Origin of the sequence: Streptomyces sp. NPDC005496 (assembly GCF_042872045.1) — a bacterium.
GTDB lineage: Bacteria > Actinomycetota > Actinomycetes > Streptomycetales > Streptomycetaceae > Streptomyces.
On the sequence record NZ_JBIAJQ010000007.1, the window covers coordinates 113,224 to 170,894 of the forward strand.

41 protein-coding genes, 1 tRNA gene and 2 pseudogenes (2 of these 44 only partly in view) are annotated in these 57,671 nt (G+C 70.5%); 26 read left to right on the plus strand and 18 right to left on the minus strand.

Annotated elements, in window-relative coordinates; translation table 11 throughout:
* A protein-coding gene (locus ACFYQQ_RS22250; RefSeq protein ID WP_355782471.1) for a penicillin acylase family protein crosses the window boundary here: on the minus strand, window positions 1–1,267 show its beginning. Its footprint begins 1,505 nt before the window's first position; 1,267 of the gene's 2,772 nt are visible here — the first part of the coding sequence; the start codon lies at window positions 1,265–1,267; its stop codon lies off the left edge, out of view.
* Between the two features lie 202 nt (window positions 1,268–1,469).
* On the opposite strand from ACFYQQ_RS22250, the gene ACFYQQ_RS22255 reads away from it, so the two are divergent.
* The 6 genes from ACFYQQ_RS22255 (at window position 1,470) to ACFYQQ_RS22280 (ending at window position 7,517) form a co-directional block, all read left to right on the plus strand.
* Window positions 1,470–3,029 carry a potassium/proton antiporter gene (locus ACFYQQ_RS22255; protein WP_355782472.1) on the plus strand — a complete coding sequence of 520 codons (1,560 nt, stop codon included), beginning with the start codon at window positions 1,470–1,472 and terminating at the stop codon, window positions 3,027–3,029.
* A 303-nt stretch (window positions 3,030–3,332) separates the two neighbouring features.
* Window positions 3,333–4,601: an MFS transporter gene (locus tag ACFYQQ_RS22260; RefSeq protein ID WP_355782475.1), complete on the plus strand. Its 1,269-nt coding sequence runs from the start codon at window positions 3,333–3,335 to the stop codon at window positions 4,599–4,601.
* 68 nt (window positions 4,602–4,669) lie between these two features.
* Window positions 4,670–5,005, plus strand: coding sequence for an FmdB family zinc ribbon protein (locus ACFYQQ_RS22265; protein WP_356163931.1), 336 nt, complete (start codon window positions 4,670–4,672; stop codon window positions 5,003–5,005).
* 73 nt (window positions 5,006–5,078) lie between these two features.
* Window positions 5,079–5,975: an S-methyl-5'-thioadenosine phosphorylase gene (locus ACFYQQ_RS22270; RefSeq protein WP_356163930.1), complete on the plus strand. Its 897-nt coding sequence runs from the start codon at window positions 5,079–5,081 to the stop codon at window positions 5,973–5,975.
* A gap of 228 nt (window positions 5,976–6,203) precedes the next feature.
* Window positions 6,204–6,749, plus strand: a complete 546-nt coding sequence (locus tag ACFYQQ_RS22275) for a hypothetical protein (RefSeq protein WP_388905003.1) — start codon at window positions 6,204–6,206, stop codon at window positions 6,747–6,749.
* A 294-nt stretch (window positions 6,750–7,043) separates the two neighbouring features.
* Window positions 7,044–7,517 carry an MscL family protein gene (locus ACFYQQ_RS22280; protein ID WP_356163928.1) on the plus strand — a complete coding sequence of 158 codons (474 nt, stop codon included), beginning with the start codon at window positions 7,044–7,046 and terminating at the stop codon, window positions 7,515–7,517.
* Window positions 7,518–7,629: 112 nt separating this feature from the next.
* Here the strand turns inward: ACFYQQ_RS22280 and ACFYQQ_RS22285 are convergent, their stop codons facing one another.
* Complete coding sequence (locus ACFYQQ_RS22285; RefSeq protein WP_355785104.1) at window positions 7,630–7,812, minus strand: hypothetical protein; 183 nt, start codon at window positions 7,810–7,812, stop codon at window positions 7,630–7,632.
* Window positions 7,813–8,017: 205 nt separating this feature from the next.
* Here ACFYQQ_RS22285 and ACFYQQ_RS22290 point away from each other — a divergent pair, with 205 nt between their 5' ends.
* From ACFYQQ_RS22290 to ACFYQQ_RS22305, 4 genes are all read left to right on the plus strand, one after another.
* Complete coding sequence (locus ACFYQQ_RS22290; RefSeq protein ID WP_355785101.1) at window positions 8,018–9,283, plus strand: low temperature requirement protein A; 1,266 nt, start codon at window positions 8,018–8,020, stop codon at window positions 9,281–9,283.
* A 43-nt stretch (window positions 9,284–9,326) separates the two neighbouring features.
* Window positions 9,327–10,355 carry a P1 family peptidase gene (locus tag ACFYQQ_RS22295; protein ID WP_388905004.1) on the plus strand — a complete coding sequence of 343 codons (1,029 nt, stop codon included), beginning with the start codon at window positions 9,327–9,329 and terminating at the stop codon, window positions 10,353–10,355.
* Between the two features lie 165 nt (window positions 10,356–10,520).
* A complete protein-coding gene (locus tag ACFYQQ_RS22300) occupies window positions 10,521–11,738 on the plus strand; it encodes an Ig-like domain-containing protein (protein WP_355789409.1) in 1,218 nt (405 codons plus the stop codon).
* 157 nt (window positions 11,739–11,895) lie between these two features.
* The gene (locus ACFYQQ_RS22305) at window positions 11,896–12,648 is read left to right on the plus strand and encodes a DUF6227 family protein (protein ID WP_355789406.1); all 753 of its coding nucleotides are present in this window, start codon (window positions 11,896–11,898) and stop codon (window positions 12,646–12,648) included.
* Between the two features lie 124 nt (window positions 12,649–12,772).
* Here the strand turns inward: ACFYQQ_RS22305 and ACFYQQ_RS22310 are convergent, their stop codons facing one another.
* The 5 genes from ACFYQQ_RS22310 to ACFYQQ_RS22330 all read right to left on the minus strand — a co-directional run bounded on the left by ACFYQQ_RS22310 (window position 12,773) and on the right by ACFYQQ_RS22330 (window position 19,064).
* A complete protein-coding gene (locus ACFYQQ_RS22310) occupies window positions 12,773–13,027 on the minus strand; it encodes a hypothetical protein (protein WP_355789403.1) in 255 nt (84 codons plus the stop codon).
* Between the two features lie 119 nt (window positions 13,028–13,146).
* On the minus strand, window positions 13,147–15,357 hold the full coding sequence (locus ACFYQQ_RS22315) for a fructose-specific PTS transporter subunit EIIC (RefSeq protein WP_388905005.1): 2,211 nt from the start codon (window positions 15,355–15,357) through the stop codon (window positions 13,147–13,149).
* A gap of 160 nt (window positions 15,358–15,517) precedes the next feature.
* Window positions 15,518–16,471: a 1-phosphofructokinase gene (gene pfkB / locus ACFYQQ_RS22320; protein ID WP_356163922.1), complete on the minus strand. Its 954-nt coding sequence runs from the start codon at window positions 16,469–16,471 to the stop codon at window positions 15,518–15,520.
* Window positions 16,472–16,482: 11 nt separating this feature from the next.
* The gene (locus tag ACFYQQ_RS22325; protein ID WP_356163921.1) at window positions 16,483–17,244 is read right to left on the minus strand and encodes a DeoR/GlpR family DNA-binding transcription regulator; all 762 of its coding nucleotides are present in this window, start codon (window positions 17,242–17,244) and stop codon (window positions 16,483–16,485) included.
* A gap of 281 nt (window positions 17,245–17,525) precedes the next feature.
* On the minus strand, window positions 17,526–19,064 hold the full coding sequence (locus ACFYQQ_RS22330; RefSeq protein WP_355790708.1) for an MFS transporter: 1,539 nt from the start codon (window positions 19,062–19,064) through the stop codon (window positions 17,526–17,528).
* An 87-nt stretch (window positions 19,065–19,151) separates the two neighbouring features.
* Between ACFYQQ_RS22330 and ACFYQQ_RS22335 the strand changes: the two genes are divergently transcribed.
* Window positions 19,152–20,144: a YafY family protein gene (locus ACFYQQ_RS22335; protein ID WP_355790711.1), complete on the plus strand. Its 993-nt coding sequence runs from the start codon at window positions 19,152–19,154 to the stop codon at window positions 20,142–20,144.
* Between the two features lie 524 nt (window positions 20,145–20,668).
* Here ACFYQQ_RS22335 and ACFYQQ_RS22340 read toward each other — a convergent pair.
* Both ACFYQQ_RS22340 and ACFYQQ_RS22345 read right to left on the minus strand, forming a co-directional pair.
* Window positions 20,669–21,064 (minus strand): annotated as a pseudogene (locus ACFYQQ_RS22340) (TetR family transcriptional regulator); the annotation flags it as partial.
* 553 nt (window positions 21,065–21,617) lie between these two features.
* On the minus strand, window positions 21,618–22,616 hold the full coding sequence (locus ACFYQQ_RS22345; RefSeq protein WP_355794124.1) for a sigma-70 family RNA polymerase sigma factor: 999 nt from the start codon (window positions 22,614–22,616) through the stop codon (window positions 21,618–21,620).
* A 169-nt stretch (window positions 22,617–22,785) separates the two neighbouring features.
* On the opposite strand from ACFYQQ_RS22345, the gene ACFYQQ_RS22350 reads away from it, so the two are divergent.
* Entirely contained in the window at window positions 22,786–23,304 is a 519-nt protein-coding gene (locus ACFYQQ_RS22350; RefSeq protein WP_355794123.1) for an N-acetyltransferase family protein, read from the plus strand.
* Between the two features lie 113 nt (window positions 23,305–23,417).
* Here ACFYQQ_RS22350 and ACFYQQ_RS22355 read toward each other — a convergent pair whose 3' ends face one another.
* On the minus strand, window positions 23,418–24,215 hold the full coding sequence (locus ACFYQQ_RS22355; RefSeq protein WP_356163919.1) for a class III extradiol ring-cleavage dioxygenase: 798 nt from the start codon (window positions 24,213–24,215) through the stop codon (window positions 23,418–23,420).
* Window positions 24,216–24,314: 99 nt separating this feature from the next.
* On the opposite strand from ACFYQQ_RS22355, the gene ACFYQQ_RS22360 reads away from it, so the two are divergent.
* A complete protein-coding gene (locus ACFYQQ_RS22360; protein WP_355794298.1) occupies window positions 24,315–24,818 on the plus strand; it encodes a MarR family transcriptional regulator in 504 nt (167 codons plus the stop codon).
* A gap of 280 nt (window positions 24,819–25,098) precedes the next feature.
* On the opposite strand, the gene ACFYQQ_RS22365 is transcribed toward ACFYQQ_RS22360, so the two are convergent.
* Both ACFYQQ_RS22365 and ACFYQQ_RS22370 read right to left on the minus strand, forming a co-directional pair.
* Window positions 25,099–26,646, minus strand: a complete 1,548-nt coding sequence (locus tag ACFYQQ_RS22365) for an MFS transporter (protein ID WP_355789647.1) — start codon at window positions 26,644–26,646, stop codon at window positions 25,099–25,101.
* A 172-nt stretch (window positions 26,647–26,818) separates the two neighbouring features.
* Window positions 26,819–27,463: a TetR/AcrR family transcriptional regulator gene (locus ACFYQQ_RS22370; RefSeq protein ID WP_355789644.1), complete on the minus strand. Its 645-nt coding sequence runs from the start codon at window positions 27,461–27,463 to the stop codon at window positions 26,819–26,821.
* A 541-nt stretch (window positions 27,464–28,004) separates the two neighbouring features.
* Between ACFYQQ_RS22370 and ACFYQQ_RS22375 the strand changes: the two genes are divergently transcribed.
* Both ACFYQQ_RS22375 and ACFYQQ_RS22380 read left to right on the plus strand, forming a co-directional pair.
* Window positions 28,005–29,279, plus strand: coding sequence for a M6 family metalloprotease domain-containing protein (locus ACFYQQ_RS22375; protein ID WP_355789641.1), 1,275 nt, complete (start codon window positions 28,005–28,007; stop codon window positions 29,277–29,279).
* A gap of 309 nt (window positions 29,280–29,588) precedes the next feature.
* Window positions 29,589–31,505, plus strand: a complete 1,917-nt coding sequence (locus ACFYQQ_RS22380) for an IclR family transcriptional regulator C-terminal domain-containing protein (protein WP_388905006.1) — start codon at window positions 29,589–29,591, stop codon at window positions 31,503–31,505.
* 253 nt (window positions 31,506–31,758) lie between these two features.
* On the opposite strand, the gene ACFYQQ_RS22385 is transcribed toward ACFYQQ_RS22380, so the two are convergent.
* Complete coding sequence (locus tag ACFYQQ_RS22385) at window positions 31,759–32,556, minus strand: helix-turn-helix domain-containing protein (RefSeq protein ID WP_355779102.1); 798 nt, start codon at window positions 32,554–32,556, stop codon at window positions 31,759–31,761.
* Window positions 32,557–33,036: 480 nt separating this feature from the next.
* Here ACFYQQ_RS22385 and ACFYQQ_RS22390 point away from each other — a divergent pair.
* A tRNA-Arg gene (locus ACFYQQ_RS22390) sits at window positions 33,037–33,112 on the plus strand.
* 66 nt (window positions 33,113–33,178) lie between these two features.
* Here ACFYQQ_RS22390 and ACFYQQ_RS22395 read toward each other — a convergent pair.
* Complete coding sequence (locus ACFYQQ_RS22395; protein ID WP_388905007.1) at window positions 33,179–33,841, minus strand: formylglycine-generating enzyme family protein; 663 nt, start codon at window positions 33,839–33,841, stop codon at window positions 33,179–33,181.
* Window positions 33,842–34,229: 388 nt separating this feature from the next.
* On the opposite strand from ACFYQQ_RS22395, the gene ACFYQQ_RS22400 reads away from it, so the two are divergent.
* Complete coding sequence (locus ACFYQQ_RS22400; protein WP_356239430.1) at window positions 34,230–34,835, plus strand: hypothetical protein; 606 nt, start codon at window positions 34,230–34,232, stop codon at window positions 34,833–34,835.
* A 402-nt stretch (window positions 34,836–35,237) separates the two neighbouring features.
* Here the strand turns inward: ACFYQQ_RS22400 and ACFYQQ_RS22405 are convergent.
* From ACFYQQ_RS22405 to ACFYQQ_RS22415, 3 genes and pseudogenes are all read right to left on the minus strand, one after another.
* Window positions 35,238–38,635 (minus strand): annotated as a pseudogene (locus ACFYQQ_RS22405) (HelD family protein).
* Between the two features lie 100 nt (window positions 38,636–38,735).
* A complete protein-coding gene (locus ACFYQQ_RS22410; RefSeq protein ID WP_355779114.1) occupies window positions 38,736–39,107 on the minus strand; it encodes a hypothetical protein in 372 nt (123 codons plus the stop codon).
* Complete coding sequence (locus tag ACFYQQ_RS22415) at window positions 39,101–41,569, minus strand: AAA family ATPase (RefSeq protein ID WP_355779117.1); 2,469 nt, start codon at window positions 41,567–41,569, stop codon at window positions 39,101–39,103. Before ACFYQQ_RS22415 ends, ACFYQQ_RS22410 begins: the two co-directional genes overlap by 7 nt.
* 334 nt (window positions 41,570–41,903) lie before the next feature.
* On the opposite strand from ACFYQQ_RS22415, the gene ACFYQQ_RS22420 reads away from it, so the two are divergent.
* From ACFYQQ_RS22420 to ACFYQQ_RS22455, 8 genes are all read left to right on the plus strand, one after another.
* Entirely contained in the window at window positions 41,904–44,141 is a 2,238-nt protein-coding gene (locus ACFYQQ_RS22420) for an N-6 DNA methylase (RefSeq protein ID WP_355779120.1), read from the plus strand.
* Window positions 44,142–44,231: 90 nt separating this feature from the next.
* Window positions 44,232–46,241 (plus strand): class I SAM-dependent DNA methyltransferase, encoded by a 2,010-nt coding sequence (locus tag ACFYQQ_RS22425; protein ID WP_355779123.1) that lies wholly within the window; start codon window positions 44,232–44,234, stop codon window positions 46,239–46,241.
* Window positions 46,238–47,524, plus strand: coding sequence for a hypothetical protein (locus ACFYQQ_RS22430; protein ID WP_355779126.1), 1,287 nt, complete (start codon window positions 46,238–46,240; stop codon window positions 47,522–47,524). The genes ACFYQQ_RS22425 and ACFYQQ_RS22430 overlap by 4 nt, the downstream gene beginning before the upstream one ends.
* A 2-nt stretch (window positions 47,525–47,526) precedes the next feature.
* A complete protein-coding gene (locus ACFYQQ_RS22435; RefSeq protein WP_355779129.1) occupies window positions 47,527–50,724 on the plus strand; it encodes a type I restriction endonuclease in 3,198 nt (1,065 codons plus the stop codon).
* Window positions 50,725–50,835: 111 nt separating this feature from the next.
* Window positions 50,836–51,504, plus strand: a complete 669-nt coding sequence (locus ACFYQQ_RS22440; RefSeq protein ID WP_355779132.1) for a hypothetical protein — start codon at window positions 50,836–50,838, stop codon at window positions 51,502–51,504.
* Window positions 51,505–51,653: 149 nt separating this feature from the next.
* Window positions 51,654–51,818 (plus strand): hypothetical protein, encoded by a 165-nt coding sequence (locus ACFYQQ_RS22445; protein ID WP_355779135.1) that lies wholly within the window; start codon window positions 51,654–51,656, stop codon window positions 51,816–51,818.
* 251 nt (window positions 51,819–52,069) lie between these two features.
* Complete coding sequence (locus ACFYQQ_RS22450) at window positions 52,070–53,656, plus strand: protein kinase (RefSeq protein WP_355779138.1); 1,587 nt, start codon at window positions 52,070–52,072, stop codon at window positions 53,654–53,656.
* Window positions 53,657–53,799: 143 nt separating this feature from the next.
* The gene (locus tag ACFYQQ_RS22455; RefSeq protein ID WP_355779141.1) at window positions 53,800–55,203 is read left to right on the plus strand and encodes a hypothetical protein; all 1,404 of its coding nucleotides are present in this window, start codon (window positions 53,800–53,802) and stop codon (window positions 55,201–55,203) included.
* Window positions 55,204–55,253: 50 nt separating this feature from the next.
* Here ACFYQQ_RS22455 and ACFYQQ_RS22460 read toward each other — a convergent pair whose 3' ends face one another.
* A complete protein-coding gene (locus ACFYQQ_RS22460) occupies window positions 55,254–56,927 on the minus strand; it encodes a DUF262 domain-containing protein (RefSeq protein ID WP_356239401.1) in 1,674 nt (557 codons plus the stop codon).
* 295 nt (window positions 56,928–57,222) lie between these two features.
* Here ACFYQQ_RS22460 and ACFYQQ_RS22465 point away from each other — a divergent pair, with 295 nt between their 5' ends.
* Window positions 57,223–57,671, plus strand: partial view of a hypothetical protein gene (locus tag ACFYQQ_RS22465; RefSeq protein WP_355784986.1) — the beginning only. Its footprint extends 712 nt past the window's final position; 449 of the gene's 1,161 nt are visible here — the first part of the coding sequence; its start codon is at window positions 57,223–57,225; its stop codon lies beyond the right edge, outside the window.

Consider the following 57,671-nt stretch of genomic DNA (forward strand, 5'->3'; position numbering starts at 1 on the left):
CGAAGGGCAGCACCTTGTCGCCGTACTGGTAGCCGTCCCCGGTGAGCTTCTCCAGGTAGAGGTCGGTGACGTCCACCCCCGAGTTCGTCATGCCCCAGGCGATGTCCTGGTTGTGGCCGATCACGACGCCGGGCATCCCCGCGAAGGTGTAGCCGGCGACGTCGTAGCGGCACTTGTCGCCGACGCTGCGGCAGTGCAGGCCCATCTGGTACCAGACCGAGGGCAACGACGCCGACAGGTGCGGGTCGTTGGCGAGCAGCGGCTTGCCGGTGATGGTGTGGTCCCCGGCGACGACCCACGAGTTGGAGCCGATGCCGTTGCCGTTCACGCCGACGGCCGCGGGGACGTCCTCCAGCTCGTCGTAGAGCCCCGACAACTGGCTCTGCAGGCCCTCGGGGGCCGCGGTGTTCCCGGCCAGCCCGGTGCCGGCGGCGGAGCCCGCCGTGCCGGTACCGGTACCCGTGCCCGCGGCCGTGCTCCCCTGGACGTAGGTCTTGGTGACCTCGTCGTACTGCCCCTCCTGCACGATCGCCTTGTTCCGGCTGTACGGGTAGTCGGGGTACAGGTCGGCGATCTGCTTCGGCCCGAGGCGGCTGGTCATCAGAGAGCGGTCGATCTCGTCCTGCATGTTGCCGCGCAGGTCCCAGGCCATCGCCTTGAGCCAGGCCACCGAGTCGACCGGGGTCCACTCCTGCGGCTTGTAGTCGTTGGCGAAGCCGAGGGCCGCGTACTCCAGCGACAGGTCCGCGCCGTCCTTGCCCTTCAGGTACGCGTTGACCCCCTTGGCGTAGGCCTGGAGGTACTTCTTCGTGGAGGGCGACAGCTTGGTGTCGTACTCCTTCTTCGCCACCCGGTCCCAGCCGAGGGTGCGCAGGAACTCGTCGTTCTCGACCTGTCCCTTGCCGAACATCTCGGACAGGCGCCCCGAGGTCATGTGCCGGCGCACGTCCATCTCGTAGAACCGGTCCTGCGCCTGGACGTAGCCCTGCGCCATGAACAGGTCCTCGTCCGAGGAGGCGTAGACCTGCGGGATGCCGTAGCCGTCCCGCTTCACGTCCACGGGGCCTGACAGCCCGTCGAGTTCGATCGAACCCTTGGTCTGCGGGAAGGAGGCCCGGACGGTGCTGATGCTCCAGTACGCGCCGTAGGCGACGCCTCCGACGATGGCCAGAACCAGAACGATCACGAGCAGACGGGCTCTGCGCCCCTTCTTCCTGCCGGACTTGCCGGGCTTTTGGCCGGAAGAGGCGGTGGTGTTGGGGGGCATCGCTGTCCTTGCTGTCCTAACGCGAGCGGCAGGGCGGGCTGTGCTTTTGACTGAGCGCAGGAGCAACCATAGGCGCAGGGCCCACCGCGCCTTGACGCGGAGTCGGGAACCCGAGAGCACGGGCGTTCGATCTTGCCCCAGGAGTGTCAAGAAAAAGTCAAGACTTAGGTAAGGTAATGAAGTACTTGGGTCCGTAGTACGTGTGCCCGCGCCGACCCGCGCGGGCCAGAGAAGGGAACGGCCGCTGACTGTCCACCACCTCAACCAGCTCCTGCTCGTCTGCTCGCTCGTTCTGCTCATCGCGGTGGCAGCGGTCCGCATCTCGTCGCGCAGCGGGCTCCCCAGCCTGCTCGTCTACCTCGGCATCGGCGTCGCCATGGGCCAGGACGGCATCGGCGACATCCACTTCAACAACGCCGAGATGACCCAGGTCATCGGGTACGCGGCCCTCGTCGTGATCCTGGCCGAGGGCGGCCTCGGCACGAAGTGGAAGGAGATCAAACCGGTCCTCCCGGCCGCCTCCGCCCTGGCTCTCGGCGGCGTCGCGGTGAGCGTGGGAGTGACGGCCTCGGCCGCCCACTACCTGATCGGGCTGGAGTGGCGGCAGGCGCTCATCATCGGGGCGGTGGTGTCCTCGACGGACGCGGCGGCGGTCTTCTCGGTCCTGCGGAAAATACCCCTCCCCGCGCGCGTGACGGGCGTCCTGGAGGCCGAGTCCGGGTTCAACGACGCTCCGGTGGTCATCCTGGTCGTCGCGTTCTCCACGGCCGGCCCGGTGGAGCACTGGTACGCGCTCCTCGGCGAGATAGCGCTCGAACTGGCCATCGGCGCCGCCGTCGGCCTCGCGGTCGGCTGGCTCGGCGCCTGGGGGCTGCGGCACGTGGCCCTGCCCGCCTCCGGCCTCTACCCGATCGCCGTCATGGCGATCGCGGTCACGGCGTACGCGGCCGGCGCGCTCGCGCACGGCAGCGGGTTCCTCGCCGTCTACCTCGCGTCGATGCTGCTCGGCAACGCCAAGCTGCCGCACTGGCCCGCCACGCGCGGCTTCGCCGAGGGGCTCGGCTGGCTCGCCCAGATCGGCATGTTCGTGCTGCTCGGACTGCTGGTCACCCCGCACGAGATGGGCGACGACATCTGGCCCGCGCTCGTCATAGGGCTGGTGCTCACGGCGGTGGCCCGCCCGCTGAGCGTCTTCGCCAGCCTCCTGCCGTTCCGCATGCCGTGGCAGGAGCAGACGCTGATCGCCTGGGCCGGCCTGCGGGGCGCCGTGCCCATCATCCTGGCGACCATCCCGATGGTGAGCGGCATCCCGGAGAGCCGCCGGATCTTCAACATCGTCTTCGTACTGGTCGTCGTCTACACCCTCATCCAGGGACCCACCCTGCCCTGGCTGGCCCGGAAGCTGAACCTGGGAGCGCCCACCGAGGCCGCCGACCTCGGGATCGAGTCGGCGCCCCTGGAGCGCCTGCGCGGGCACCTGCTGTCCGTGGCCATCCCGCCGCGGTCCCGGATGCACGGCGTGGAGATCAACGAGCTCAGGCTGCCCCCGGGCGCCGCCGTCACCCTGGTGGTGCGCGAGGGCACCTCCTTCGTGCCGCTGCCCACGACGACGCTGCGGTACGGCGACGAGCTGCTCGTGGTGGCCACCGACCCGGTCCGCGACGCGGCCGAGAAGCGGCTGCGCGCGGTCGCGCAGGGCGGCAAGCTGGCCGGCTGGCTCGGCACCCGGGCCGAGGGGACGGAACACCGGGCCGGTCACTAGGCACCCGCGCGCGTGACGGCCGCACCGGTACTTACCGGGACATACGCCTCATCGCGCATTCACAGGCCGCAGTCTCCATGGTGCTCGCTTTCACAGGCGCCACAGGCCCGCACCCCTGTACGATGAAGGCACAGCTTTGATCGAACCAACTCTGCCTGACGCAGAGCTGGCGCGACCGTATGGCGGCCGTGACGTCCCCCTCCGGGGCTCCGGTATCTACCGCAGTTCCGCGCAAGAGGACAGCTCTCGGCGCCGTCGCCCACCAGGGGGGCCGCGCTACCAGGCGGCAGAAAGGCACGGGCCGTGGCATCCACGGTCACCTCCCGCCCGGGATACGGACAGCTGCTGCGCACCCGCGGCGCCTGGACGTTCCTGCTCCCCGGCTTCGCCGCGCGACAGCCGTTCGCCATGCTCACGATCTCCATCGTGCTCCTCGTCCAGCACACCACCGGCTCCTACGGGGCGGCGGGCGCCGTGGCGGCGGCCACCGGCGTCTCCATGGCGCTCTTCGCCCCCTACAGCGGGCGGCTCGCCGACCGCCACGGCCAGCGCGCGGTGCTGCTGCCCGGCGTCCTCGTGCACACCCTGGCGGGCCTGTCCCTCACGCTGCTGGCGCTGACCGGCGCCCCGCTGTGGGCGCTCTTCCTGGCGGCCGTCCCGACCGGCGCCTCGGTGCCCCAGGTCGGCCCCATGGTGCGGGCCCGCTGGGGCGTGAAGCTCCAGGACTCCCCCCTGATGACGACCGCTGCGGCCTTCGAGTCCGTCACGGACGAGCTGACCTTCGTACTGGGCCCGCTGCTCGCCACCGCCCTGTGCACCGCCGTGGACCCGGCGGCGGGCCTGCTGACCGAGGCCGCGCTGACCCTGGTCGGCGGACTGCTGTTCGCGGCACAGAAGAGCACCCAGCCCGCCGTGGCCGCGGTCGAGCCGGGGCACACGCGCGTGAAGCCCGCCTCAGCGCTCGGCATCCCCGGTGTACGCGTCCTGATCGTCGCCTTCCTCGGCATCGGATCGGTCTTCGGCGGTATGCAGGTCGCCCTCGCCGCGTTCAGCGAGTCGATCGGCGAGCCCGGCCTGAACGGCGTCCTGTACGGCGTCTTCGCCGCGGGCAACATGCTCTCCGGCGTCGTCTGCGGCGCCGTCGCCTGGAAGGTGGCCCCCCAGCGCCGCCTGGTCGTCGGCTACGCGGCGCTCGCGTTCACCGCGTCGGGCCTGTGGGCCGCCGAGTCCGTGGTCGTCCTCGCCGGGCTCGGCCTGTTGGTCGGCATGTGCATCGCGCCCGCCCTGATCACCGGCTACACGCTGGTCGAGGGACTGGTGCCGGCCGGCGCCCGCACCGAGGCGTTCACCTGGCTGACCGGCGCGGTGGCCCTCGGCCAGGCGGCGGCCGTCACGTTCGCCGGGCAGCTGGAGGACCGCCTCTGGGACGGCGCCGGTTTCCTGGTGCCGATGGCCGGAACCGTACTGGCCCTGGTGACCCTGGTGGCCCTGCGTTCACGCCTGTCCCGGAGCCCCCGGAGCCGCACCGTCGCACGTGGCGTCGGTCACCGCACGCCTGTGGCGGTGGACTGATCCCGAGGAATACGTCACTATGGACCGTCGTTAGCACTCACTGAGTGAGAGTGCCAGGAGGAAGACAAGTGCCGACCTACCAGTACCAGTGCACCGAGTGCGGCGAGGGCCTCGAGGCGGTGCAGAAGTTCACGGACGACGCCCTGACCGTGTGCCCCAACTGCGATGGCCGCCTGAAGAAGGTGTTCTCCGCGGTCGGCATTGTCTTCAAGGGCTCCGGGTTCTACCGCAATGACAGCCGCGGTTCCTCGTCGAGCAGCAGCCCGGCCTCGTCCTCGAAGTCGTCGAGCTCGTCGTCGGACGCGAAGTCGACGTCCTCGTCGGACTCGAAGCCGTCGTCCGGCTCGTCGTCGAGCAGCTCTTCGTCGAGCGGCTCCTCGTCGGCCGGCAGCACCGCCGCGTAAGCCTTTCTTACGAGACCCTGTCGTCCTGGACGGCGGGGTCTTCGGCGTGTCCGGCCCCGGTTAGGGTGCCGTCATGGCGAACACGGAGAACGCACAGGACCCGGCGGGCGCGGGGCGCCCCGCACAGGCACAGCCGCCGGTCACGGCCGAGATCGGCGTCATCGGCGGCTCGGGCTTCTACTCGTTCCTCGACGACGTGACCGAGATACGGGTCGACACCCCGTACGGGCCGCCCAGCGACTCCCTCTTCCTCGGCGAGATCGCCGGCCGCCGGGTCGCCTTCCTGCCCCGTCACGGCCGCGGCCACCATCTGCCGCCGCACCGCATCAACTACCGGGCCAACCTGTGGGCCCTGCGCTCCGTGGGCGTGCGCCAGGTGCTCGGCCCCTGCGCGGTCGGCGGGCTGCGCCCCGAGTACGGCCCGGGGACCCTGCTCGTGCCGGACCAGATGGTCGACCGCACGAAGGCCCGGACGCAGACGTACTTCGACGGGCTGCCGCTGCCCGGCGGCGAGGTGCCGAACGTCGTGCACGTGTCGCTGGCCGACCCGTACTGCCCCGTCGGACGCCGCGCCGCGCTGGCCGCCGCCCGCGGGCGCGACTGGGAACCGGTCGACGGGGGCACCCTCGTGGTCGTCGAGGGGCCGCGGTTCTCCACCCGGGCCGAGTCCCTGTGGCACCAGGCGCAGGGCTGGTCGGTGGTCGGCATGACCGGGCACCCCGAGGCCGCGCTGGCCCGCGAACTGGAGCTCTGCTACACCTCGATGACCCTGGTCACCGATCTGGACGCGGGCGCCGAGACCGGCGAGGGCGTCTCGCACGAGGACGTGCTGAAGGTGTTCGCGGCGAACGTGGACCGGCTGCGGGGCGTGCTCTTCGACGCGGTCGCGGGACTCCCGTCGAACGAGACACGGGACTGCCTGTGCACGACGGCCCTGGGCGGGATGGACCCGGGGTTCGAGCTTCCCTGAGGGGGATGGGGCCTGGGCTTCAGCTTGCCTGAGGGGGGATGGGGCCGGGATTCCAGCTGGTCTGCGCCCGGTGGCGGCGCCTGACGGTGCGAGCTGGGCGGCGGAACTGCTCGTTCGGGTGAGGGAGTTGTCCACAATCCGCCGGCCGTCCACGGGCTCCGGCGGGCCGGGCGGCGAGGCCTCATCGTGGGATCGCAAGCCGATCTCTCGTCGCAGGTGGTGGCAGTCATGGCACAGCTCTCCCCGCTCGTCTCCCCCGTCACGGGCCCCGTGGGCACGGACGCCCCTCCTCCGTGCGAGGTGCCGCACTTCGCCCCCGTGCGGGTGCGGGGCGCCCGCTGCCGGCTCCAGCGCCTGCTGCGGTACCGGAGGCGGGCGATGGCCACGGGCCTCGCGGTCACGGCGGCCGCGCTCGTGGCGGCCGGACCCCGGGACGCCGAGCGGGCCCGGGACCGTCCGACGGCGGCTCCCCCACGGGCTCCGGCCTCCGCTCCCGCACGCGAGCGCCCCGCGCCCGAGAGCGTCACGGCGCCCGTGCGCATCGCCGACGGAGCCACGGTCGGGCTGCTGCGCCCGGGCGACCGCGTGGACGTCGTCGCGGCGGACGGCTCCGGCCGGGCCCGCGTGGTGGCGGCCGGCGCGCGTGTCACCGAGGTGCCGGACATCGGCGCCACCGAGGCGGGGGCACTGGTCGTGCTGTCGGTCCCGCGGGCCACGGCGACCCGGCTGGCCGGCGCCGGCACCACGGCCCGCCTGGCGGTGACGCTGTGCTGACCGGGGCCGGCGTCCTGGCCGACGTCGCCGTCCCGTCCGGCGGGGAGACGAGCACGGTCGCGGAGCCAGTGAGCGGGAGGGAGGAGTTGCCCGGGAGCGGGTCACCGTCCGGGAAGCCGTTGCCACCCAGAAGGCAGTCGCCGCCCGGGAAGCAGTCGTCGCCCGGGAGGCAGTCGCCGGCCGGCGAAATGGTGTCAAGTCGCACGATCGAGCGGCCCAATTGGACAGTCCCGGGACACCCTGACGTAGGTTGCGGAACTGTTTGTTCCACAACTTGTGCAGAGGGGCCTCTCGGTGAGCGAGAAGAAGAAGCCGGGCGTTCTGGAGGGCTTCAAGGCCTTTCTGATGCGTGGGAACGTCATCGACCTGGCCGTCGCCGTGGTCATCGGCGCCGCCTTCACCAACGTCGTCAACTCCGTGGTGAAGGGCATCATCAACCCGCTGGTGGGAGCCTTCGGCACCAAGGACCTCGACAAGTACCACTCCTGCCTGAAGTCGCCCTGCGCGATGGCGAAGGACGGCACGGTCACGGGCATCCCCATCATGTGGGGCACGGTGCTCAGCGCGACGCTCAGCTTCGTGATCACCGGAGCCGTCGTCTACTTCCTGATGGTCCTCCCGATGTCCAAGTACCTGGCCCGCCAGGAAGCCCGCCGGAAGGCGAGGGAGGACACGCACGAGATCATCGAGGTGACGGAGCTGGAGGTGCTCAAGGACATCCGCGACGCCTTGGTGGCCCAGCGCGGCTCCGGCCACGACCGGGACTGACACCGGACGCGGAATCGGCACCGGCAGCGGCACCGGGACCGGCGAAGGCAGCGGCACGGGCACCGGCACCGGCACCGGACGCGAGCACAGACGCAGTCCGGCGGGCGGCGGCTCAGATGTGGTGCGGCGGCTTCTCGTCGAGGAAGCGCCGCAGGTCCGCCGCGCTGTCACCGTCACCGCCGGGCCGCTCGCCCCACCCGCGGTCGGTGTCGTCCGAGGACTGCTCGCTCAGCGGGTCGTCGAAGACCAGCGCGGCCTTGGGGTCGCGCGGCTCGGGTGCGGGGGCGGTACTCATGCCTCCAGGGTACGTGCCGGGGCCGAGGGGGCATGCGGGCCGCAGCTCGCCGGAGCCGACGGAGCGTGGTCACGGCCTGCCGCGACCGGAGGAGCGTGCCCGGCGCCGCCCTGGGCCCGGAAGCAGGCAGTCACACGGTGGCGGACGGCCTTCATGTGAACGTCTTCACAAGACTTTCCGCCGTATCTCTGCTGTGCTTGGCCCCATGACCACCAGTTCCGCCGGTTCCCCCGGTTCCGCCTCCGCCCCCGACGACCGGGCGGCGCGACCGGCCGACCGAAGCCCGCTGCGCAGGATGACCGCCCGGGGCCGTGACGAGGCGCACCGGGTCGCGACGCCCCTGGAGCTCTTCTTCGACCTCTGTTTCGTCGTGGCCGTCGCGCAGGCCGGCGCGCAGTTGGTGCACGCGGTCGCCGAGGGGCACGCGGGCGAGGGCATCCTGAACTACGCGATGATCTTCTTCGCGATCTGGTGGGCCTGGATGAACTTCTCCTGGTTCGCCTCGGCCTACGACAACGACGACGTCCTCTACCGGGTCGTCACGCTGATCCAGATCGCCGGCGCCCTGGTGCTCGCGGCGGGGGTGTCGCAGGCGTTCACCGACCACGACTTCCTGCTCGTCTGGCTGGGCTACGCGATCATCCGGTGCGCGATGATCACCCAGTGGCTGCGGGCGGCGCGGGGCTGCGAGGGCCGTGAGAGAACCACCGCGCTGCGGTACGCCGGCGGTGTGCTGCTCTGCCAGATCGGCTGGCTCGGGCTGCTGTCGCTGCCGGAGCCCGCCCGGCCCTGGCTGTTCCTGGTGATGGCGATCGCCGAGATGGCCGTCCCCCTGTACGCGGAGAAGGACACCGCCACGCCCTGGCACCCGCGTCACATCTCCGAGCGGTACGGCCTGTTCACCATCATCGTGCTGGGCGAGACGATCGCCGCGGCCACGGTCGCCGTGAAGTCCGCCGTCGACGAGCACGAGGCGCTGGGCGAGCTGCTGCCCATCGCGGTGGGCGGGCTGCTGGTGGTGTTCGCCGCCTGGTGGATCTACTTCGCGGTGCCGATCCACGGCCATCTGCGGACGAGCGTGCAGGCGTTCGTGTGGGGGTACGGCCACTACCTGATCCTCGCCTCCGCGGCCGCGATCGGCGCGGGGGTCGAGGTGGCCGTCGAGCAGGCGGTCGGCCAGGCGCACATCTCGACGCTGGCCGGGTCCGCCGCCGTGACGCTGCCGACGGCGCTGTTCTTCCTGACCGTGTGGGCGCTGCACGCCCGGTACTTCAAGGTGGGCGTGGCCCAGCAGCTCGTCCTGCCGACGTCCGCGCTCCTCATCATCCTGAGCACCTTCCTCGGCGACTGGGCGGTGCTCGCGGCGGGGATCGTGGGCGCGGCGACGGTGGCGGCCGGGGTGGCGCTGACGGCACGGACGGCGAGACGGGAAGAGGCGGGACGCAAGGAGGAGGCGGCCGCGCCGCGGTAGCGGGGACCCGGTGCCGGAGGAGCGGCGAAGGAACACTGGGGGTATGACACTTGACGCTCTGACGGATGTGGCGGGACTGCTGGTGGGCCATGCGACGCTCACCGGCGAGGGCCGGCTCACCGGTACCACCGTGGTGCTGGCTCCCCCGGGCGGCGCGGTCGCGGCCGTGGACGTGCGCGGCGGTGGTCCCGGTACCAAGGAGACCGACGCGCTGGACCCCCGGAACCTGGTCCAGAAGGTCGAGGCGATCGTGCTGACCGGCGGCAGCGCCTACGGGCTGGACTCCGCGTCGGGGGTGATGGCCTGGCTGGAGGAACGAGGTCGCGGGGTGCGGGTCGGTCCCGACGTTGCGCACGTGGTGCCGGTCGTGCCGGCCGCCTGCGTCTTCGACCTCGGCCGCGGGGGCGACTTCCGGGCCCGGCCCGACGCGGCCACCGGACGGGCCGCGGTCGAGGCCGCCGAGGCGAGCGGCCCGGGTGCCCCGGTGCGGCAGGGCTGCGTCGGCGCCGGTACGGGGGCGGCCGTCGGTCCGCTCAAGGGCGGGGTGGGGACGGCGAGCGTGCTGCTCGACTCGGGGATCACCGTGGCCGCGCTGGTGGTGGCGAACGCGGCCGGTTCCGCGGTGGAGCCGGGGTCGGGGGCGCTGTACGGGGAGTTGCTGACGGGCACCGCGTCGTACCCGCCCGCCGAGGTGCACGAGGCGGCGGGGCGGCGGCTCGCCGAGGCCGCCGCGCGGAACGCCCCTCCCCCGCTGAACACGACGCTGGCCGTCGTCGCCACCGACGCCGACCTCACCCGGGCGCAGGCGCAGAAGCTGGCGGGTACGGCGCACGACGGCATCGCGCGGGCGGTCAGGCCGGTCCATCTGCTCAACGACGGGGACACGGTCTTCGCGCTCGCCACGGGTGACCGGCCGCTCGCCGCGGACCAGCCCCTCGCGCTCAACGAGGTGCTCGCGGCCGGCGCGGACGTGGTGACGCGGGCGATCGTCCGGGCGGTGCGGGCGGCCGGGCCGGTGGAGGGGCCGGGCGGGACGTGGCCGTCGTACGAGGAGCTGTACGGGGCCCGGTAGCGGGCGGGTGCCGGGGACGTAAGGGCGTTGGGTGGGGCGGGGATTGTCGCGGTTCTGTCACGCGATGGCGTCCGTCGGCTACGGAAGGAACCCTTCCAGGCGCGTGGCGCTCTTTCTCCACGCAACGGAGCGGATCACCCACACCACACGAACCTGGAGCAGCCCGTGACAACGCCGGACATATCAATGCGGCGCGCAGTGGGGGCCTGTGCCGCCCTGATGGTCGGCGCCCTCACCCTCACCGCCTGCGGCGGCGACGCCAGCGCGGACAACAAGGACGGGAAGAACGGAGGTTCGTCCAGGACGTCGGCGGCGAGGATCGTCATCTCCGCCGAGGACGGCTCGAAGAACGCGTCCATCAACGCGACCGGCGTCAAGGTCAGCGGGGGCAGGCTGACCGACGTGAAGATGACGGTCTCGGGGACCGGGGCCGCCGTGCCCGGTGCGCTCTCCGGCGACGGGAAGGCGTGGAAGCCCAAGGAGCAGTTGGAGCGCGGGACGAAGTACCGGATCTCGGCGAAGGCCGAGGACGGCGACGGGCGCAAGGTCGCCGCCGACTCCGCCTTCAGCACGGTCTCCACGGCCAACAGCTTCATCGGCACGTACACACCCGACGGCGGCGCCACGGTCGGGGCGGGCATGCCGGTCTCCTTCACCTTCGACAAGGCGATCAGCGCGAAGAAGAAGGTGCAGTCGCACATCACCGTGCGCTCCAGCAGTGGGCAGAAGGTCGTGGGTCACTGGTTCGGGGCGCAGCGGCTGGACTTCAGGCCCGAGCAGTACTGGAAGGCCGGCTCCAAGGTCACCGTGAGGATCGGCCTGGACGGCGTGGAGGGCGCGAACGGCCTCTACGGCGTGCAGGACAAGACCGTCACCTTCACCGTGGGCCGCTCGCAGGTGTCCACGGTGGACGTGGCGACGCAGACGATGACGGTGGTACGGGACGGGAAGACCGTCAAGACCATCCCGATCTCGTCGGGCAGCGCCGAGAACACCACGTACAACGGCCAGATGGTCATCTCCGAGAAGTTCCGGCAGACCCGGATGAACGGCGCGACGGTCGGCCACGGCGGCGAGTACGACATCGCGGACGTGCCGAACGCGATGCGGCTGACGACGTCGGGGACCTTCATCCACGGCAACTACTGGTACAACCGCGGGAATCCGCCGTTCGGCCGGGAGGGCACCAGCCACGGGTGCGTGGGTCTCGCCGACGAGCGGGGCGCGCAGAGCGCCACGGCCGCCAAGTGGTTCTTCGACAACTCGCTCGTCGGGGACGTCGTGACGGTCAAGAACTCCCCCGACAAGCCGGTCGCACCGGACAACGGGCTCAACGGCTGGAACATGCCGTGGAGCGAGTGGACCGCCGAAAGTGCCGTCTGACAAGGGCTTTTCGAGGGTCGCAGGGGCCGCGCGGGAACACTCCGCGCGGCCCGCGCGTTTTCCCTCCGCACGTTTTCTCGGTTCGCGGACATGATGTCCGACCGAGGGGCTACGGTATGCACCCACAAGGTGACATGCAGCAACGCCGGGAGAAGCCTTGAGCGTTCCGTACGAGACAGCAGCGTACGAGCCACCCGAGTCGCCCGAGTCTCCTGAGGAGCATCTCGCGCGACTTCTCGGCCGTGCCCTGAACTCCTTCGAGCTGCCGGACGAGACCATACGGCTGCTCGACTGCGCGCTGGCGCACGACAGTTCGCTGCACTCCGCGCACCACAGCGCGGGGCTGCACCGTGAGACGTACCGGCACACCTGGCTGCTCGCCGACGGCTCGGCGGTCACGCTGTGGGAGCTCGTCCACAACACCGCGCGGGGCGCCGAGGCGCAGCACGAGGTGTACGTGGACGAGGAGGAACTGCGGGCGGCGACGGGCCGCTTACCCCTGCCCTCGGACACACCGGACTTCGAGCTGCCCGTGACGGTGCAGCTGCCCCCCATCCCCGAGCCCCGGCACACGTACGTCCCGGACGACTCGGCGGACCACGCCCGCCGGCTGCTGCGCCGCGCGGAGAACGCGGACCGGCCCGACGCCGGCCTGACCGCCCTGCTGCTGCGCGAGGCGTGCGCCCACCAGATCACCCAGGCCTTCGGCCGTCCCGGCCGCGCGGGCCAGACGTCCCGCCTCAGCTTCTCGCTCTACGAGCACGCCTTCCTGCTGCGCGACGGACGCGAGATCTCCCTGTGGGAGGTCGAGCACACCGCGACCCCGGACCGCCGGCACATGTGCGAGGTGTACGCGACGGAGAGCGCGGCCCGCGAGGCGATGGAGCGCCGGGCCGCACGCCTCGGCTGATCCGGCACCCTCTCGCACCACGCCGACCGGGACACCTCCGCGCCCGCACTCCCACCCACGCCCGCAAGGGCACACCGGCGATCCCCGGACTCGCCGCGGCCGTGGCCCTCCCGTCAGGGCCGCTTCAGGAGCGGTTGTCGCTGAACTGCCGTACCAGGCCCGCGAACGCCGCGCGTTCCTGCGGGGTCAGCTCCACGCACTCCGCGCCCGGGCCGGTCCGCCGCTGGCCGGGCACGGCCCGCAATGTGCCGACGGGGCGCCGCGCGGCCGTGGACCGGCTCCGGCGCAGCAGCCGTACCAGGCCGACGACCCAGACGGCGGTCGCCAGGGCGAGGACGCTCGCGCCCGCCAGCTGAAGGTTCGACACATGCTCAGGCATGCGTTCCAGTAGACACCACGGTCCGGGCCTTTGGCCCCGGACCGTGACGCATCTCGCAGATGCGGTGAACGACTCAACGCCGCCCTAAAGGGGCATGTGCGCGGCCCCTGATCGGCTGCTCAGGCCGCGACCGGCTCCTTGGTGCCGCCGCCGGCCGGTGCCGGAACGTCGGGCACCGTCCCCGTGCCCTCCGGTGCCGGCCTGCGCATGCCCTTGAGGACGATCACCACGGCGGCGGTGACGCAGACGCCCGCTGCGATGGCCAGGAGGTACAGGAACGGGCTGCCGATCAGCGGGACCACGAAGATGCCGCCGTGCGGGGCGCGCAGGGTGGCGCCGAAGGTCATCGACAGGGCGCCGGTGACCGCGCCGCCCGCCATCGACGCCGGGATGACCCGCAGCGGGTCACCCGCGGCGAAGGGGATCGCGCCCTCCGAGATGAAGGAGGCGCCGAGCACCCAGGCGGCCTTGCCGTTCTCGCGCTCGGTCGGCGTGAACAGCCTGCCGCGCACGGTCGTCGCCAGGGCCATCGCGAGCGGCGGGACCATGCCGGCCGCCATCACCGCGGCCATGATCTTCATCGCGGAGTCGCTGGGGCTCGCGACCGCGATGCCGGCGGTGGCGAAGGTGTAGGCGACCTTGTTGACCGGGCCGCCCAGGTCGAAGCACATCATCAGGCCGAGGAGGGCGCCGAGCAGGACGGCGTTGGTGCCGGTGAGGCCGTTCAGCCAGTCGGTCATGCCCTTCTGCGCGGAGGCGATGGGCTTGCCGATCACCACGAACATCAGGAACCCGACGATCGCCGCGGAGATGAGCGGGATCACCACCACCGGCATGATGCCGCGCAGCGCCGCCGGGATCGGCACCCGCTGGATGCCGAGCACCACGCCACCGGCGATGAGACCGGCGGCCAGGCCACCGAGGAAGCCCGCGTTGATCGTCAGGGAGATCGCGCCGCCGACGAAGCCCGGGACGAGCCCTGGCCGGTCCGCCATGCCGTACGCGATGTAGCCGGCCAGGACCGGGACGAGGAAGCCGAAGGCCACGCCGCCGATCTGGAAGAACAGCGCGCCCCAGCTGTCCGCCTGCATCCACATGAAGTGGTCCATGACGGAGGGCGCCTTGTTGACCTGGTAGCCGCCGATCGCGAAGCCGAGGGCGATCAGCAGGCCGCCCGCGGCGACGAACGGCACCATGTAACTCACGCCGCTCATCAGCCACTTGCGCAGCTTGGTGCCGTAGCCCTCACCGGACTCACCGGTGCGCTCCACCGGACTGCCGGGCGCGGAGCCGGCGGTGACCTCGCCGCGTTCGGCCTTGCCGCGGACCTCGGAGATCAGCTCGGCGGCCCGGCTGATGCCTGCCTTCACGCCGACGTCGACGGTCGGCTTCCCGGCGAAGCGGTCCTTGTCGCGTACGGGCACGTCGTGGGCGAAGATCACGCCGTCCGCCGCCGCGACGACCGCCGGGTCGAGCCGGGTGAAGCCGGCCGAGCCCTGGGTCTCGACGACGATCTCGACGTCGCCGGCCGCGCGGCCCGCGTTCTCCAGCGACTCGGCCGCCATGTAGGTGTGCGCGATGCCGGTGGGGCAGGAGGTGACGGCCACGATCCGGAACGGCCGCGCGCCCCCGGCCGCGGCGGTGTCCGCGCCGCCCGTGTCGCCGGGTGCCGGGGTCGTGTCCGCGCCGCCCGTTTCGCCTGGTGCCGGGGGCGTGTCCACGCCACCGGTCTCCCCCGGTGCCGGAGTCCCGTCCTGGCCGGTCCGGTCCGGGGCGGGGGCAGAGGGGACCGCGGCGGCGTCGGCGGAGGCCGCCGCGTTCGACGCCGCCGCGGAGTCGTCGGGTGCGCTCGCGCCGGAGCCGGCCGGGGCCGCGGCGGGCGCCGGGGGCCGGTCGCCACGGACGAGCGCGGCGGCGGTCGCCGCGTCGTCCGCGGCCCGCAGCGCGGAGGTGAACTCGGCGTTCATCAGCTGCCGGGCGAGCGAGGACAGGATCGTGAGGTGGGCGTCGTCCGCGCCGGCCGGGGCGGCGATCAGGAAGATCAGGTCGGCGGGACCGTCCGGCGCGCCGAAGTCGATGCCGGTGCCGCTGCGCCCGAAGGCCAGCGTCGGCTCGGTGACATGGGCGCTGCGGCAGTGCGGGATGCCGATGCCGCCGTCGAGGCCGGTCGGCATCTGCGCCTCGCGGGCCGCCACGTCGGCGAGGAAACCGTCGAGGTCGGTGACCCGGCCCAGGGCTGCCATCCGCTCGGCGAGGGCGCGTGCCGCCGCTTCTTTGGTGTCGGCGGACAGGTCGAGGTCGACCAGGTCCGCGGTGATCATCTCGCTCATCGCGGGCTCCTTCGCACGCGTATGGCCCGCGGGGACCGCCGGGCGGGGGTGGGGGCGGGGGTGCCGCTCGCACGGAGCGCGGGCCGCGCCGGGGTGGCCGCGGCGGGGAAGGGGAGGCCCCGCCACGTCGGTGCCTGTCCTGAGGGGGTGGCCGCGGGCGTCATGACACCGGCTCCGTGAGGGCGCGGTCCACGGGGACCTCCGTCGTGACGGTCACGGCGGCGGGGTCGAGGTCGGCGGGGGCCGGCATCACGCTGCCGGGCAGCCGGACGGCGGCGGCGCCGTGGGCGACGGCGGAGGCGAGGGCCTCGGGACCGGCGCCGCCGGCGATCAGGAAGCCGGCCAGCGAGGAGTCGCCGGCGCCCACGTTGCTGCGTACGGCGTCGACGCGGGCGCTGCCGAACCAGGCGCCCGACACGTCCACCAGCAGTTGTCCGTCGGCGCCGAGGCTGGCCAGTACGGTGCGGGCGCCCAGTCCGCGCAGCTCCTCGGCGGCCTTGACCGCGTCGCCGACGGTGGCGAGGGGGCGTCCGACGGCCTCCGCGAGTTCCGCGGCGTTCGGCTTCACGACGTCGGGGCGTTCACGCAGGGCCGCGAGCAGCGCCGGTCCCGAGGTGTCCAGGGCGATCCGGGCGCCGGCCGCGTGCGCGCGGGCGACGAGGTCGGCGTACCAGGACGGGGAGAGTCCGCGTGGCAGGCTGCCGCAGCAGGCGATCCAGTCCGTCTCGCCGGGGCGGTACTGCCGCCGTACGGTCTCCAGCAGCGACTCGGCCTCGGCGGGCGTGAGTTCGGGTCCCGGTGCGTTGATCTTCGTCAGGGTGCCGTCCGGTTCGGCGACCGAGATGTTGGAGCGGGTCGCGCCGGCCACGGGGACGGGGGCGGCCTCGATGCCCTGGGCGTCGAGGAGTCCGGCGACGAGGGCGCCGGGCGCTCCGCCCAGCGGCAGGACGGCGACGGTGCGCCGCCCGGCCGCGGCGACCGCCCGCGACACGTTGACCCCCTTGCCGCCCGGGTCCACCCGCTCGCCGGTGGCCCGGACGACCTCGCCGCGACCGAGCGAGGGGACCTCGTACGTGCGGTCGAGGGAGGGGTTGGGGGTGACGGTGAGGATCATGCGGACTCTTTCTAGACGCACTGCACTTCGGTGCCGCCGCGCTCGATGGCGACGACGTCCTCCGGGCCCAGCCCGCTGTCGGTGATCAGCAGGTCCACGTCGGCGAGGTCGCCGAAACGGGCGAAGTGCTCCTGACCGTGCTTGGAGGAGTCGGCGAGCAGCACCACGCGGCGGGCGGCGCGGACGGCGGCGCGCTTCACGGCCGCCTCGGCGAGGTCCGGAGTGGTGAGCCCGTGCTCGACGGAGAAGCCGTTGGCCGCGATGAAGACGACGTCCGCGCGGATCTCGCCGTAGGCCCGCAGCGCCCAGGCGTCGACGGCGGCCCGCGTACGGTGCCGGACGCGGCCTCCGACGAGGTGGAGCTGGATGCCGGGGTGGTCCGCGAGCCGCGCCGCGATCGGCAGGCTGTGGGTGACGGCGGTGAGCGTCGACTCCAGCGGCAGGCTGCCCGCGAGCCGGGCCACCGTGCTGCCCGCGTCGAGGATCATCGTGCCCTCGGCGGGCAGTTCGGCCAGGGCGGTGCGGGCGATGCGGTCCTTCTCGTCGGCCGCCGTGGACTCGCGTTCGGCGAGGTCGGGCTCGAAGTCGAGCCGGCCCGCCGGGATCGCCCCGCCGTGCACCCGGCGCAGGAGTCCCGCGCGGTCGAGGGCCTTCAGGTCCCGGCGGATGGTCTCCGCGGTGACCTGGAACTCGTCGGCCAGCGACAGGACGTCGACCCGGCCGCCGTCACGCGCGAGCCGGAGGATCTCCTGCTGCCGTTCCGGTGCGTACATGTCCGTTCGCCTCCGCCTGATGCCCGAACTTGTTGTTCTCTTGGGAGGCTACGACTCGATTACCCGAAAGTAAACAGGTTCGGGCTCGATTCGGGCATGAACGGACTTGGTCGGTGGGCGACGGGCGCGAGGCTCCAAGGAACCGGACCCGGCACATTCGGGCGCCGCGCGGGGCCACTCGAAGGGGGCGGCACGCTCGTAACGGCGCGGGGCCACGCGAAGGGGCCCGGCACCTGAGGTGCCGGGCCCCGCCTTCCGTTCAGCCCTTGATCAGCCGCCGCTCACGGGACGAGCACGGGCGCCTTCTCCGTGCCCGGTGTGCCGGCCGTGCCGGCGGTCCCGATCTCGTCGGCCGCCCCCTCCACATGCTGCGCGGGCCGCTTCGGCAGCGCGAACATCAGCAGGAAGATGACGCCCATCACCACGGCCACCCAGCCCAGCGCGTGCTGGAAGCCGTTCACGTAGGCCGGCCCGTTTCCGGCGACAGCCAGCCGGTCGCTCATGGTGCCGAAGAAGACCACGGACACCAGACCCAGACCGAGCGCGTTGCCCATCTGCTGCACGGTGTTGATCAGACCCGACGCCGAACCGGAGTGCTCACGCGGGACCTCCGACAGCACCGCGTCGGTCAGCGGCGCCACGATGAACCCCATCCCGGCGCCCATCACCACCAGCGGAAGCGCCATCTGCCAGGAGGCGATGGAGGCGCCGTAGCGGTCGGACTCCCAGATGTAGAGCAGCACGCCGAGCGCCATGATCAGCGCGCCCGCCTGGAGCACCTTGCGCCCGAAGCGCGGCACCAGGAGCTGCACCGACATCCCGGCCGCGGCCGACACCGCGATGGAGAACGGCACCCCGGTCAGACCCGCCCGCAGCGCGCTCCAGCCCAGCCCGACCTGCATGTAGAGCGTCCACACCAGGAAGAAGATGCCGAGGCCGACCCCGAAGACCGTCTGCACGGCGATGCCCGCCGCGAAGCTCTTCACCCGGAACAGCGACAGCTCGACCAGCGGCGAACCGTCCCGCTGCCCCTTGCGCCTCTCGTACGCCACCAGCGCCGCGAAGACGACGACCGAACCCGCCATCGAGGCGTACCCCCACAGCGGCCAGCCCAGCTCACGGCCGCGGGTCAGCGGGTAGAGGAGCATCAGCAGACCAAGCGTCACCAGCGCGACGCCCACCAGGTCGAGCTTGAGCGCCCGCGGCGCCTTGGACTCCGTGATGAACTTGCGGCCCAGGATCAGTCCGGCCACGCCCACCGGCAGGTTGATGAGGAAGATCGGCCGCCACTCCAGCCCGAACAGGTTCCACTCGGTGAGCAGGGCGCCGAGCAGCGGACCGGACACCGCGCCGAGGCCCACGATCGCGCCGAACAGTCCGAACACCTTGCCTCGCTCGTGCGCCGGGAAGGTCGCGTGCACGATCGACAGCACCTGCGGCACCATCAGCGCGGCCATCGCCCCTTGCAGGATCCGCGAGGCGACCAGCATCTCCGGGTTGGCGGCGAAGCCGCACAGCGCCGACGCCAGCGTGAAACCGCCGATGCCGATCAGGAAGAGGCGCTTGCGGCCGTGGATGTCGCCGAGCCGCCCGCCGGTGATCAGTCCCGCGGCGAACGCCAGCGCGTAGCCCGCGGTGATCCACTGGATCTGACTGAACGTCGCGCCCGCGTCCCGCTGTATGGAGGGGATCGCGATGTTCACGATCGTGACGTCGACCAGGTCCATGAAGGCGGCGGTCATCACGATGGCGAGCGCGAACCAGCGCCGCCGGTCGGCCGCGGGAGCCGTACTGCTGGGAGGGGTCTTGGTGGAGGTCATAGGGACAAGCTAGGGGCCCATTAGGTCAGATCGTGTCCTAGATCTGCGGCAGTCTGGAGACCCACCGGCCAGGACCGAGGAGACACCATGACGACCGACACCCCGGCGCGCCTGCTCCAGCTCCTCTCACTCCTGCAGACCCCGCGTGAATGGCCCGGCGGCGAGCTGTCCGACCGGCTCGGGGTGTCCCGCCGTACCGTCCGCCGGGACATCGACCGGCTGCGCGAGCTCGGCTATCCGGTGCAGGCGACCAAGGGCGCGGAGGGCGGGTACCGGCTGGTCGCGGGCAAGGCGATGCCGCCGCTCGTGCTCGACGACGAGGAGGCCGTGGCCATCGCGGTGGGCCTGCGGGCCGGGGCCGGGCACGCCGTCGAGGGCCTGGACGAGGCCTCCGTACGCGCGCTCGCCAAGCTGGAGCAGGTGCTGCCGTCGCGGCTGCGGCACCGCGTGTCCACGCTCCAAGCGGCCACCACGCCGCTGACCAGCGGGGACGGCGCCAGTATCGCGCCGGAGACGCTGACCGTGATGGCCTCGACGGTGGCCGGCCGCGAGCGGCTGAGGTTCGCCTACCGTTCCGGGGACGGGACGCCCTCACGGCGCCTGACCGAGCCGTACCGGCTGGTGTCGACCGGCCGCCGCTGGTACCTCGTCGCCTACGACCTCGACCGCGAGGACTGGCGCACCTTCCGCGTCGACCGGGTCGCCGAACCGTTCGCCACGGGGACGCGGTTCACTCCGCGGGAACTGCCGACGGGCAGTGCGGCGGAGTATCTGCGGCAGTCCATGTTCCGGCGGCAGGAGACGTACGCCTTCGACGTCACCTTCGCGGCGCCGGTCGAGTTCGTCGCGGCCCGTCTCCCGGCCTGGCTGGGCGCGCCCGAGCCGCTCGACGACCGCAGCTGCCGACTGCGTGCCTCGGCGGGCGACTCGGTGGAGTGGCTGGCGGTGCGGCTCGCGATGGTCGACTGCGAGTTCACCGTGCGGGAACCGGCGGAACTGATCGGCTACCTGCGGGATCTGGGCGCCCGCCTGACCCGGGCGGCGGGAGGCCCTCAGGACGAGGGCCTCACCTCCCCCTGACGAGGTGCCGGTCCTCAGACCCGTACGGCACTCCAGGGGAAGTCGTCCAGGGTCGCGAGGTTGCGCAGGGCGAGCGCGGGCGGTCCCGTCGGTCCGTCCGGGGGCTCCTCCCCGGCGGCCCACGCCTCGACGGCCACCCGCACGGCGGCACTGGCGACGGCGGCGGCGAGCCGCAGGTCGGCGGGCATTCCGTGGGCGGCCCCCGGAGGCGGAGGGCCACCGGTGACGGCGGGTTCTCCGGCACCAGGCGTCGCGGGGGACGCGGTGACGTCGGGCACTGCGGCGCCGGACGTCGCGGGAGACGCGGTCACGCCGGATTCTTCGGCGCCGAGCCTCGCGGGAGACGCGGTCACGCCGGATTCTTCGGCGCCGAGCCTCGCGGGAGACGCGGTCACGCCGGAGTCTTCGGCGCCGGGCGCCACGGGGGCGCCGGTGAGGGCGGCTTCCTCGGCGCTCGGAGCGGCGGCCGACCCACTGGCGGCGGACTCCCCGGCGTCGGCGGGCGCCGATGTCCCAGGCGGCGCGAGGCGTGCCGCCAGTACGTCCGCGAGGGTGCGTTCCGCGGTCTGGCAGGCCTCGCCCCAGACCCTGCGCAGGGCGGGGCTGCCGTCGGCCAGCCGCAGCAGCGTGCGCACCCACTCCAGCGACTCGGCCCTGACCCCGACGCCGGGAGTCAGGGTGCCGGCGACCGCGTGGCGCAGCGCCTCGGGGACGTCCAGCTCGGCAGGGGCGTCCCGGACTGCCTCCGCCCACTTCTGCGCGCCCGCGGCGAAGAGCGGGCCGAGGGCCTCCTCCTTGGTCGCGAAGTACCGGTAGAACGTGCGCGGCGCGACCCCCGCCGCGCGCGCGATGTCCTCGGCCCGGGTGGCCCGCAGACCGTGTGTCACGAAGAGCCCGGCCGCCGCCCGCGCGATGTCCATCCGGGTAGCCGCTTTCCGCCGCTCGGTGAGCGAGGGCCCCGCCCCGGCGGTGACCTGCGCGGCGCGCTGCCCGGGGTCCCGAGGGGTGCGCCCGGCGGCGGCGCGGGAGCCCCCGTCGGCGGGGACGGGGAGGGCGCCGAGGCGAGAGGTACCGGACACGGCAGGCAGGTTATGCCTCTGTGGCACAATCTGCCATTCCGGGTCACCCCGGGGTTCAGGTTCGGGGTGACCCGGACACGCGCCCGTCCGGGCGGGCCAGGCGCAGGTCGTGGGCACATGCCGGCCGGCGCCGCCCGCAGGGCGCGCACAAAAGAGCCGAGCCCCGGCGCCAGGGGGGGAGGCGCCGGGGCTCGGCCCGGGTGAGTCCCGGCGCCGGGGGGGAGTGCGTCGGGACTCGGCTTGTGGGTGGCGGACGAGCCGCACCGCGGCTCGGGCCCGGGGGACCAGGGCCGCACGACCCGGGCCCGATGTCCGGGCCCTGAGGTCTTGTGCCCCGAGTCCGCCCTTTTGAAGCGGCCTTACCTGGCCATGTACGCCGGACGGACGCGCTTCGTCACGCGGCCGCGTCGAAACCGGTGTCGCGAGCCAGCTTCTTCAGCTCCATCAGAGCGTGCTTCTCGATCTGCCGGATCCGCTCCCGGGTCAGTCCGTGCTCCTTGCCGACCTCTGTCAGCGTGCGCTCCCGGCCGTCCTCGATGCCGTAGCGCATCTTGATGATGGAGGCTGTGCGCTGGTCGAGACGACCTATCAGGTCGTCCAGCTCCTCGCTGCGCAGCAGGGTGAGGACCGACTGCTCCGGCGAGACCGCCGAGGTGTCCTCCAGCAGGTCGCCGAACTGGGTCTCGCCCGCGTCGTCCACCGCCATGTTCAGCGAGACCGGGTCGCGTGCCCAGTCCAGCACGTCGATGACGCGCTCCGGGTTCGAGCCGAGCTCGGCGGCGATCTCTGTGGGCTCCGGGTCGCGGCCGTGCTCGCGGTTGAACTCGCGCTGCACGCGGCGGATGCGGCCCAGCTCCTCGACCAGGTGGACGGGGAGGCGGATCGTGCGCGACTGGTCCGCGATGGAGCGCGTGATCGCCTGGCGGATCCACCAGGTGGCGTACGTCGAGAACTTGAAGCCCTTGCGGTAGTCGAACTTCTCGACGGCGCGGACCAGGCCCGCGTTGCCCTCCTGGATCAGGTCGAGCAGGGGGAGGCCACTGCGCGGATAGCGGCGGGCCACGGCGACGACCAGCCGGAGATTCGAGCGGATGAAGATGTCCTTGGCCCGCTCGGCGGCGGCGACGAGCGCCTCCAGCTCCTCACGGGTCGCGTCCGCCTTGGCGTCGTCGACCTCTCCCTCGAGGATCTGGTGCGCGAACACGCCCGCTTCGATGGTCTGGGACAGCTCGACTTCCTTGGCGGCGTCGAGCAGCGGTGTGCGCGCGATCTCGTCGAGATACATGCCGACCAGGTCGCGATCGGCGATCTCGCCGCCTCCGGCGCGAACACTGCTTGCCGCGTCGGTCTCGCCGGCGGCGGACTTACGACGGGCGACGGCACGGGTTGCCATGCGTGCTCCCTTGCGGTGGTGGGCTGGCGGTCGTCCTGGACACTCGATTCACCCTCCCGGGTGCCCTGCATCCGAAGGAAACAACGACTGGAATCCGGACAGAATTCCCAAGCCGACCCCTTCTTTTTGTGATCATGCAGTACCCTGTGCCGCCACATGGGGAGGGCGGATGGGTCCGGAGTTCACAGAGGTGCAGGTCAGAACAGGAGTCGAGGCCGACCTCGGCGCTCTCACCGACCTCTACAACCACTACGTGCGCGAGACCCCGATCACGTTCGACACCGTCCCCTTCACCCCGGAGGAGCGCCGCCCGTGGCTGCTCTCCCACCCGGAAGACGGCCCGCACCGCCTGATGGTTGCCACGGCGGGCGGCTCACAGCGGATTCTGGGGTACGCCACATCCGGTCCCTTCCGCGCCAAGCCCGCGTACGCCACGTCGGTGGAGGTGACGGTCTACGTCGCCCCCGGCGCCGGTGGCCGCGGGATCGGCACTCTGCTGTACAACGCCCTCTTCGAGTCCCTCGCCGGCGAGGATCTACACCGGGCGTACGCCGGGATCGCGCAGCCGAACGAGGCGTCCGCGCGGCTGCACGAACGCTTCGGGTTCCGGCACGTGGGCACGTACCGCGAGGTCGGCCGCAAGTTCGGCCGCTACTGGGACGTGGCCTGGTACGAGAAGGAGCTGTGATTCCGTGCCGTCGCGGGGGCCGGCCGGGTCCGCCGGAAAGCGGTGACCGGACGCCCGTCGCAGTCACGGGCCGGGTCCACCGGGGAGCGGTGACGGCTCGGTCGCCGGGTGGGTCAGCCGATCTGGAGTGAGCGCTTGGCGAGTCCCAGCCAGAAGCCGTCGATCACCGTGCGCTGCGAGGAGAGCTCCTCGTGCGCCGCGCCGAGGGTGACGAACAGGGGCGCGAAGTGCTCGGTGCGCGGGTGGGCCAGCCGGCCCGCCGGGGCCTTGTTCTCGAAGTCGAGCAGGGCGTCCAGGTCCTGGGCGTCCAGGGCGCGCCGGCCCCAGTCGTCGAACTCGGCCATGACCGAGGACACCCGGCCCTCCTGGCTGAGCGCCCGCAGGTTGTGCGTGAAGAAGCCGGAGCCCACGATCAGCACGCCCTCGTCGCGCAGCGGCGCAAGCCTGCGGCCGATCTCCATGAGCCGGACCGGGTCGAGCGTCGGCATGGAGATCTGCAGCACCGGGATGTCGGCGTCCGGGAACATCTCCACCAGCGGCACGTAGGCCCCGTGGTCGAGGCCGCGGTCCGGGATGTCCTGGACCGGCGTACCGGGGGCGCGCAGCAGCTTGCGTACGGACTCGGCGAGCGCGGGCGCGCCGGGGGCGTCGTACCGGACGCGGTAGTAGTGCTCCGGGAAGCCCCAGAAGTCGTACACCAGCGGGACGGTCTCCACCGCGCCGAGGGCGAGCGGGGCCTCCTCCCAGTGGGCGGAGACCATCAGGATCGCCTTGGGGCGCGGCAGGTCGGCGGACCAGGCGGCGAGCTGGCCGGGCCAGACGGGGTCGTCGGCGAGCGGCGGGGCGCCGTGGCTCAGGTAGAGAGCGGGCATGCGCTCACGCGTGGGGCGCTCATCGGTGGTGGCGGACATGGCGGCGGCTCCCTGACTGATACTTGAACTCTAAAGCTCTCCCTCGAGACTACTCCGCACTTGTTTAAGCTTCAAGCAGGAGCCTCGTACAGTGGAAGCATGAACACGGCACCCGCGGAAGAGCCGCGCTGGCTCAGTGACGAGGAACAGCGCATCTGGCGCGCGTACATGCACGCCACGACCCTGCTGGAGGACCACCTCGACCGCCAGCTCCAGCGTGACGCGGGCATGCCGCACATCTACTACGGCCTGCTCGTGCAGCTCGCCGAGGCGCCGCGCAGGCGGCTGCGGATGACCGAGCTGGCGATGAACGCGAAGATCACCCGCTCCCGGCTCTCGCACGCGGTCGCGCGGCTGGAGAAGAGCGGCTGGGTACGGCGCGAGGACTGCCCCTCCGACAAGCGGGGGCAGTTCGCGGTGCTGACGGACGAAGGGCGCGAGGTGCTCGCGCGGACCGCGCCCGGCCATGTCGGCGCCGTCCGCCAGGCCCTCTTCGACCGGCTGACCCCGGAACAGCAGAAGTCCCTCGGCGACATCATGCGGATCGTCGCCGAGGGACTTCAGCCGCAGGAGGCGGGCGCGGACCTGCCCTGGCTGCGGTAGGGGCTGCCTGCCGCTGCTCACCGGGCCGGCCGTGACCGGCGGGACGCGCCGGTCGGGGCTCGCGGCGTCCGTACGCGGGTCCGCCGGGTCGGCTCAGGGGTGTCCGCGGGGGCTCGGCGAGCTTCGGCGGGTGGCCGCGGACGCGGGTCCGCCCCGGTTCCGCTGAGCTCGGAACCGGGGCGGACCCCAGGACGCGTACGGGCGAGGCGTCCCCACCCCGCGCCCGTACGCGAGGCACTCACGGCGACCGGGTGCGAGCGGCATCCGGTCGTACGAGGTGTCAGTGGGCGATGACCGGGACCTTGAACTCGTCCTCGACGCCCTCGCCCGCACCCTCGCCCGACACGGACGTGGTGTCCGGACGGCCGGTGTTGATGAAGGTCGCGGCCACCGTCGCGGCGACCACGAGGATGCCGACGGCGAACCAGATCGCGTTGGTGTAGCCGTGCACCTGGCCCTGGAGCTGCACCAGCTGCTGCTGGGACTTCGAGCCGGCGCCCGCGATGTGGTCCTTGATGTAGGACGTCGTCGCCGACGCGGCGATCGTGTTCAGCAGGGCCGTACCGATCGCGCCGCCCACCTGCTGCGAGGTGTTGACCATCGCGGAGGCGACACCGGCGTCACGCGGCTCGACGCCGTGCGTGGACAGCGACATGGCGGGCATGAACGCCGTACCCATGCCGAGGCCGAGCAGGATCATCCCCGGCAGGATCGTGCTGGAGTAGTTGGAGCCGATCTCCAGCTGGGTCAGGATCAGCATGCCGAGCGCGGCGACCAGGAAGCCCGGCGCCATCAGGAAGCGCGGCGGGACCCGGGTCATCAGCCGGGTGCCGATCTGCGTCGAGCCCACCATCATGCCGCCGATCATCGGCAGGAAGGCGAAGCCGGTCTTGACCGGCGAGTAGCCCTTCACGATCTGCAGGTAGTAGGTCAGGAAGAGGAACAGGCCGAACATCGCGATGATCGCGAGGCCGAGCGAGAGGTAGACGCCTCCGCGGTTGCGCTCGGTGATGACGCGCAGCGGCAGCAGCGGTGCCTTGACCCGGGACTCGGTGATGACAAAGGCCGCCAGCAGCACGGCCGAGGCCACGAACAGGCCGACGGTCACGGAGTCGCCCCAGCCGTCGGACTCGGCGCGGGTGAAGGCGTAGACGAGCGTGACCAGACCGAGGATGGACAGGATGACGCCGGGGATGTCGAGCGGCGAGCGGTTGCGGCCGCCGGCCGGCTCACGGATGACGTAGTACGCGCCCGCGGCGGCGATGATCGCGAACGGGATGTTCACGAAGAACGTCCAGCGCCAGTCGAGGTACTCGGTGAGGACACCGCCGAGGATGAAGCCCACGGCGCCGCCGCCACCGGCGATCGCGCCGTAGATGCCGAACGCCTTGGCGCGCTCCTTGGGCTCCGTGAACATCACGGCGAGCAGGGAGAGCGCGGCGGGCGCGAGCAGCGCGCCGAACGCGCCCTGGAGGGCACGGGCGCCGAGCATCATCGCCTCGTTGGTGGCCGCGCCGCCGAGGGCGGACGCGCCTGCGAAACCGATCAGGCCGGCGACGAAGGTGCGCTTGCGGCCCCACAGGTCGGCGATGCGCCCGCCGAACAGCAGCAGACCGCCGAAGGCCAGCGCGTAGGCCGTGATGACCCACTGCCGGTTGCCGTCCGAGATCCCGAGGTCCTGCTGGGCGGAGGGCAGCGCGATGTTCACGATGGTGGCGTCGAGGACGACCATCAGCTGGGCCAGCGCGATGAAGCTGAGCGCCTTCCAGCGGTTGGAATGGGCGTCGGCCAGATCCGCCTTGGCGGTGGCCCGGACTGTTTCAGACATGGGGGTACCCACTTCGGTACTTCGTAGCGAAAAAAGGGATCGTCGAGCTGAGTAAGGGTCGGGGCGTCGCCGGTGACGGCCCCGGGGCGTTGTCAGGAGAGTCGGCTCATCGACGGTGACGGCCGAAAGCATGGTGTGAGGAGTGACCGGCGCCGGGCGCCGGACTCATCGGTCAGGCGCGTCGCAGATCCTCCACGGTCGCGGCCACCCCGGGCAGTACGGAACGGGCCGGCGCCCGCATACCGTCCAGGAAAAGCTGCAGATGACGGTGCACGAACCGGTCGATCCCCTGGCACGCGGTGCCGGGCAACGGCCGGGTGAGCTGGGTCAGGGCGATCATCAGGTCGCCGAACTCGACGTCGGGACGCAGGGTTCCGGCCTTGCGGCCGCGCTCCATGAGCAGCTCCACCAGTTCCGTGAAGCGGTCCCGGGCGGCGACCAGGTCCGGGTGGTCCTGGTCGAAGCCCCTGGAGAGCATGGGGCACAGGGCGCCGATGCGCTCGTCGGCGGCGGCGTGCACGAAGCGGCTCAGTGCCTCGAACGCGTCACCGTCCCCCGCGAGCGCGGTCTCGATCTGTTCCGAGGTGCGGTCCATGACCGAGCAGACGACCTCACGCACCAGTGCGTCGCGGTCGGGAAAGTTGCGGTACACCGTGGCGTTGCCGACGCCGGCCCTGCGGGCGATCTCGTCGAACGGCACTTCCGGGCCGAACTCGACGAACATCTCCCGGGCGGCGCCGACGATCCGCTCCCGGTTGCGCAGGGCATCGGCACGCGGCCGGGTCGCTCGGCGCTGCGTGGGGGTGGCGGTCTCCACGGCGTACTCCTCCAGTAGGTCCAGTGCTCCGGATGGGCTCCGGAGGTGCTGCTCGCCCGGATGACTCCGGGTGGTGCGTCCGGCGGGTGCCGGGTGGTCCGTGTGGTGCTTTCCGGCGGGTGCCGGGGTCGTGCCCCTCCCGGACGACTCCGGGTGGTGCTCGCCCGGCGGGTGCCGGGGTGGTGCTCGCCGCGGTGACTCCGGGCCGGGGTTGCCGGCTCCGGAAGGGACTCCGGGTCTCGCGCGTCCGTCGCGGCGGGTTCCGTCGCGGTCCGGGTACCCGGCGCGGCGGTGATCCGACGCCCCTCCGGGTGCCCGGGGCGATCCGGGGACGCGTTCCCCGTTTCGCTTGGACACACAGCTAAACGGGGAAACGATCCCCGGTTATTTCCCAGGTCCAGTATGACCTGCGTCACATGTCCTGCGGGACGGAAACCCACGTTCGGTCCCCTCCGGCGAGCGCCCCCGCACCCCGCGAACGAGGGTGATCGCAAGGGTGCAGCCGGAGCCGGCGGCTGCCGGGGAGCGAAGGGGCCCATGCATGCAGCCGACCAGCCGTCGGATACGCCCGCGCCGTGTGGCCGCCTTCGCCTCGGTGACCGCCCTGACGCTGGCGGTCAGCACCTCCGCCGGCACCGGGCACCTCACGGCGGGCTCGACCGCGTCGGGCTCCATCGCGCTGGCCCGCTCCACGGCGCTCGGCCCCTGCATGATCACCGGCGCCGCCGGCGTCCAGATGTCGGAGGGCATCCCCACCCCGGCAGGCTACGCCCGCTCCACCGGCACCGTCCGCGCCCTCAACCTCATGGTCGACTTCTCCGACGCCCCCGGCCAGGGCAGCGCGCTCGACCGGCTGGCGGAGTTCTTCCCCAAGACCCGGGAGTGGTTCCGCACCAGCTCCTACGGCCGCCTCGACTACCGCCCCGAGGCCCCCGTCCGTGACTGGCTGCGGATGCCGAGATCCTTCAAGGACTACGGCATAGAACGCGGCGCCCCCTTCGACCCCGGCTACCGCGACCTCGTCCAGGACATCGTGGCCGTCGCAGACCCCAGGGTGGACTTTCGCGCGTACGACATCCTGAACGTCCTGGTCACCCCGAACGCGGGCCCCTCCGCTCTGGACACCGTCCTGTCGGTGACCTTCGCGGGCAACACCGAGGCACCCGTCGCCGACGGCGTCCCCGTCGCCAACGCGTCCTTCGTCTACAGCCGCCAGGACGACGGCTCCGGCTCCTACGGCGACACCGGCTACCGCGTCCTGCCGCACGAGAACGGCCACACCTTCGGCCTGCCCGACCTCTACACACAGGACGGCGGCGGCGCGGTCGGCCACTGGGACATCATGAGCGAGGACTGGGGCGCCGACAACGACCTGCTCGGCTGGCACAAGTGGAAGCTGGGCTGGCTCGACGAGTCCCAGGTCCGCTGCGCCGCGACGCCCGGCACCAGCGAGTACACCCTCACCCCGCTCGCCAGGCCCGGCGGCACCAAGCTGGTCGTCGTCCCCCTGAGCGCGAAGACCGGGTACGCGCTGGAGCTGCGTACCCGCGCGGGCAACGACGAGACCGTGTGCCGCCCCGGCATCCTCATCTACAAGGTCGACGCCGACGTGGACACCGGCAACGGCCCCGTCAACGTCTTCGACTCCCAGCGCGACAGCGGCGGCTGCACCCGCAGCCCCAACGTCCACGCCGAACTCTCCGACGCCCCCTTCACCCCCGGCGAGTCCTTCCAGGACCCGAAGACGGGCGTCCGGATCACGGTCGCGGGAGCGGACCTGACGGGAAACCACCGGGTGTACGTGACGCGGCGGTGAGGGGGACGGGAGCGGTGACAGCAGGCGTGGGGGCGGCGGCCGTAGGGACGGCAGCCGTGGAGGCGGTGGCCGTAGGGACGGCAGCCGTGGAGGCGGTGGCCGTAGGGACGGCAGCCGTGGAGGCGGTGGCCGTAGGGACGGCAGCCGTGGAGGGGGCAGCCGTGAGGAGGGGAGCCGTAGGGAGGGCAGCCGTGGAGGCGGCAGCCGTGGGGGCGGCGACTGAAACCCGTGGCCGGGCGTCTTCGACCTGCTGGGGCGACCGGGCAAGCATTACGGTGTCTCATCCGAGATCCGCAACGGAGAGCTTCCATGCCATCGAACGTCTCGCCGGCACTCGACACCCCCGTACCCGCCGAGGCCGTCGCCCCCCTGATGCGCGGCATCGCCGTACTGCGGCGGCTGACCGATGCCGACGGGGCGTCCAGTCTCAGCGGTCTGGAACGGGCCACGGGGCTCGCCCGGTCCACCGTCGACCGGATCACGGCCACCCTCGCGCGCATGGGATACGTACGCCTCGACGGCCGTGACGCCGTCCTCGCGCCACGCCTCATGGAGCTCGGCAACGCCTACCTCGCCGCGCTGCGCCTCCCCCGCCTGCTCGGCGCCCACGCGGACGCGCTCGCCGACGAACTCGACGAGTCGGTGTCGCTGGCCGTCGGCGACCTCGACGGCATCCGGTTCATCCACCAGGCCACCCGCCGCCGCGCGATGTCCCTCAGCTTCCGCATCGGCGACCTGCTCCCGGTGGAGCGCACCGCGCCGGGCCCGCTCTTCGCCACCGAGTGGGGCCCCGCGGAATGGGCCCACTGGCACGCCCGCCGGGCCGCCGACCCGGAGGACCGCGGCTTCCCGGCGGTACCGGCCAGGAGCCGCCCGATCGTCGACGCCGACGACGACGACCGCGACGGCACGGACCACCGGGCGGCACAAGCGCCCACCGACACCCCGGTGAACGGCACCGCGCCCCGGCGCGACCCCGCCCTCGGGGACGACTTCGAACGGCGTACGGCGGCGGCCCGGGAGTCCGGCTGGTCCCTGGACGACCAGCTCATCGAGCAGGGCCTGGTCGCCCTCTCCGTGCCGGTGTGCGATCCGGGCTCCGGCCGTATCGCCTGCGTCGTCAGCGTGGTCAGCCACACCAGTCGGCACACCGCCGCGGACCTGCGGGACACGCTGCTCCCCCGGCTGCGGACCGCCGTGGAGGCGATGGAACGGGAGCTGCGGATCGCCGCCGAGGCGGGGGAACGGGGCCTGCGGACCGCCGTCGAGCCCGAGGAACGGGGGCCGCGGACCGGCGTGGAGGCCGGGGAACAGGAGCTGCGGACCGCCGCCGAGGCCGGGGAACAGGGGGCGCGGACCGGCGTGGAGGCCGGGGAACAGGAGCTGCGGCACACCCCGTCCGCCGGGCCGGCCGCACGCACCGGACTCGCCACGTGGACGGGGGCCTCGAAGCAGGAGCTGGGCCGCGACTTCATCGAGTCGCTGGCCCGCGGGCTGACGGTGTTCACGGCGTTCGGGGACGGCCGCGCGGAGCTGACGCTCTCGGAGGTCGCGCAGGCTACGGGGCTCGCCCGGGCCACGGCCCGCCGCGCCCTCATCACCCTGGAACACCTCGGCTACGTCACCGCCCGCGACCGCTTCTTCGGGCTGACCCCGCGCGTCCTCGGCCTCGGCTATCCCCCGCTGTCCCGGCTGTCCCTCCCCCAGATCGCGACGCCTCACCTCACCGCCCTGTCCCAGCACCTCCAGGACTCGGCGTCGCTGGCGATCCTGGCGGGCGACGACATCCAGTACACGGCACGGGTCGCCACCCGCCGCGTGATGAGCGTCAACGTCACCGTCGGCACCAGGCTGCCCGCGTACGCGACCTCGCTGGGCCGGGCGATGCTGGCGGACCTCCCGGACCCGGTGCTCCCGGAGGCGGCCCGCCTGACCCCGCGCACGATCACCGAGCCCGCGCAGCTACGGGCGGCCCTGGACCGCGTACGCGCCGAGGGGTACGCCCTGGTCGACGAGGAACTGGAGGAGGGCCTGCGCTCCATCGCCGTACCGGTACGCGACGGCGGGGGCCGGGTCGTGGCCGCCGTGAACGTCGCGATGCACAGCAGCCGCCGCACGGCGGAGCAGTGCGTGACGGAGGTACTCCCCGAACTCCACACGGCGGCAACCCGAATCGAGACGGACCTGCGGGTGGCGGGGAGGTTCCGGCGGGTGTCTCGGGTTTAAGGGGGTGTGGGTGTGGGTGTGGGGGTGCGCGTCCGTGGCCGGGGGCGGACGCCCGGGTGGGGACGCGCCTCGGGCGGGCGGGGCGCCGGGCGGGGGCGCGCCGGGCGGGCGGGGGCGCGCCAGGCGCGTGGCTGACGGTCCGGCGGTAGGCACCGGCGGACGGGGCCCCATTCCGTTGATGCTGTGGATTCCGTTGATGCCGTGGATTCCGCCGACTCTGTGGATTCCGTCGCGCCGATGTCCTGTCGGGTGGTTATAAGGGTCCGTTGCCGGGGGTGCCGCGGTAGGGGCGTCCTGTGGGGTCGTTCGGTGGGGCGGGGGTGCCATGGGCACCGGGGCTGCCGGGGGCGCCGGAGTTGCCGGCCGGGGACCGCCCGGAGGCGTCCAGCCCCGCGAGGACGGCCGAGGCGGCGAGCCGGGGCAGCAGCAGCGTCCAGAACCGGGTGAGGGTGTTCCGGGAGAGCCACCGCTCGTCGCGGGCGCCGAGGGTCTCGAAGCCGACGACGGCGGCGACGATGGTGGACGCGGCATCCCGCGCGGACACGTCCTTGGCCAGCACGCTCTCGCGGTCGGCGCGGCCGAGTATGTCGATGACGTACTCGTGCCAATGGCGATGCAGATGATCGCCACCGGTGACGGAATCCGCCCCTCCGGTCAGTGCGAACCCGGCCCGGAGCACGACGTCGTGGCTCAGCCCGTGGAGCAGGGCGTGGGAGGCGTCAACCAGAACCTGAAGGGACCCGCCGCCAGGGGAATCGGCTCCACCCCCTCGCGGCGGGCCGGCCGACCCGGCCGTATGCGGTGCTCCCCCGCCTCCGGAGCCCTCACCTACTCCCGTGATGCGTTCGAGGCGTTGGGCGGCGGCCCGGCCGACGGCGTCGGCGAGGGCCGCCTTGCTGGCGAAATGGAAGTGCAGCGCGCCGTTGCTGACTCCGGCCCGGGCACTGATGGCGGCCAGGGTGACCACCTCGAAACCCTCCTGGTCGAAGAGCTGGGCGGCGGACTCGATCAACGCGTTGCGGGTACGGACCGCGCGCTCCTGCTTGGCCATCGGGGCTCCCATTCTCACCGGAGACTCGATGAGGGTAACAAACCGTCCATGCGGTTTAGGCTGCGGGGCCTCAATCTCCACTCGAAGGTCGATGGGCCTCCACTGGACCCCCGCAGAAAACGCCCCGCTCAGCGCCGCGAAGGACAGGCGGCGACACGGAAGGAACAGACTTGGACATGGCTCAGGGTGTGGAGGAGGGCGCGGGGCGCGGGAGAGCGGCGGTGCAGCGGAGGCTGGTGGGGCGATTGGGCTTGCGTCGTGGATCCCGTAGTGGCCCCGGCGGTGGTGCGGCACGACGACTACCGGCGGCACGCGCGCACCAAGGCACCCCGCCGGCTCGGTCGATGCACCGCATGGCCCCGCCCAAGTCAGGGGGTCTGTAACGACCTTGGCGTCAGCGGCGCACACGCCTCGGACTGCCCCCTCGACCGGAGCCGCCATCCGCTAGGCTAGTCGCCGGGTCTCCACGGAGATCCGCACGCCTTCGTAGCTCAGGGGATAGAGCACCGCTCTCCTAAAGCGGGTGTCGCAGGTTCGAATCCTGCCGGGGGCACCAGTCCAGAAGGGGGCCACCTCCGGAAATTTCTGAGGTGGCCCCCTTCTGACATCCAGATCCTTGCCTCTAACTGGTTGGCAGGGACGCGACCGGGCGGACCGCAGTGAAGTCCTGAGACTCGTCGCGTGTAGCGGAGAGCAACAGCAGCCACTCGTCGCAGCCCTGCCACGGAGATAGGTCACCGCCACCTCCTCGCACCACCCGCGGTCCGTCACCGGTACGGGGGCGTGCGTCCGCCGGCGCGTCCGTGAAATGCGGGATCCACACATCGGCACAGACCTCGTTCGCCGACCCCATCGCCGCCAAACCGAAGGCGTTCTCAGCCGCGGCTGTGCGCTCCTCGTCGGCAAAGTCGTCCAGCACATGGTCCTCGTCCGGCTTTCCGTCCCCTCGGAAGGTCAGAGTGGTCGTCCCTGCCCGGGCCGCGTACTCCCACTCCGCCTCGCTGGGCAGCCGGAAGGGCAACGCCCCGAGCAGGTCGTCCACGTCGTCCTCGAAGCGGGCCGTGCTTGCATCCGAGTCGGCGAAGCTGTCCTCGTACTCGGGCAGCCAGTGCCGCGCTTGCGCCACCGTCAGCGGATGGCGGGCGATCAAGAACGGCTCAACCCTCACTTCTCGTACCGGCCGGGCATGGACAGCACCGGCGAAGAACGCTTCGAGGTCGTCATCGGCGCCGTCGGACCGCTCAAGGGCACGAACCGCGCCCAGTTCCGCGTCGGACAGACCCATCAGGAAGGCCCCACCGGGGACAGCCCGGAAGACCACTCCGGAAGGGGTGTGCCGCCACGCCGGTCGACCGGCCACTATCTCGTGAGCCCACATGGTGCCGGACGCTAGCAGCCGGGTATCCCGTGCAGGACGCCGCAGCTCCGCACCACTACCGCACCAGATCGCGGGGAACAGCGGGGAACCACGGTGAAAGCCGACAGCACCTGCGAGAGTGCAGGTCAGCCATCAACGCAGGTCAGCGCCCCAATTCAGCCTCGAATGATTGCAGCTTCCCAAGCTGAGAGCGTGGACCCGGCTCCACTTCCGCGACCACCCAGCCAGCGTCATGGCAAGGGCTACCGGTAGCAGATGTGCAAGCGTCCACGTGTCGCTGGCAGACTGTGGACCCATGAAGCAGCCTGCCCGTCTGCCTATGACCCCGCGTCCCATGCCCCCGCTCCGCGGCGACGAGTCGATCGTCGGCGTCCCGGACGCCACCGTGGTCGACTTCTGGCGGTTTGCCATGCCGGACCTCCGCATGAACAACACACGTGGCCTGTTCGCCGAATTTCTGGTCCACCAGGCGGTCGGCTCCCACGAGCCCCGGGTGGAGTGGGCAAGCCACGATGTCGAGACTGACGACGGACTGCGCATCGAGGTCAAGGCCGGTGCCTACCTGCAAGCCTGGGAGCAGCGCACGCCCTCTCAAATCCGCTTCAGTGGGCTCCGCGCTTGCAAATGGTCATCCAAGGGCGGTTACTCGGAGGCGAAGTCGTACAACGCCGATGTCTACGTGTTCGCCGTCCAGACCGCCCGTGAACACGCTGTCTACAACCCGCTCGACACGGCCCAGTGGGAGTTCTACGTACTCCCCCGCCCAGCAGTCGCTGCCCTAGACGCGGACAGCGTCAGCCTAGGCACCGTTCGCGCGGCGGCCGGTCCACCAGTGTCCTTTGCCGCCCTCAGCGACTGCATCCGATCGGCCGATCCCCGCCCCGGAACCAACGTCGGTTGATGAGCGAAGTCCGTGCCACGACCGTGCCAGATACAGGGGTCAGCCACGGTCAGCACCAGTGTCCGGCGGTCTAGTACTCGCCTGCCGCCTCGACCGGCGAAGCCGCAGCTCCGCCAGCCTCTCTCCTGAAGCGGGTGTCGCAGGTTCGAATCCTGCCGAGGGCGCAGCGCGTTACCGCTCTGACCCGGGACTTCTCCCCTAGGGAGGGCTCTCCTGCTCGGCCTCGGACTCCTCGTCCGGGGCCGTTTGCGTGAGCGGACGGAGAGTTGATCCCCGAAGTCTCTCCAGCGGATTAGCATCATCCGACCCGGTCTCCTCTGGGCCATCGGGCTCTGGCTCCTCTTCAGGCACCCAAGGAGCGCACGAGGGAGCACGGGGGAATCGCGCTTCTGTCGAAAGTGGTTACGCCCCTCCGGAGCCCAGCGCGGTTTCCGCGTCGTGGCCGCCCCAGCTGTCGCGGGTGCGCCACAGGACCTGAACCCCGAAGACACCGAACACGGTGTCGGCCGACCAGTCCTCAGCGGGCGGTTCGGAGAGCACTAGGTAGAGGCGGTCGGCAGGAGCAGGCAGGGTGTGGTTGATCTCCAGGAGGCGGGTGGCTCCCGAGCGGAGGTCGGCGTAGGTGGAGCGTCCGGCACCGAGAACCTCGTAGAGGAAATGGCCGTCTTCCGCGGTGCGGCTGACGTCGATGACCGGGGAGTCGGACGGCTGCAGGTCCGCCCAGAGCAGCGCCGCCTTGAGAGCATGGCGCACCGCCTCGTGCTTCTTGCACGTGCGGTCGGCGGCCGCCGTGGTTTCAAGCGAGTGTAGAAGCCCCTTGGCGGGCGTGGCAGTTGCTGGCGTGGCGGACATGCCTTCAGAGGTCACGGGCTCTGCTTCCTTCTGCTTGGACGGCTGCTCGACGAAGGCGGGCACACTTTCGGTTTCCGGTTTGCCCGGGGCTGCCCGGCGGTGCTGGAGCGCCTCTCGGGCCGCGTTCAAGGCCTGGGCCCAGCCGGCGCGTGCCAGGTCCGTCTGGAGACGGTTCACGTCGAGGTCGCCGTCCTTGAGCATGCGGTTGGTGTGCGCCGCGAGGTCGCGCAGGAGGCTGAGCCGGTGCTTGTCAGGGGACCCGAGCACCCGACGCACGTCCACCCAGTCCGACTGATCGCGGCGGAGGACGCGGTTGGCCATGCCCTTGAGTTCGGACAGACGATCACGGGCGTCCTCCGGAACGCTTCCGTCACCGTTGGTCAGTTCGTCGAGAACGCTGAGCGCCGCCCGGTAGCGCTCCGCCATTCTCGGCGAGATGGGCTGGCGACCGCGCTGGTCCGAGGTGATAAGGCAGTGGTTCGTCTCGTGAGCGAACACCCAGCAGTCCAGTACCGCGCCGGGACGCGGGGGCACCGAGCCGTGGCGGACGGTCAGGACCAGAGGGACGTCGATCTCGGGAGACAGGGCCTTGACTCTGTACCGGCCACCGGGTGCCTGGCCGGTCACGCAGACTCGGACGTCCGTACCGATGTCGGGGACGTCCGCGTCTGCCATGCCTGGTTCGCCTTCGGCATGTGCTGATTCGGTACTGCCGCCGTCGGTGTTCGTGAGGGCCTCCGGGAGCGGGGACGTGTGCAGGACGGTCAGGCTCTGGGTGCTGCGGGTGAGCGCGACGTACAGCTGGCGCAGGCCGGCCGGGCCGCGGTCGGCGATGGTGGCGGGTTCGACGACGAGGACGTGGTCGTACTCCATGCCCTTGGCCTGGGCCGCGGCCAGCACGGACACCGCCTCACGCCCCTGCCCGGTGATGCCGTCGGCCAGGTCCAGGTGGTGGCTGATCTCGTCGAGCCAGCCGGAGTCGTCGGGGACGATGACCGCCACGGTGCGCAGGGTCTGTCCGTCGCTGGTGCCGATGAGGCGGGTGGCTTCCGCCACGGTGTCGTCGAGGAGCTTCCACGGCTCCGTCGCGACCGTCCGTACGGCGTCCTCTCCCGCCGCACGCACGGCCTGCGGGTACGGCAGCGTAGGGGCGACGGTACGGGCCAGCGGGGCGACGAACTCCATGATTTCGGCGGGCACGCGGTAACTGGTGTTCAGCTCGGTCACGCGCCAGTCACCGTGGTCGGACAGGAGGGTGCCGAGGCGGTCCCAGTCGGTGTGGGTGTGGGGGCCGGTGGCCTGGGCGAGGTCACCGAGGATGGTCATGGAGCCCTGCGCGGCGGACCGCCGGCGCAGGGAGCGGGCCTGCATGGGTGTCAGGTCCTGCGCCTCGTCGACCACGATGTGCCCGTACCGCTGCGGGGTCTCCCCGGTGATGAGATATCGCAGTTCTTCGAGGCAGACCCGGTCGTCGAGCGTCCAGGGATCGGCGTCGGCCGTGTCCGCCCGAGGGCGAAGCAGAGCGGCCTGCTCTGAGGCGTCGAGAATGTCCTCGGCGCAGGTACGCAGGAGGTCTTCCGAGGCGTAGAGGGTGCGGAGGGCTTTCTGGCGCCGGGCGAAGGCCAGACCCGTTCGATGAGGCGCTCGACCTGACGGTTGCGTTCCAGGTCGCGGCGGATCGTGTCGTCGCGGCTGCGGCGAGGGGCGACGGCGACGAGTTCCCGCAGCAGGCGGTCGACGAGCAGCCCGCGGAAGCGGTCGCGGCGCTCACGGTAGGAGCCGTCGCCTCGGCGCACGTCGTCGAGGAGCGAAAGCATTTCGGAGCGCGGGACACGCAGGGTCGTGCTGCCGACGGTGACGGTGAGCTCAGGCTTGGCCCCCTCGTAAGAGGCAGTGGCGGTGAACTCGTCGACGGCCTCGGGACGGCACTCGATCTCGACGCGCCGTCGCAGGACGGCCGCCATACGCTCGTCGGACTTCACCACCCGCGCCTGGGGAGTGTCGGTGCCGAGGTCCTCGCCGTCCCACAGACGGGTCACCTGCACGGCGTTGACGTTCCGGGTGCCGAGCGTGGGCAGCACCTGGCTCACATAGTCCAGGAACCGCTGATGGGGGCCGACGACGAGGACGTCCTGGGCTTTGAAGTGCTCGTTGTTGACGAGCCAGGTCACGCGGTGCAGACCGACCGCCGACTTGCCGGTACCCGGGCCGCCCTGCACCACGAGGATGTCCGAAGGCGAGCCGGTGACCAGGGCCATCTGGTCGCGGCGGATGGTCTCGACGATGTCCCGCATGCTGCCGCTGCGCGAGCGCTGAAGCTCACGCAGGAGGAAGTCGTCGGGCTGCAGCGGCTTCTGGCGCTGGACGCGGGCGATGTCGGCGGGTGTGGGGACGGGCGGGCTCGGTGCTCCCTCCTTCTGCGTGACGGTGGCCGGCTCCGTGGGCTGGGCCTCCCACTGGGCATCGTCTGCCGCCGGCCGTGGCTGCGGGACGGGGGCGGCGGCAGTGACCTCGTCGAAGTAGTACTCGACGACACGCTGTACACAGCGCAGTCGCCGCCGCAGGAGCACCTCGCCCGGGGCATCGGGCAGCGCCTCGAACCACTTCTTGGCCAGCCGACTGGTCCACAGTACGACGACGGTGTCGCGGGTACGGACGTCGGAAACGGCACGTCGGCCGACGTACCAGGTCCTGGGCCCCTTGCCGGGCTCGTCCTCGTCCGGTGCGTCGACGCGGCTGATGACCAGCGACTCGTTGCCGAGTCCGTCGTATGCCGCGGCCCGCTCCTCGGCCACGATCCGGTTGGCGACGCTGTCCTTGCCGCTGGCGGAGGCCATGGCGACCGAGCCCCCGGTCATTTCGGCCAGCCGCGCGGCATAGCAGTCGTAGGCGCGATCCACCGCCTTCTGCTCAAGGGCGATGATCTCTTCGCGCGTGGTGGTGCCCATGTACATATCCCCTCCCCTTGCAACCCCCCGGAGGGCGCTGCGACGGGCATACGCCCGGCCCCGTCGAAATAACTATCAGAGACCTGCCGGTAACAAACAGTCAGATGGTCAACGTCCCGATCAGCTCGCCGACCTCAGCCCGCCAGGCGCGAACCTGGTCGTGCGTGGGGCCGATCTCGTACTGGTGGTAGTGGCATCCCAGGCAGAGGTGCGACCAGACGGTGTTGGTGCGGCGAGCGGTCTCCGCCGCGGTGTAGCAGTGGAGGCACAGCATCTTGGCCCGCATCGTGGTGTCGGCGAGCCCTGGCACCGCGGCGTCGAGCACGCGGTCGATGGAGAGCTCCAGGGCGGTCCGCAGAGCGAGGGAGGCTCCGCGGTGTCGGCCGACGGCGGTGGCGCCCGCACGGGCGGCAAGCAGCTGATCGGCCGTCAGCAGGAGCTCCTCGACCGAGGTGGTGGGAGTGCTCAACACGCGGTCACCCCCGGCTTGCGCACCTTCTGCGCCATGATCTCGACGTCGTCCACGAAGCGGTGGGGGTCGGTGATCTGTGTGCCCGTGGCGTGGGAGCCGTTCTGGCACTCCTTGAGGAGGTCCACCGCACGCGGTCCGCAAAGGGTCCGCAGTTCCCGGTAGACGTCGCCGGTCCGGGCGGCGTCGCCGAACAGGGCCAGTGCCGCGACCTTCATGAGCTTGTCGGCGCTGCCGACGGCGGCCTGCAGCTCGTTCTCGGGCGCGCCGGAGCGGTGATGCCGGATCCAGGCGGCTTCGAGGAAGGCGTTCTCCAGGGCGATACGGCACAGGCTGGGCAGCACGTGGGTCCGTGCCGCCGACGGCAGTTCGCTGGTACTGGCAAGGGCCCGCGCGTCGTCGAGTGCCTGCCGTACCGGGTCCGTCACCGGCTTGACCTTCACCTTTGACGACTTGGCCCGCTCGACCTCGAACACCGTCACAGGCAGATCCTGGCTGGTGAACGCCCGCTGGAGCCGGGTGTCGTGGGTGAACACGACGACCTGCCGGTGCTCGCCGAGCTCGTGCAGGACCTGGGCGAGTCCGTTGACCTTGGCGGGGTCCATGGACTGCACGGGGTCGTCGATGACGATGAAGCCGAACGGGCTGTCGGCGGTGGCGGCCCGCGGCAGGAACAGAGACAGCGCGAGGGAGTGCTGCTCGCCCTGGCTCATGACGCTGAGAGCCGAGGCCTCATGGCCGTCGACGGTGACGTCCATGACGAGCTTGCGGACGTTGGCCTTCTCGCTGCCCTTCAGGCTCACGGCCTTGAGATCGATGTTGCTCTCCTGGCGCAGCCGCTCCCAGATGCGCTGCGACTGGTCGGCGAAGCCTTCCATCCGCTGTTCCCGCAACTCGGCGGCCAGCGCCTTGATCCAGGTGCTCGCCTTCCTGATGTCCCGCAGCCGGGGCTTGTCCGCCTCCACGGCACGGGCCCTCTGCGCCCAGCCCGCCAGGCGAGTGACGAGCCCGCGCCAGCGTTCGTCCCGCTTCTCCAGTTCCCGGACGGCGTTCTCCTTGACCGCGGCGCAGGCATCGGCCAGGGTCGCGGCGGCCTCGTGGGCGCGCTGGGCGAGCTCGCCGGGATCACTGATCGTCCGGCAGGTGGTCCAGGCGCGCCACGGGTCGGCCAGTGCGGCGGGGATCTGCCGGGGCGTGTGAACGAGGTCCTGCACGGCCCGTGCGGCCGACCGGAGTTCGCTGCGCGCGCCCGCAGCTGCCTCCGCCTCCTGCCGCAGTGCGGCGATCTGGGCGATGGCGTGCGCGGCCCATGCCGCGTCCAGCATCCCGTCGGTCCCGCACACAGGGCAGGCGGCAACATCAGGGTGACGGTCGTGGTGCGCCACAGCCCGTTCGAGGAGTTCCGCACGCTGCAGGGCGTCCTCGGTGCCGGTGCCGCGCAGGTCCTCGGCATCGGCGAGGGCATTGCGCAAGCGGTCCAGGGCCTCGTGGACCTGCGCCATCTCGGGTCCCTGCACGTCGGCCTCGGCGCGCAGCCGCGCGAGCAGGCCGTCGTCCCCGTCGGCGGGCAGACCGGCGACGAGGGCTTCGACGGTCGCGAAGTCGGGCGTTCCCGCCGTGTCGACGGCGACGAGTGCCTGCACCGCGCGCTCGTCGTCCTCCAACTCGTACAACGCCTCCTTGAGGCCCGGCAGCTCCGCCTTCGCCGCCTTGGCCGCGTCTTCGAGCGCCTTGGCCTCCTGGCGGAGCCAGCCGTCGGCGGCGTTGAGCTGCCCCAGGCCGAGGATGGTGGCGATGGCGTCGTACATCTCGAAGGGCTTGCCACTGATCATGCGGTCGAGGTCGACGTACGACAGGAAGGGCCGGAAGTCCCGCAGAGCCTGCTTCCAGTCCGCTTGGCCGACGGGGGCGCGGCCGCGCCCGGGTCGCCTGAGCTCAGCCCGGGAGGCGTCGAAGTCGTCGCCGTCCCAGGTGCGGGTGAGGGTGCTGCGGCCGGTGTCGCCCTCGATGGCGAGCTTGACCTCGATCTCCGGCCTGCCGTCGGTGTCGTGGAGGTTGCGCCAATTGCTACTGCGCATCGCGTGCTGCCCCTGCCAGCGCATGTTCACGCCGGTGAAGGCTGTCTCGATGCCCTCGGCGAAGCTGGACTTGCCGGAGCCGTTGCGACCCACGACCAGATTCACACCGGGTCTGGGGCTGAGCTTGAGCCAGGCGCGCGGTCCGATGCCACGGAAACGGGCGACGGCGACGGACTCGAGGTAGATCCGGCCGGCAGGGGAGTTCCCCCGAGGCTCGCCGTCGCCCAGGGCCTCCTTCAAGAGCACCTTCACGGGCTCGGTGAGCGCCTCCTCCACCAGGCGGGCCTCCACCAGACCGGCCACAGGCACGGGCTGGTCGGCCGGGGCCGGACGGGCGAGGTCGGTGGGGTGGTGTGCGTTCTGCCGGGGCTGTTCCGTCACGGTCATGCGGGTTTCTCCCGTGTGTGCGGTGGATGGCGACTGCGGTGGGGAGTGGACACGGCCCCGAGGTATGGCGTTGCGACGAAAAGGGACCGGGAGAGATCGGATGCGTGGCGCGGTACGGCACCAGCACGCTTCACGGTGCGGTTGCCGAATCACGGCGCATGGCTCCATTTGGAAGCGTGATTAGATAAGCACAACACTGAAAGCACCGTCAAACAGCTTGACGAACTTGACGGCTGTTGTAACGTGTTAACTGTCCTTACCGACCGGCCCGAGAGGTGCGGAACCCCACGCCATGCCCCAGCAGCCACCAGCGCCACGGGCGCCTTCCGCGCATGTGACAGCCGCCGAGATCTCCCGCATCGCAGGGGTCACGCGGGCCACGGTCAGCAACTGGCGCCGCCGCCACGACGACTTCCCGGCCCCCAGCGCAGGCACGGAGGCCAGCCCGCTCTACGACCTGTCGGCCGTCCAGGCATGGCTGCGTGGACGGGGTCACACCTCCGCCGCCTCCCCGACCGAGGAGCTGCGTACGGCGCTACGGCTGCTGGGGCCCGGCTCCGGGGTTGCCGCGCGACTGTTCCCGCTGGTGGCTGCCGCGTCCCGCCGCCCGCAGGAGGAGCTGGCCGAACTCGCCGCCCTGCCCGACGACCATCTGATCGCCCAAGTGGAGAAGGCCGCGGGCGAGCTCCCGGCCACCGTGCCCGAGGCCGAGCCGGTCCGCTACGGCAGGGATGACGCGGACGCGGTCCGCGCGCTGCTGGGCTGCGTCCGTGAGGCGGGGGCCCAGGCCGCCCTCGACGTCCTCGCCGAACGCGAACTGGACGAGGGCGCAGCCAGCGGCGTCTACCAGACCCCGGAGGGTCTTGCCCGGCTCATGGCACGGCTCCTGCCCGCCGACGTGTGCCGCGTCCTCGACCCGGCCTGCGGCAGCGGTACGCTCCTCGCCGCCGCCGCACGGCAGGGCGCGCGGGAGTTGTTCGGGCAGGACTCGCTCCCCGTCCAGGGCCAACGCACCGCGGTCCGGCTTCTGATCGCCGCGCCCGAGGCGGAGACGGCGATCCGCGTCGGCGACAGCCTGCGCGCCGACGCTTTCCCAGACGTCACCGTGGACGCCGTCCTGTGCAACCCGCCGTTCGCCGACCGCGACTGGGGTCACGACGAACTGGCCTACGACCCAAGGTGGGCGTACGGGGTCCCGCCGCGCTTCGAATCCGAACTGGCATGGGTGCAGCACGCCCTCGCGCACCTGGAGCCGGGCGGCCACGCCGTCATGCTGTTGCCGCCTGCGCTCGCGTTCCGCTCCTCCGGCCGCCGCGTCCGCGCCGAACTCATCCGCGGCGGGGCCCTGCGCGCTGTCGTCTCGCTTCCGGCGCGTGCCGCGTATCCGCTCCACATCGGCCTGCAGATCTGGGTGTTCCAACGCCCCGAGCCGGGTGGCACGGACCGTACGACGGTGCTGTTCGTCGACGGGGAGGGCGAGCAGCGGGACGGCGTCAGGGGCACGTCGTCCGCCACCGGTACGGACACCGTGGGCGCCGGCTCCCGCGGCGGCTCGCGCTCCCGCCGGTCCGGCTCTTCCGCTTCCGCTGCCTCCGCCCCCACCTCTTCGGCCTCCGCCACCACCTTCGACTGGGAGGGGCTGTCGGAGCGGGTCCTCGGCCAGTGGGTCGCGTTCACCACCGCCCCCGACGCCTATAACGACGAGCCCGGCGTCGCCCGCGCGGTGCCGCTCGTCGACCTCCTCGACGACGTCGTCGACGTCACCCCGGCCCGACATGTCCGGGCGACCGCGGCCGACATCGACCCCGCGGCCCTGGCCCGGCGCGTCCACGACCTGCACGAGCAACTGGCCGAGCAGGTCGCCGCCCTGGCATCCGCCTCCGCGTCCGGTGGCTGGCAGCCGTCCGGGGCCTCGGCCCGCGAGTGGCGTACGGCGACCGTCTCCGACCTGGCACGCGGCGGGGCCCTGACCGTGCTGCGGGCGGCGACGCCCGGCACGCGCGGCTCCAAGGGTTCCGCCGCCCCCTCCGTGGACCGGCCGGTCCTCACCGGCCTGGACATCTCCACCGGAAACCCCCCGTCCGGCGGGGCCGTGGACCTCCACGCCGACGCCGCGCAGCCCGTAGCCGCCGGGGACGTCCTCGTACGCGCCGTGTCGGGCAGCAGCAACGAGTCCGCGATGACCCGGGTCGCGGACGACCGGGACGCCGGAGCCCTGCTCGGACAGCACATCCATCTCCTGCGCCCCGACCCGGCCCGCCTCGACCCGTGGTTCCTGGCCGGGTTCCTCGGCGCCGAGGACAACCTCGCCTCCGCGTCCACCGGCTCCACCCTCGTGCACGTCACACCGGGCCGCCTGCGCGTTCCCCTGCTGCCCCTGGAGGAACAGCGGCGGTACGGGGAGGCGTTCCGCCGCGTGTACGAGCTGCGCGCGGCCGTCCGCCGAACCGCAGACCTCGCCGCCGACACCGCGGCCACCCTGACGACCGGCCTCACCGCCGGCGTACTCCTGCCACCGGACCCCCCGGGCAGCCCGGATACGTCGGGCACCCCGCACAGCCGTTCTGTCTGAAACGCCCCTCGCGTCCCACCGCGTACGACCACACTGGATCCCTGCCGTCCCACGCCCGGACGGCGCTCTTCGGAAGGAAGCCGGGACCTCTTGAACAGCAGTAAGCACACGGAGCTGGCGAACCACGCCTGGTCCGTCGCCGATCTCCTGCGCGGCGACTACAAGCAGTCCGACTACGGCAAGGTCATCCTGCCGTTCACCGTGCTGCGCCGCCTGGAATGCGTCCTGGAACCGACGCGCGAGAAGGTCGTCGAGACCGTCGCCAGGTTCGCGGGCCAGGACATCGACACCGGCCACTTCCTTCGCAGGGCCTCGGGCCATTCCTTCTACAACAAGAGCGACCTCACGCTGCGGAAGATCGCGGCCGACCCGCAGAACGCGGCGAAGAACCTGCAGATCTACGTCGGTGCCTTCTCCGAGAACGCCCGCGAGGTCCTCGACAAGTACGAGTTCAACCAGCAGGTCAGGAAGCTCGACGGCGCGAACCTGCTCTACCAGGTCATCGGCAAGTTCACCGACCTCGACCTTCACCCCGATGTCGTGCCCAACCACAACATGGGCTACGTCTTCGAGGAGTTGATCCGCCGCTTCGCCGAGCAGTCGAACGAGACCGCGGGTGAGCACTTCACCCCGCGCGAGGTCATCAAGCTGATGGTCAACCTGCTGGTCGCACCGGACGCGGACGCCCTCACCGTGCCGGGTGTCGTCCGCACGGTCATGGACCCGGCCTGCGGCACGGGCGGCATGCTCAGCGCCGCCGACGACCGCATCAAGGCCCTCAACCCGGACGCCACGGTCGAGGTGTACGGGCAGGAGCTCAACCCCGAGTCCTGGGCGATCTGCCGGTCCGACCTCATGATCAAGGGCCAGGACCCGGAGAACATCCGCTTCGGCAACTCCTTCTCCGACGATGGCCACGCCCGCCGCAAGTTCGACTACATCCTCGCCAACCCGCCGTTCGGCGTGGAGTGGAAGAAGGTCAAGGAGGAGGTCGAGTACGAGCACAAGTCGCTCGGCGACGCCGGCCGCTTCGGCGCGGGCCTGCCGCGCATCAACGACGGCTCGCTGCTCTTCCTCCAGCACATGATCTCGAAGATGAAGCCGGTGGACGTGAACGGCGGGGGCGGCTCCCGCATCGCCATCGTCTTCAACGGTTCCCCGCTGTTCACGGGCGCGGCCGAGTCCGGCGAGTCCAACATCCGCCGCTGGATCCTGGAGAACGACTGGCTGGAGGCCATCGTCGCCCTCCCGGACCAGCTCTTCTACAATACGGGCATCTCCACGTACTTCTGGATCCTGACGAACCGCAAGGACAAGGACCACAAGGGCAAGGTCGTCCTGCTGGACGCGCGCGACCAGTGGGTAAAGATGCGCAAGTCGCTGGGCGACAAGCGCAAGGAGCTGGGCGACGGGACGAACGGCCGCCCCGACCACATCGGGGACATCACCCGGTTGTACGCGGAGGCCCTTCAGGTCGCGGGCGACGCGGAGCACCCGCTGCACGGCAAGGTCAAGGTCTTCGCCAACGAGGACTTCGGCTACCAGCGCATCACCGTGGAGCGGCCGTTGAAGCTTCGCTTCGAGGTGACGGAGGAGACGCTGGCGGCGCTGGCGGAGGCCAAGCCGGTGGCCAAGCTGGAGCGGAGCGAGGAGTTCGTGGCGGCGGTGCGTACGCTGCTGGGCTCGTCCTGGGCGACGAAGTCCGAGGCGTTCATCGCGCTCAAGGACGCGGCAGTCGCGGCCGGCCTGACGTGGCCGTCGGGAGCGCCGTTCGCGAAGGCGGTACGGGACACGGTCGGGGTACGGGATCCGGAGAGCGAGGTCCAGAAAGTCAAGGGCGCGGCGGAGCCGGATGCGGACCTGCGGGACTACGAGAACGTGCCGCTGGGGGAGGACGTCGAGGACTACCTCAAGCGCGAGGTGCTGCCGCACGTGCCGGACGCATGGATCGACCACACGAAGACGAAGATCGGCTACGAGCTCCCGTTCACGCGGCACTTCTATGTGTACAAGCCGCCGAGGCCGCTGGCGGAGATCGATGCGGAGTTGAAGTCGCTGGAGGCGGAGATTCAGGCGCTGCTTGGGGAGGTTACGGAATGACGACTTCCTACCCTACCGTCAAGCTTGGACGCGTAGCCCGGATCATCAGCGGGGTGGGATTCCCCCACCCCTTCCAAGGGCGGGAATCTGGCGAGTATCCGTTCCTGAAGGTTTCCGATCTTGCCACGCAGAGAAGCGGCTACAGCGTCATCGGGGCGCAAAACTGGGTCAGCCGTGGAGATCTCAGCACACTTGGTGCCCGCCTGGCCCCAACCGACTCAGTGGTCTTCCCTAAAGTCGGCGCAGCGCTTCTCAAGAACCCGCGGCGACTACTACGGCAACCGTCAGCAATGGACAACAACTTGATGGCTGTAGTACCTCAAGTGGGCGATCCGCGCTTCTGGGTTTATGCACTGTCAATAATCGATCTCGGCGAGTTGGCTGGTTCCGGCCCGCTTCCGTTCGTCAATGAGACGCAGATTCGAGACCTGCGGGTCAGCTTTCCCAACGAGCTGGAGCAGCGCCGCATCGCCGACTTCCTTGACGCCGAGACCGCCCGCATCGACAGTATGGTTTCCACTATTCGCCGCTTGCGCTCCGTCTTGAGTGAACGCAAGGAGGTGCATAGGTCCCTTGCCTTGCGAGGCGTTCACAGCCACGGTCCCCGGACACTGCACCCGATGCTGGGGGATCTACCTGATTCATGGCCGGTACTTCCATTGAAGAGACTTGTTCCTCGGATCGGTGTCGGTGTCGTTGTAGATCCATCCTCCTACTTCTCAGAGCGAGGGCTTCCTTTCCTTCGCGGTTCGAACATTACGGACGGAGGCATCAATCTGCAGGATGTCAGATGCATCTCGGAAGCCGACAGTCGGAAACTTTGGCGTTCTCGACTTTCCAGTGGTGACGTTGTGGTAATTCGCGCCGGATACCCTGGACGAGCAGCCGTCGTGCCGAAAGATCTCGAAGGCGCAAATTGCGCGTCGATTTTGATTCTCAAGAAGGGTGACCGACTGACCCCTAAATATCTGGAAGTCTACTTCAACAGCCCTCTCGGCAAATCGTACGTGGACTCCGTTCGCTATGGCGCGGCCCAAGAGCAAATTAACGTCTCTCATGTCGTGGACTTCATGTGCCCCACCCCATCTCCAAATGAACAGCACCAAATCATTTCTGAAATCGAGAAGAATGAGAGGCCGATTGCGGCCCTGCAACAAAAACTCTCCGCACAGGCAGGGCTTTTGGCCGTGCGCCGCCAAGCCCTAATCACCGCCGCCGTAACCGGCCAGTTCGACGTAACCACAGCCAGCGGCCGCAACGTAACGGACGGAGTCACCGCGTAGCCATGAGCCCCATCCACACGGAGTCCGCCTTCGGTGAGGCCATCGTCGCCACCATGGTCGAGCGTGGTTGGCGCGAAGCTCGCCCGCGGGACTACCAGGCCGACCTCGGCCTCGACACCGACGAGTTGTTCACCTTCATCGGGGCGACCCAGCCCGACGAGTGGAGCGAGCTGCTCACCGTCTACGGCGGCGACCCGAACGAGGCGCAGCGCGGGTTCGCTGGCCGCCTCGATCAGGCCATCGCCACCAACGGGCTCCTCGATGTCCTCCGCAACGGCGTCAAGGACCGGGGCGTCCTCCTCCGTGTCGCCTACTTCAAGCCGAACCTCGTCGCCCACGACTCCGCGTTGGACGGCTACCGCGCCAACCGCCTCACCGTCGTCCGCGAGCTGGAGTACGCGACGAAGCAGGCCGACTGGGGCAACCGGCTCGACCTCGCCCTCTTCCTCAACGGAATCCCCGTCGCCACGGCCGAGTTGAAGAACCCGCTCACCAAGCAGGGGGTGGAGCAGGCCAAGGAGCAGTACCGCACCGACCGCGACCCCACCGAGCTGATCTTCACGCGCCGCGTCGTCGCGAACTTCGCCGTCGACCCGGACCTGGTCTTCGTCGCCACCCAGCTCAAGGGGAAGAACACCCGCTTCCTCCCGTTCAACACCGGCTCCAACGGCCCCGGTCAGCCGGGCGGCGCAGGCAACCCGGACCCCACCGCCTACGGCACGTACGCGACCTCCTACCTCTGGGAGCATGTCTGGCAGCCGGACAACTGGCTGGACCTGCTCCAGCGGTTCGTACACCTGCACAAGAGCAAGACGCCTGGCGGCGGCACCACCAAGACCATGATCTTCCCCAGGTTCCACCAGTGGGACGTGGTCAAGAAGCTCACCGCGCACGCCGCCACCCACGGCGCGGGCCACGACTACCTGGTCATGGCCTCAGCCGGCTCGGGCAAGTCGAACACCATCGGCTGGCTCGCGCACCGCCTGAGCGACCTGCACACCCCCACCGACCCGCGCGAACTCGACCCCGAGGCCATCGCCAAGGGCCTCAAGCCGGGCGTGCCGGTCTTCGACAAGGTCATCGTCATCACCGACCGCCGCAACCTGGACGCGCAACTCCGCGAAACAGTCGGCAATTTCGAGCAGACCGCAGGCCTGGTCGTGAAGATCGACGAGAAGCACGGGGCCAAGGGCGAGCAGCTCGCCAAGGCTCTCTCCCGCGACACCGGGAAGATCGTCACGGTCACCCTGCACTCGTTCCCTGCGCTGCTCGACTACCTCCAGCGCAACCCCACCGAGATTCAGGGCAGCCGCTTCGCGATCGTCGTGGACGAGGCGCACTCCTCGCAGTCCGGCGACGCCGCCACCGCCGTACGGTCCGCCCTGCGCGACCTCGGCCTGGACTCCGACTCGGACGACGCGGGCGCGATCACGGTCAAGACCAAGGGCGCCACCCTCGACGAGCAGCTCAAGAAGCGGGCCGAGCAGCGTTCCCGCGCCGCGAACCTCTCCTACTTCGCGTTCACCGCCACGCCGAAGGCCAAGACCCTCGAACTCTTCGGCACGCTCCAGGACATCGACGGCAAGGCGACCTACCGGCCCTTCCACACGTACTCCATGCGGCAGGCGATCGAGGAGGGCTTCATCCTCGACCCGCTGCGCAACTACGTCACGTACAACACGTACTGGAAGCTGGTGAACCAGAACCCGGACGAGCGGGAGGTCGACCCGTCGAAGGCGAACGGCCTGCTCGCCCGGTACGCGCTGACCCATGACTCGACGGTCGCCCAGCACGCCCAGGTGATCGTGGAGCACTTCGTGGCGCACAGCCGGGGCCGTCTCGGCGGGCGGGCCAAGTCGATGGTGGTGACCGCCTCGCGGCAGTCCGCCGTACAGATGGCGCGCGCCATCAAGAGCTACATCAAGGACCGGGACTACGACACCAAGTACCCCGACCTGGGTGTCCTCGTCGCCTTCTCCGGATCGCTCACCATCGACGGCGAGGAGACCACCGAGCCGAAGGAGAACGGCGGGCTGTCGGAGAGCGCGCTGCCGAAGGCGTTCGCGTACACGCGCGCCGACGACAAGGCCGCCCGAGCCGGCGGCCCGGGCCAGCGCGAGTACAAGATCCTGGTCGTGGCGGAGAAGTACCAGACCGGCTTTGACCAGCCGCTCCTCACGACGATGTACGTCAACAAGACGCTGACCGGCATCTCCGCCGTCCAGACGCTGTCCCGGCTCAACCGGACCGCCGAGCGCAAGACCCAGGCCGACCTGGCGGTCCTCGACTTCGTCAACGACGCCGAGGACATACAGGAGTCCTTCCGCCCGTACTTCGAGGAGGCGAACACACTCCCCTCCGACCCCAACCTGCTCTACACCGCGCAGAGCCGGGTCATGCAGGCGGCGATCCTGTCCGGGCAGGAGATGGACGAGTTCGCCACCGCGTACTTCGCCGCCAAGGAGAAGGCGGCGGGCTCGCAGTCCAAGTGGGAGAAGCTGCACGCCGAGCTGTACCGACTGCTCTCCCCCGCCGTCGCCCGCTTCACCACGCTGCAGGACAGCGACGACGAGGACGACCAGGAGACGGCGGAGGGCTTCCGCGCCGACCTCAACGACTACGTCAGGAAGTACGGCTTCCTCGCGCAGATCGTCCCCTACCGGGACGCCGAGCTGGAACGGCTGCACCTCTACGGCCGCTACCTCCTCAACCGGCTGCCGCGCCGCGCGGACGGCGGGGTGGACATAGGCGAGGTCGACCTCAGCCATCTGCGGGTGGAGAAGACCGGCGAGTACGACGTCTCCCTCACCCCCGAGGGGCCGGCGACGATGCAGGGCTTCGGCGACGGCTCGGGCGGCGCGAAGGAGGCGGAGAAGTCTCTTCTCTCCGAGTTGATCGAGAAGTTCAACGAACGGTTCGGCACCGAGTTCACCGAGCAGGACGTCATCCGCCCGTTCGAGGAGGCCAAGGCCGACCCGAAGGTGCGGGCGGCGGCAGTCGTCAACGACGAGGAGAACTTCGGCCTCGTCTTCGACAACGTCTTCGCGGACAAGATGGCCGACCACATCGACACCATCGCAGGCATGGGCCGCCAGTACTTCGGCCCCGACAAGGGCTTCAAGTCCAGCCTGGACCGCAGCGCCCGCAAGGCGGCCTGGCGGATGATCCGCCGCGAGGAGGGCCTGGACGACGACATCTGACGTGTACGCCTCGGCTGGGTGACCGGCCGGGGCGTCCTTCGAGAACGTCACGAGTACAGCCGGAAGTACGGGTTGCCCTCGCCATGAGGTGCAACAAATGGGGAGGGGCGAATGAGCAACGCAGTGGACGAGACCGACGGATCTCGGCTTCAGAAGGCCGTCGAGACGATCGTCATGACACCGGCAGCGGCCGCCAAGGTCGTGGACGGTTACCGCGTGACCTTCGAGGACAAGAACGAGCGGAAGGCCGAGAGCCTGGAGGACAAGCGCCGGATCGCGGCCAAGATCATAGGCCGGTACTCCAAGATGTCGGCAGCCACCGGGGCCGTCACCGCCGCCCCGAGCGTGATTCCGGGCATCGGGACCGCGGTCGCGATCCTGGGCGGTGGAGCCACCGACATCGCCGTGGCACTCAAGCTCCAGGTCGACATGTGCATGTGCCTGGTCGAGGTGTTCGAGACCGAGCTGAGCACCGAGGACAAGAAGCACCTCGCCTTCACCATCGCCCTGGCGGGTTCGGCGGAACAGATGGCGTCGAAGGGCGGCAAGGCGGCGGTACAGAAGATCGCCCAGAAGCTGGTCTACCAGTACCTCACAGGTCCCGCCCTGGTCACGATCAAGCAGTTGTTCAAGCGGGCGTCCATCACCTTCACCCAGAAGGCGATGGCCAAGGCGATTCCGGCAGGCGTGGGCGTCGCCTTCAGCAGCTCGACCAACTACGTGCTGACGAGGGTGGTGGGCAGGGTCGCCGTCGCCGTCCTGGCCAAGGATGTGAAGTAGCAGCGCCGCATCAGGTCCGTGACCGCCGGCTCAGATGGAGAACCTCGCCTAGGAGCACGGGTACGTCGCGTCTGCGCAGTCTCGGCCTGGACCCGGCCACCGGCAAGGAGGCCCTGGCGGTCACGCACCCCGGCGGCCGTCTTGAGGAGTTGGCCGACGCGCATGCGCTGAAGGCCGCTGCTGTCCTGGTGACGGTCGTCGGCGCGGTGCTGGAGGTGGGGAAGGCGTCGGACGCCGAGCTCGCCGCCTTCGTAACGCCGTTGCATGCGGCGCTCGAAGAATGCGTCGGCATCATGGCGGCGGACAGGGAGTGACGGCGTAGAGGCAATTCGGCCGCAGGGCCGGTGGTGCCGTAGGTGCCCGGGGTTCCTCCTGGGCACCCACCATCCACCGACCGCAGCACGGGGCTTTGCCTGCGGCGGGAAGCCGGCCGCCGCACCCTCATGCCCGTCGTCCACCGCAGGGCCCATGTCCATGTCGCACCACAAACCCTGGACGGCATCCTGACGCACCGGTCACACTTGACCCCTGACCGTGACTGTTCATCACGCACACCGGGGGCAAGGTGCCGCAGGAGGCGATCTCCGACCGTTACGAACTCCTGGAGGAGCTCAGCCACGGCGGCATGGGCGACGTATGGCGCGGCTACGACGCCGTGCTCGACCGGCCGGTCGCCGTGAAGCTCATCCGGCAGGCGTCGGTCACCTCCCCGGAGCTGGCCGAGGAGTTCGCCAAGCGCTTCCGTCGCGAGGCCCGCATCACCGCGCGCATCCAGCACCCCGGCGTGCCGCAGGTGTACGACGCGGTGCTCGACGCTTCGTACGAGCGGCTGTTCCTGGTGATGGAACTCGTCGACGGCGTGCCGCTGTCCGCCTACCTCGACCCCGGTCGGCCGCTGCCGGTCAGCTGGGCGGCCGCCGTCGCCGCGCAGGTCGCGACCGTACTGTCGTACGCGCACGACGTGCCGGTGATCCACCGGGACCTCAAGCCGGGCAACATCCTTGTCGCACGCGACGGCACTGTGAAGGTCCTCGACTTCGGTATCGCGGCGATGCTGCGGACCGACGTCACCAAGCTGACCGCCACCGGCAGCCCCATCGGCACCCACCAGTACATGTCGCCCGAGCAGGTCCGCGGTGGACGCATCACGCCGCAGACCGACCTGTACGCGCTCGGCTGTGTGCTGCACGAACTCCTCAGCGGGCGCCTCGTGTTCGAGGCGGAGAGCGAGTACCTGCTGATGTACCAGCACGTCAACGCCGCACCCACCCCGCTGCGGCAGCTACGGCCCGACGTCCCCGAGGCGCTGGAGGAGCTGGTCCTGCACCTGCTGCGCAAGGCGCCCGAGGCGCGGCCCGCCGACACGCAGGAGGTGTACGCACGGCTGCTGCCGTTCCTCCCGCCGCCGGGCCAGGAGCCCGGCACGGCGGATACGGGGCCAGCAGGCGCGCCCGACCCCACGGGTGTGTTCCGTCGCCCGTTCGCGCCCCGCGCCCGCGCCCAGGCCCAGGCGCCCGGCGGTCCGGCGCCGACGGCCGTCCTCCCGGGGGCCCCGCTGGTCCCCGTCCCCGCCCGGCTCCGCGAGGACATCAAGGAGGCGTACGCGCATTCCGACGCCTTGCTGGAGGAGGAGCGGTTCGCGCAGGCCGCCGAGGTGCTCAGCGAGGTCATCGCACCTGCCGCCCTCGCCCTCGGCTCCGAGAGCAGGCAGGTCCTGGCGCTGCGCCGCCAGCGAGCGGCGATTCGCCTCCTCGGCGGCGACTACCGGGCCGCCCTGCCCGAGTTCGACGCTCTCGCCGACGCCTACGCCCGTATCGCCGGGCCCACCGGCGAGCAGGCCCGCGCCTGCCGCGCCCAGGCGGCCCGGTGCCGTGCCGAACTCGGCCAGGTCACCGACGCGCTGGCCGCGCTCCAAGGGGTGCTGAACGTCGTGCGGGCCGTCGACAGCGACGTCAGCGAGGAAGCCGTGGAGCTGCGGCACAACATCGGGATGCTGCTGCTCGCCCAGGGCCGGGCCGCCGAAGCCCGGCAGGTCCTGGAGCCGCTCCACCAGGACATGTGCATGGTGTTCGGCCCCGACGACGAGATGACCACCGAGATCGCCGAGGCACTCGCCGTGATCCGCCTCGGCCTCGACGGTCCGCCTTCCTGAACCACCTTCTCCAGAAGCGGCACCGGTCAGAACCATGCCGCTCGCGCCGGGTTCGAAGCCGCACCGCACTGGTAATCACGGCTCTTGGCGTGCCCCATCCGCTGCGAGGAGCGGTGCGCACCACTTCACCGAAAGGACCAGCCGTGTCGGACGTCGCACGAGACGACAACCAGGATGACGACCTCGCGGAGGACGAATGGGACTGGGAGGAAGAAGATGAGGAGGAAGACGAGGACGCGCAACGCGTCCGGGACGCGGCAAAGCTGGCTGACACTGATCCTGACCGCGGAATCCCCGCGCTTCTGGCCTTGATCGCCGACACCGACCTCGGCACCGTGGACAACCTCGAATACCGCGCAGAGGCACTTGACCATCTGCTGAGCAGAGGCGGAAGCGCAGCGAACGCGGCATGGTGGGTGATCAACACCTCGAACCCCTGGCGTGAGATGCAGCGGGTTTACCTGGTGTCGAACCAGTACACAACTCCCCCGCAGCGGGAGCTGACCGACGACGAACGACGGCAGGAACACGTCGCTGCTCTCCGGCACCTCGTTGCGTCCTCGGACCTGCAGGACGACCTTCGCTGGGCGGCCATCAATGAGCTGGTCAACGAGGAGGGGCGAGAGGGATACGAGTCCGTCAAGAGCCTCGCTCCTGACATCAACATCGCAAACCTCGCCACCGGAACCGGCGACGCGGACGAGGAGCACACCTACAGCATCGCCCGCTGGGTCGCAGCCGACCAGGATCAGCCGGCCGAGGTGCGCGTAGAAGCGGCAACGTGGCTACTCGATGAGGACGCATGGTCGGCTGACGACGCTGTGGCGGACGCGCTACGAGATGTACCCGTCGGCACGCACGGACGCAGGAGGCTGATCGCCAGACTGCTGGAGATGGAGAACGCACACCTGGAAGTGACCGACCCTTCCACATTTGAGCGGCAGCAGGAAAAGGAGCGCGCCGACAACGTGCCTGGTGTCGTCCGCCTTTCCGTGCAGGAAGCGGAACGCAATCACCATGCCGGACCGCTGGATGGTCTGCTTCATTCCTGGGTCGACGCAGCGCTTCGCGACCAATGGGAGCGTGGTTGGCCGTACACCCATCATGTAGCGGACGACGCTGTCGAACAACTGGTGGACATCGCGTTCCGCCACCAGGAGCTTCGCAAGCGCCTGGCCGCAGACCTCTCCGCGGCAGGGCCCGACGCAGTCTGGCATCCGCTGCTGATACGTGGAGTTGGTCCCCGATCGAAGCAGGAAAGTCTTTTCCGCTCCACGGCTGAGGATGGATACTTCGCCTTCAAGGCAACGTTTGAGTATCAGTTTGCACTGTGCAGGACCGCTGAAGACACCCCTGACCCCACTGGCTGGGAGTTGGCGGTCTTCCAGGGCAGTGCGGCGTCAGCCACGTACTTCTCCGGGCGCATGCTCATCCAAGGCAAGCAGACGTTCATACACTTCCCCGACGACCTGAGCGCGCACCCCCACTGGTCCGCCGAGCTCATCGCTGGCTTGTCCGCCATCTCCCAGGCTGGGCTGCCCGGATGAGCGGGCAGCCGCACGGCACGTGAGCCCCGCAGGCCGCTGTTCACGACTCCCTACAGATCCCATTCATCGGCCAGAAGCCCCAAGAGCCGCTGCTGCCGCTTCCGCAGCAGTTCCGGCTTCCACTGCTGATGGTGCAGCACCTGGCTGGTCAAAGCGAACGTCGAGACGCCGTGCCTTCCAGTGAAGTACTTGGACTTCTTCTCGGGGAAGTCGTAGTTCTGGGCATAGGCATTCTTCGTCCGGTTGAGAAGAACGAGGTTGCCCAAACGGTGCGTCCACTGGCTGCGCTGCTCGTCGGTGAAGTGCCGAAGCCACTGCGACCCCTGCTTCGGGTTCTGCGGCAGCACGTGCTCGACGGTGATCAGGGTGTGGTCATACGAGACCCCCGGCTTCCCGGCCAGCATCTCGTCCAGGCGCAGCAGGACGTACTTGCGGGTCTTGGTGACGAGATATATGTCGCCGTCCAGGCGCGCCAGAGTCTCAGCCTTCTCCGAGTCCGTAAGGGCGAAGGACGTCGCCTCCATGCCCTTGCCGGCGTTCAGTTCGCGCAGGAGGTCCGCGTAACGCGTGACGCGAGGAGTGGTGTAGACGCGGCGGATGAACATGCTCGACGCCAGCCGCTCCAGTGCGCCGAAGAATCTGTCGAGCCAGGCCGGGTCGTCACCATGGTTACGCAGCGCCCACAAGGCTGCGGGTCGCCAGTCGTTGTTGTCGATCTGCTGGAGGCGTTTGAACCAGGCGTTGACCTGCCCCGCTCCAGAGACCGCTGCGTAACTGGCGTCACGGATCTGCACGTAGGCGTCCGCGTACGGCACGACGACGTCATTGACGAACGACTCGGCTTTGCCGGGTAGATAGTGGCTGAGCACCTGCTCGGGAAACTCCTTGAGCAGTTCCCGCTCCGCCCGCTTCATGGCGAACACCATGCGCAGGTGAAGGAAGAGGTCAGCGAAGTCGTCTCGTCCCAAAGCCTCCTCGGCGTCTTCCCACTTGCGGGCGCACTCCTCCGACGTCTTCTCGTCCAGAGCACCGATGATGTGCGACTTGAAGATGTCCGTGGGCGAGAGGTCCATCCCCCGGGAATTCATCACGCTGAAGATGCGGTGCGCGCTGTCCAGATCGGGGGTGCTGACGACGACCAGGAAGGTGCGCTCGCCCAGCATCAGCACGAGATCCAGCCGTCGATCCTCCGACCAGTCGGCGAGAATGGCGTGCAGCGCCCTGGCATTGCGCAGAACGGCCTTCTGCGCGTCCGTCGGCAGCGTCTCCTCCTTCAGGATCCGCAGTGCCTCGGTGGCTCCCTTCGTCTGCACGTACTTCTGGAAGAAGCCGGCGTCGCGGAAGCGCAGGGTGAGCCTGGGCTTGGGATCAAGCCGGCGGACCTTGTTGCCGGGCTCCGTGACCAGTCTGTCGAGATCGCTGCGGAGGTCCGGGTCCTCCGTCAGATCGCGAAGGAGAGCGAGCAGGATGGTCAAGGTGGTGAGGCGCTGCTGACCGTCGATAACCTCAGCCGGCGCGTTGCCTTTGGCCTTGACGAGGACGATGGAGCCGAGAAAGTACGGCTCGTCCTTCCCCCTGTCCAGAGACTCCTCCAAGTCGGTGAGCAGCTGGACGGCCTGCTCGACGTCCCAGGCATAGGGCCGCTGGTAGTCCGGAATCCGGAAGTCGTAGTCACTGCTGAAGACCTTGTGCAGGGAGACTTCCTGCGCCTCTAGTTGCTGCATGCCCCAAGGATGTACGGGCCATTGACACCGTGTCCCAAGAATCCCACAAGCCAAATGATGCGTGTGGGTCCTGCCCTGGGCACAGTGCCGTCAAGGACAAGACGTCACGCTCAGGTCAGCGCTCGCCTACTCCTTCCCCGGGCCGCCGGGCCGCCGGGCCGACCAGCGAAAAGGCGCGCTCAGATCGCACATCGCCGCGCCAAACTGGGCCGGGTGACGGCGCCAGCCCCGTGAACCTTGGTCACAGCACTAGGCTGCCGGGGGTGTTGCATGGCGTGAGGACGGGGAGCAGCGCATGGATGACCTATCGGACACACTGAAGCAGTGCGTTGATCGGCTGGTCCGCTATCGCAGCCTCGGACGCCGAGTGGGTGAGCAGAACACGAAGGCCGGCCTCATCGAACCAGTGATCGCCGCCCTGGGCTGGGATGTGCTGGACCCCGAGGAGGTGCACCGCGAGTACCGACGACGAACGACCGACAACCCCGTCGACTACGCACTGATCCTCATGCGCATGCCCCGGCTCTTTATCGAAGCGAAGGCGATCGGCGAGAATCTCGATGACCCGCGCTGGGCGAACCAGACAATCAGCTATGCAGCAGTCGCAGGTGTGGAATGGGTCGCGCTGACCAACGGGGCGGAATGGCGCGTGTACAACGCTCATGCTCCGGTTCCGGTCGAACACAAGCTCTTCCGCACCGTGCGGATCGATGACGACGTCAACGCTGCCTGCGAACTGTTGGC

Bases quoted from the DNA above. Each gene is read 5' to 3' on its own strand.
- ACFYQQ_RS22330 (WP_355790708.1), bottom strand. From the start codon at position 19,064: ATGACCTCCACCAAGACCCCTCCCAGCAGTACGGCTCCCGCGGCCGAC.
- ACFYQQ_RS22275 (WP_388905003.1), top strand. From the start codon at position 6,204: ATGGCACAGCTCTCCCCGCTCGTCTCCCCCGTCACGGGCCCCGTGGGC.
- ACFYQQ_RS22440 (WP_355779132.1), top strand. From the start codon at position 50,836: ATGAGCAACGCAGTGGACGAGACCGACGGATCTCGGCTTCAGAAGGCC.
- ACFYQQ_RS22380 (WP_388905006.1), top strand. From the start codon at position 29,589: ATGCCATCGAACGTCTCGCCGGCACTCGACACCCCCGTACCCGCCGAG.
- ACFYQQ_RS22385 (WP_355779102.1), bottom strand. From the start codon at position 32,556: ATGGCCAAGCAGGAGCGCGCGGTCCGTACCCGCAACGCGTTGATCGAG.
- ACFYQQ_RS22295 (WP_388905004.1), top strand. From the start codon at position 9,327: ATGACACTTGACGCTCTGACGGATGTGGCGGGACTGCTGGTGGGCCAT.
- ACFYQQ_RS22270 (WP_356163930.1), top strand. From the start codon at position 5,079: ATGGCGAACACGGAGAACGCACAGGACCCGGCGGGCGCGGGGCGCCCC.
- ACFYQQ_RS22395 (WP_388905007.1), bottom strand. From the start codon at position 33,841: ATGGGTCTGTCCGACGCGGAACTGGGCGCGGTTCGTGCCCTTGAGCGG.
- ACFYQQ_RS22415 (WP_355779117.1), bottom strand. From the start codon at position 41,569: ATGACCGTGACGGAACAGCCCCGGCAGAACGCACACCACCCCACCGAC.
- ACFYQQ_RS22350 (WP_355794123.1), top strand. From the start codon at position 22,786: ATGGGTCCGGAGTTCACAGAGGTGCAGGTCAGAACAGGAGTCGAGGCC.
- ACFYQQ_RS22435 (WP_355779129.1), top strand. From the start codon at position 47,527: ATGAGCCCCATCCACACGGAGTCCGCCTTCGGTGAGGCCATCGTCGCC.
- ACFYQQ_RS22460 (WP_356239401.1), bottom strand. From the start codon at position 56,927: ATGCAGCAACTAGAGGCGCAGGAAGTCTCCCTGCACAAGGTCTTCAGC.
- ACFYQQ_RS22290 (WP_355785101.1), top strand. From the start codon at position 8,018: ATGACCACCAGTTCCGCCGGTTCCCCCGGTTCCGCCTCCGCCCCCGAC.
- ACFYQQ_RS22400 (WP_356239430.1), top strand. From the start codon at position 34,230: ATGAAGCAGCCTGCCCGTCTGCCTATGACCCCGCGTCCCATGCCCCCG.
- ACFYQQ_RS22315 (WP_388905005.1), bottom strand. From the start codon at position 15,357: ATGAGCGAGATGATCACCGCGGACCTGGTCGACCTCGACCTGTCCGCC.
- ACFYQQ_RS22325 (WP_356163921.1), bottom strand. From the start codon at position 17,244: ATGTACGCACCGGAACGGCAGCAGGAGATCCTCCGGCTCGCGCGTGAC.
- ACFYQQ_RS22335 (WP_355790711.1), top strand. From the start codon at position 19,152: ATGACGACCGACACCCCGGCGCGCCTGCTCCAGCTCCTCTCACTCCTG.
- ACFYQQ_RS22360 (WP_355794298.1), top strand. From the start codon at position 24,315: ATGAACACGGCACCCGCGGAAGAGCCGCGCTGGCTCAGTGACGAGGAA.
- ACFYQQ_RS22285 (WP_355785104.1), bottom strand. From the start codon at position 7,812: ATGAGTACCGCCCCCGCACCCGAGCCGCGCGACCCCAAGGCCGCGCTG.
- ACFYQQ_RS22430 (WP_355779126.1), top strand. From the start codon at position 46,238: ATGACGACTTCCTACCCTACCGTCAAGCTTGGACGCGTAGCCCGGATC.
- pfkB (WP_356163922.1), bottom strand. From the start codon at position 16,471: ATGATCCTCACCGTCACCCCCAACCCCTCCCTCGACCGCACGTACGAG.
- ACFYQQ_RS22375 (WP_355789641.1), top strand. From the start codon at position 28,005: ATGCAGCCGACCAGCCGTCGGATACGCCCGCGCCGTGTGGCCGCCTTC.
- ACFYQQ_RS22355 (WP_356163919.1), bottom strand. From the start codon at position 24,215: ATGTCCGCCACCACCGATGAGCGCCCCACGCGTGAGCGCATGCCCGCT.
- ACFYQQ_RS22365 (WP_355789647.1), bottom strand. From the start codon at position 26,646: ATGTCTGAAACAGTCCGGGCCACCGCCAAGGCGGATCTGGCCGACGCC.
- ACFYQQ_RS22345 (WP_355794124.1), bottom strand. From the start codon at position 22,616: ATGGCAACCCGTGCCGTCGCCCGTCGTAAGTCCGCCGCCGGCGAGACC.
- ACFYQQ_RS22310 (WP_355789403.1), bottom strand. From the start codon at position 13,027: ATGCCTGAGCATGTGTCGAACCTTCAGCTGGCGGGCGCGAGCGTCCTC.